Genomic DNA, 57,109 nt, shown 5'->3' on the forward strand with positions numbered 1-57,109 from the left:
CGCCCAGCCCCCCCAGCAACGGCACTACCGCACTGCCATCTTCGGCGACCGCCAGCACGGGCGGCTCGCTGCCTTTTTCGTCGAGAACACTGGCCAGCGTGCGAATCACGATACCCGCGGCGCACAACGCAACGATCCCGGTGCCGTCCCGGTAGAGCGCCCGCAGGGTGTCGCCGAACGACGAATAGGTGACATCAGCGGCCTCTGCGCGGCCCTGCAAGCCAAACACTTTCGAGTTCGGCAGCAAGGCCTGGATACGGCGTGCCACCGGGAGCGCCGAGGCGCCAAGCACCACGATTGCCGTGGCAAGCGCGCCGCTCATCCCTGCCACCGTTCGCCGGGCACGACCACCAGGGAGAAATACGGCGATGACATCGGATCTACCTCGGCAAGAGGAACGATTTTCTGGTTGGCCATGGTGGCGCGCTCCACGTAAAGCGCACGGCGGTCCAGCCCCAGCTCCGTGAGCACCTGCCGCACTTTGGGCAAGTTACGGCCAAGCTTCATGATCACCGCGGCTTCAGCATCGGCCAGGCGCCGCTTGAGCTCCTCGGCCGGGAGCACGCCGGACAACACCGACAGGCTTTGATTGCGGTACACCAACGGCGCGCCCAGTACCGCCGCCCCGCCAAGCATCGAGCACACGCCGGGGATTACTTCGGTGGAGTAGCGTTCGGCCAGGCGATCGTGAAGGTACATGTACGAGCCATAGAACATCGGATCGCCCTCGCAGATCACCGCCACGTCGCGCCCGGCGTCCAGGTGCGCCGCCACTTCGACACTGGCCTGATCGTAGAAGTCAGCGATCACCTGCTCATAGGACAGCGGCGCTGGCAGCACTTCGGTGGTTACCGGGTATACCAGCGGCAACAGTGTCTGGGCGGGTTGCAGATGGCTTTCGATGATGCCGAATGCGTTGCCCTTCTTGCCCTTCGCCACGAAATAAGCCACCACCGGCGCCTCCCGCAGCAAGCGGAGCGCCTTCACCGTGATCAGCTCCGGGTCTCCGGGCCCTACACCCAGCCCGTACAGACGACCACCTGCCATCACTCCACCTCCGTGGCGAGTGCATTCACCGCGGCGGCAGCCATGGCGCTACCGCCGCGCCGCCCGTTGACTACCACGAACGGCACACCACGGCTGTCCGCCGCCAGCATCGCCTTGGATTCGGCAGCCCCGACGAAGCCCACCGGGAAGCCAAGAATCAATGCAGGGCGGGGGGCACCGGCGTCGAGCATTTCAAGCAGATAAAACAACGCGGTGGGGGCGTTACCGATTACCACCACGCTGCCTTCCAGCCACGGGCGCCAGAGCTCGAGCGCCACGGCAGAACGGGTATTCCCTTCTTCAAGCGCCATCGCGGGAACACGTTCATCCTTCAGGGTGCAGATGACCGGGTTGTTCGCCGGCAATCGCGCGCGCGTGACGCCCTCGGCTACCATGTGCGCATCGCAGAGGATGGGCGCCCCCGCAGCCAGGGCACGGCGGCCTGCAAGCCCGGCCCCGGGGGAAAACTGCAGCTCTTGCACCACGTCCACCATGCCGCAGGCATGGATGACCCGCACGGCTAGTTTTTCCAGGTCGGCAGGGATATGGGTCAGGTCCGCTTCGGCCCGAATGGTGGCGAACGAATTGCGATAAATCGCCTGGCCGTCGCGAATGTAATCAATCATTAAATGTGCTCCGTGAGCAGGCAGCGATCTGCGTCGCTGCGTCTTGCAAGGTGAGATCGCTCCCCTGAAGCCGGCCAAAGCCTGGCGCCGAAGGGTCGCGGAAAAAGAGGTCGTAACGGCCTGTCCCTGTGGCCAACAGGGTGGCCGGCGCCACCGAGGCTTGCGCGCAGGACCGGGCACAGCCGCTCAAGTGAACGGGAACGGCCTGGCCCAGCAGGTCCGCCAGCCGCCGTGCGTCGCCCTTGGTATCAGCCAGGGCCCGATTGCAGCCCGCCGACCCCGTGCAGGCGACCAGGCTAGCCAAGGGCTCTGCGCCACTGATCAGCAAGCCCAACGCCTGTGCTTGCGCTTGCAAATGATGCGCTGAAGCCAACATGACGTGCGGCACCAGCAGCCCCTGCCAGGGCGTGAGCCGTAGTTCACCTTCGGCCATTTCTTCCGTAAGGCCGGCCAGCGCAGCCAGTGCATCGGCCGGCAACCGCCCAAGTGCCGGCGCGATACCCACTGCCACCCGCCCGACCTGCTGCTGCGCATGCACGCCAAGCACCGGCGGCACACGTCGCTTGGGGACGGAAGGTAAGGTGCCCGGCGCGAAAGACACAGGCAACCCCTCCAACAGGGCCTGGGCTGGGCAGGTACTCAGCAGTTCCCGCAGCCGACCGGGCGCCGGGCCCGCCAGTTCGAGAAAACGGTCCAGTACGCTCAGCAGCAAGGTTAACCCTTGATCGGCCGGCACCGCGGCAACCGGGTTGGCGCCCCCGATTTCACCGGCCAGCCCAAGCGCCAGATGGAGCGTGCCCTTGATCCACAGGGGTGACAGCCACACATCATGGTGATGATGCAGCTCTGCCAGGGCCTCGCCCCCATCGAGCTGAATGGCGAACTTGGGCGACAGCTGGTGATAGCGCGGGGTCTGCTCCAACGTTTGCAGCAGGGCGCTGGCCAAAGGGCGAATATCCAGTGCGGCGGCAGGGTCCAACCCCGCCATGGGGCTGAGCATGAGATTGCGCACGTCGTCGGCGGCCGGTGAAGCGGGGCCCAGCCCGGCGGCCAAAAGGTCCTCGATCAGCGCCGCCTGGTGGGCGGGCTCGATACCGCGCAACTGAACGTTCGCCCGATTGGTGATATCCACCGCGCCGTTGCCGTACCTTCGCGCGGCGTGCGCCACGGCCCGGGCTGCGCTGGCGGTGAGTACACCACCTGGCAGCTTGATTCGACACAGGCCCCCGTCCCGGGCGGCAACGATACGCAGCAGCCCGGGGCAGGCTGAAGTTCGCGGCGGTGCAGGAGGCGTAGGGGCCGGCAATGGCTCGTTCAAAAGATCACCCGGCAATCGTCAAAAGGCACTTCTGAGCAGAAGTGCGCGGTATTATGCCTGCTTTGGCCGACAGCATGAAAATCCAGCCTGTCGGATTACCCATGAGGATGCTTCATGTTGCCCTGGCTGACCATTGTCGGGATTGGCGAAGACGGCTATCCAGGCCTCGGCAAGCCAGCCCGGCAGGCCTTGCGCGGCGCCAGCCTGATCATCGGCGCGCCGCGCCAGCTCGCCTTGCTGCCCGCCTGCCTGAGCGCCGAACGGCTACCGTGGCCAAAGCCGTTTTCCCTGACGCCGGTACTGGAGCGCCGTGGCCAACCCATGTGCGTACTGGCCAGCGGCGATCCGATGTTCCACGGTGTGGGTACCAGCCTCGCTCGGGCCTTGCCAGACGAAGCCCTCACGGTCTTCCCCGCCCCGTCCTCGGTATCGCTGGCTGCGGCGCGTCTGGGCTGGTCGCTGCCTGAAACCCAGGTTGTTTCGCTGGTCGCTCGGCCGCCCGCTTTGCTGAACCGCCACCTGTACGATGGCGCGCGCTTGCTGGTGCTAAGCAATGACGGGCACACCCCGAGCGTAGTCGGCGCGCTGCTGTGCGCAGCAGGTTTCGACGCTTCCACACTGCACGTATTCGAGCATCTCGGCGGGCCGAACGAACAGCGTCAGTGCCTCAAGGCCGACCAGTGGCAAGGTCGGCCGGCGGCGGACCTCAACGTGATCGCACTGGAATTGGTCGCGGGCCCTGGCGCGCAGCCTTTGAGCTACCTCTGTGGCCTGCCGGATACAGCCTTCGAGCACGACGGCCAATTGACCAAGCGCGACGTGCGTGCGCTCACCCTCGGCCGCCTCGCGCCACAGCCAGGGCAGTTGCTTTGGGACGTGGGCGCAGGGTGCGGGTCCATCGGCATCGAATGGATGCGTGCCCACCCTACGTGTCGCGCCATTGCCGTGGAAGCGGACAGCAGCCGCCAAGGCCTGATCGAGCGCAATCGGGATGCGTTGGGTGTACCCGGTTTGCAATTGGTGCCTGGTCGCGCCCCTGAAGCACTCGAAGGCCTGCCGCGGCCGGATGCGATCTTCATTGGCGGCGGCGTTACGGTGGAGGGTGTGCTGAGCCGCTGCTGGGCCGCGCTCAAACCCGGCGGCCGGTTGGTAGCCAATGCCGTTACGCTGGAAAGCGAGATGGCGCTGTTCCACTGGCAAACCGCTCACGGTGGCGAACTGGTGCGCACGCAAATCGCCCAGGCGCGGCCGCTGGGCAACTTCCACACCTGGCGGCAAGCGCTTCCTATCACCCTTCTGGACGTGGTCAAGGCCGCCGATGCGTGACGAAACCGCCGAGCAACCTGCCCCCCTGCGTAGCGGGCTGACCACGGGCACCTGCGCTACCGCAACCAGCCTGGCGGCAGCCACGCTATTGCTGGGCGGCGCGGTCAATGATGCGGTGGAAGTCACGCTTCCCAAAGGGCGCATCGTGACGCTTCGGCTGGAATTCTGCCGCGTCGTGGCCCAGGGCACGGCAGAAGCTGGCACCGTCAAGGATGCCGGTGATGACCCTGATGTGACGCACGGAGCACTGGTGCACGCCCAGGTGCGGCTCACGGAAACGCCGGGCGTCGCGTTCAAGGCCGGCGAAGGCGTGGGCACTGTCACGCGCCCGGGCCTGGTGCTTGGCGTTGGAGAGCCCGCCATCAACCCTGTACCGCGACAAATGATGACAGCCCACCTCGGCCAACTCGCTGCGGCTTACGGTTACGGCGGGGGGTTTGAGGTCACGCTCGGCGTGGAGCACGGCGCGGCACTGGCCCTCAAGACCATGAACCCCCGCCTTGGGATCGTGGGCGGGCTGTCGATTCTCGGCACCAGCGGCATCGTGCGGCCGTTCTCGTGTGCGGCCTATATCGCCTCCATACATCAAGGCATCGACGTGGCCCATACCAATGGCTACGACCACATCGCGGCCTGCACTGGAAACGCCAGTGAGGACACCATCCGCCGCCTCTATGGCTTGCCCGATATCGCCCTGATAGAAATGGGCGACTTCGTGGGCGCCGTGCTCAAGCATCTGCGCAAGGTACCGGTGGCCCGGCTGAGCTTGTGCGGAGGCTTTGGCAAGATCAGCAAACTCGCCGCCGGCCATATGGACCTGCACAGCCGCCATTCGGCGATCGACCTGCCGAAACTTGCCGGGTGGGCCGTCAGCCTTGGCGCGGACGAACACCTGCAAGCGCAGATCCACAGTGCCAATACCAGCCAGCAGGCCCTGGCCCAGGCGCTGGCCGTGAATATACCGCTAGGTGACGAAGTGTGCCGTCAGGCATTGGCGTTCGCGCGCAGCGTGGTGCCGGCCACGGTGGAGGTGGAAGTGATTGCCATCGATCGCCAGGGTGGTGTGGTGGGCCGCGCCGGGGGGCCCTGGTGATGCGTGTACTGTTGCTGGGCGGTGTGACCGAAAGCCTGCGCGTGGCACGCGAACTGGGCCCGCAGCATGTGTACAGCCTGGCGGGCATCGGCCGGGTACCCACCGACCTGCGCTGCGCGGTACGGGTGGGCGGCTACGGAGGCGCGGAAGGGCTGGCAGCGTATATTCGCGCCGAGGGTATCAGCCTGCTGGTCGATGCCACCCACCCCTACGCGGCCCGGATGAGCCATAACGCGGCAACGGCCGCCCGGCTGGCCGGTATCCCCTGCTGGGCCTTGCGCCGCCCGGGCTGGCATCCTCAAGAGGGTGATAACTGGCGCGAAGTGAAGGACTGGGCAGCCCTGACAGCTGCCTTGCATGACTTCCACCGGCCATTCTTCACCCTCGGCCGGGAACCCTTGGCTCACTTGAACGAGATACCCCCTCACCAACACTGGACCCTGCGCTGCCTGGACCCACACCCCGGGAATGCTCGCTGCGAAGTCATCGGTGCCCGCGGGCCTTTCCATTTCGACGACGAGCGCCAGCTGTTCGCCCACGGGGGCTTCGATGTAGTGATCAGCAAAAACAGCGGCAGCGGGGCCACAGAGCCCAAACTGCAGGTGGCCCGAGAGCGGCAACTGCCGGTGTTGATGCTGGCCCGGCCCGAGCTGCCTGCCGTGGACCGCGAGTTCCATAGCACCGAGGCGTTGATCGAAGCAATACGGTAACACTTCCACTTTTTACTTCTGCCGGGGGTTCTGGCTAAATACCGGCCATCTTCCCCCCTGCCTCGGACGCTGCACATGCCCTTCCTTCGGCGCTCGCTGCCCTGCTTCTTCGCGCTGGCCCTTGCCTTGTTCGGCAACCTGGCAGGCGCCGAGGATTACCGCATTGGCGACCTGCAGGTAGTTGCGCCATGGTCCCAGCAGCTCCCCCCGAACGCACCGACGGTCGCGGTTTACTTCGTTATCCGCAATACGGGCATGAGTGACGACCGCCTCACCGGCGTGATGTCCCCACTGGCAGCCGAAGCTCAACTCCATGAGCACATCGGCGCCGATGGCATGATGAAGATGCAACAGGTCGACGGCATGATCATTCCCGCCGCGGGCCAGGTACGCTTCGCGCCCATGGGCAACCATGTGATGCTGCTGGGCCTGGGCGATCGAAGCCAACTGGTAGAGGGCGGCCGTTTTCCATTGACCCTGCATTTTGAAAAAGCCGGCGATGTGGAAGTCCAGGTGCAGGTGCTTGCCGATCCTCCTGAGGGCGCTGGCATGCACCAGCACGGCGGCTGATGCGCATCCAGCCTCATAGCCGCCCGGGGGCATGGATCAGCCTCTTCGCGATGCTGATGATATTCATCGGGCCGTTGATATCCCAAGCCATGCCAATGAACCATGGCGGCAATGCTTCGATGCAAACCAGCATGCCTGCCCATGCCGGCATGGTCATGAGCGACGCCGGGGAACACTGCCAGGCCCAGGCCGGGCAAACGGGCGACAAGCAACTTCATCCGCTGTGGGAGCGATGCGGCTATTGCAGCCTGTTCTTCCATTGCCCGGCGTTGCCTCAAACGTTGCAGTTCCAGGCTGACGCCGCCCCCGCCCACACCACCCGGCTGCTTGTTCAGGCCCGCCAGGGCCATGGCCTGCAACCGGTATTCCCAGGCGCACGCACCCGCGCGCCACCGCCTTTCCCTTACGCCTGACCTTCGCATCACGCGCCAAAGCCGGCTGCCGTATTACGGCAACCCTGGCGCGTGCCTGACTGCTCATCGCTTTGGGAAAACCATGCCTGCCTTTTCTTTCGTATTGCGCCCCGCTCCGCGCTCCGCGGCGCTGCTGATCGGCGCCCTTGCAAGCCCAACGGCCCTGGCCGCTGAAGACGTTCGCCCCGGTCGCCAGGACGACGTGGAGCTTGCGCCCACCGTGGTCACCGCCGTGGCGCCGGTATCCCCCCTCACCATCACTACCGACCCGAAGGCGCCTCGCCAACCCCTCCCCGCCACCGACGGCGCCGACTACCTGAAGACCATTCCAGGCTTCAGCGCCATTCGCAACGGCGGCAGCAACGGCGACCCTGTGCTGCGCGGCATGTTCGGCTCGCGCCTGAACATCCTCGCCAATGGCGGGCAGATCGTAGGCGCCTGCCCCGGGCGGATGGACGCGCCCACGGCCTATATCTCACCCCAGAGCTACGACCGCCTCGTGGTGGTCAAGGGGCCCCAGAGCGTGCAGTGGGGGCCAGGCGCTTCGGCGGGCACTGTGCGATTCGAACGGGACCCGGAAACCTTCACCGAGCCAGGCGCCCGGGGCGAGGCAAGCCTGCTGGCGGGCTCCAACGGCCGCTTCGAGCGCCGCCTGGACACGGCTGCGGGCAACCGTGAGGCGTATGCCCGTTTCATCGCCAACGATGCCCAGGCCGACGACTATCAGGCCGGCAACGGGGACACCGTTCCTTCGCGCTGGCGCAAATGGAACGGCGACCTCGCCCTCGGCTTCACCCCAAGCGAAGATACCCTCGTCGAGTTATCCGCCGGCAAGGGCGATGGAGAAGCCCGTTACGCCGGCCGCGGCATGGACGGCGCCAGCTTCAAGCGCGAAAGCCTGGGCCTGCGCCTGGAGCAACACGGGCTGGGGGAAGTGCTTCAAAGCCTGGAAGCGCAGTTCTATTACAACTATGCCGACCATGTGATGGACAACTACAGCCTGCGCACCCCACCGGCAGGCGGGATGATGGCAGGCCCCTATGCCAGCAACGTGGACAGGCGCACCCTCGGCGGTCGCCTTAAAGCCACCTGGGAATGGCAAACCGTGGACCTGGTGACCGGAGTAGACGGACAAACCAGCGAGCACCGCAAGCGCTCGGCCATGGGCGAAGGCGCCTATGCCAACGTACCCCGTGCGCGGGATGCAGTGATGAATAACCTGGGCGCCTTCACCGAGCTGACCTGGCATGCAACCGAGCGCGACCGCTGGATTGGCGGCGCTCGGCTGGATCACGCCACGGCCAGGGACTACCGCGCAACCCTGGGCTCCGGCATGGCTTTGCGCCCCAACCCCACGGCCAACGAAACCCGTAGCGACACGTTACCCAGCGGCTTCGTGCGCTTCGAACATGACCTGCAGGGCCTGCCTGTCACCGCCTACGCCGGTGTTGGCCATACCCAACGTTTCCCCGATTACTGGGAATTGTATTCCCCCACCAGTGGGCCAGCGGGAAGCGCCAACGCTTTCGACGGTATCCGCCCGGAAAAAACCACCCAGCTGGACACCGGGCTGCAATACAAGGGCGAGCACGTGGAGGCGTGGCTATCGGCCTACGCAGGGCATGTAACGGACTACATCCTGTTCGACTACACCGCAGGGCAGTCTGCCGCCCGAAACGTGAGCGCACGTATCGCCGGTGGGGAGGCAGGCACCGCCTGGCACCTCGATGAACATTGGAAGGCCGACGTGACGGTCGCGTATGCCTGGGGCGAAAACCGCAGCGATGGCCGGCCCCTGGCGCAAATGCCGCCGCTGGATACTCGCCTGGGCCTCAGCTACCAGCGGGAGCGCTGGAGCGCCGGCGCACTGTGGCGAGTGGTGAGCGCTCAGCACCGCACCGACCCGGGCCACGGCAATGTGGTGGGCAAGGACTACCGGGACACCCCCGGCTTCGGGGTGTTTTCACTCAATGGCGCCGTGCGGCTGAGCTCGCATCTGAAAGTCAGCGCCGGCGTGGACAACCTCTTCGGCAAGGACTACGCCGAGCACCTGAACCTGGCGGGCAATGCGGGCTTCGGCTACCCCGGGGATGCCACCGAAGCCATACGCGAACCGGGGCGCACGCTCTGGACCCAAGTTGACCTGACCTTCTGAGCCTCGAGGCACGATCATGCGCACTTCCTTTTATAACCTGGCCTGGCGCTGGCATTTCTACGCAGGCTTGCTCGTTGCCCCGGTGATGATCCTGCTGGCCGTCACCGGCATCATCTACCTGTTCAAACCCCAGCTCGACCCGCTCATGTACCCGCACCTGCTTCAGGTAGAGGTGCAGGAGAAGGCGCTTTCGGCTGACGCTCAACTGGCCCGGGTGCAGGAAACCTACCCTGGCGCCATCGTCGACCAGTACCTGCCGCCCGCCACCCCGGACAGCAGCGCCCAGTTCGTGCTGCAGGTGAATGGCGCCACGCTCGACCTGTTCATCAACCCGTACACGGGCCAGGTGCTGGGCACACAGCATGGCCTGTACAACCTGCAGGCCATCGCGCGGGCGCTGCACGGCGAGCTGATGGTGGGCAAGGTAGGCGACGCCGTGGTCGAGCTTGCCGCCGGCTGGGGAATCGTCCTGGTGGTGTCCGGGCTTTACCTGTGGTGGCCTCGAGGCAATGGTGCTGCCGGCGTACTCTGGCCGCGCCTGCGCAGCCGCGGCCGCACGTTCTGGCGGGACCTGCACGCGGTGGTCGGCTTCTGGGGCTCGCTGGGGCTGTTGTTCATGCTGCTCACGGGCATGACCTGGACAGGTATCTGGGGCAAACAGTACGCCGAGCTGTGGAATCGCTTCCCGACTGGGATGTTCAGTGAGGTACCGCTGTCGGACGTGAAAGCCCGTACCCTCAACGACGCCGCCCGGCAAACGGTACCGTGGGCTTTGGAAACCACGCCGATGCCCATGAGCGGCGGCGCTCATGCCGAGCATATGGGCCATGCTGGCGCGAACAGCGGGCCCGCCGCACCGCAGGTGGGCTTGCAGGGCGTGGTCGAAACCGCCGAACGCGCAGGCGTGCACCCGGGTTACAGCATTACCCTGCCCAAAACCGGCACAGGGGTGTACACCGTTGCAGTGTTTGCCGACGACCCGCGCAACGATGCCACGCTGCACATCGACCAGTACACAGGCCAGGTGCTGGTTGATGTGCGCTACGCACAATACGGCCTGCTGGCCCGCGCCACCGAGCTGGCAGTGATGCTGCACGAAGGCAAGATGTTCGGGCTGGCCAACCAGCTGATCGTGCTGGTGGTGTGCCTGATGGTACTGCTGGGGTCGGTGAGTGGCCTGGTGATCTGGTGGAAGCGCCGGCCAGCCAAAGGCCTGGGCGTACCACCGCTGCGTCACGGCCTGCCCCTGTGGAAAACCGCTGTGGCGGTGATGATCGCGCTGGGGTTGGCCTTCCCGCTCGTGGGCGCTTCGCTGTTGGCGGTCGCGGTACTTGAGTACGGCGTTCTGCGGTGGATGCGTAAGGTGCCGGAAACGGCATAACCCTCCAAACCGCCTGCACAGGCACCAGAACAGGGCGCGCGAATGCACCAGCGCCCTGTCCAGGCCCTTCCCTGGCGCAACGCCAGGGTTGACCACCCCGTCAACTTCCGCGCTGGCGGGCCGTTCCGTTCTTCCGGCACACCCCTTGCAATGGTCCGTTCAGGAGCACGCCGTCTGCCCATACCAAAAAACCAAAGCACTGGAGATAGCACATGAAGCGCCGCAGTTTGCTAAAGGCTTTTACCCTCTCGGCTTCCGTTGCCGCGATGGGCTTGACCTGGACTGTCCAGGCCGCGGAAACCATCAAGGTTGGCATTCTGCATTCGCTGTCCGGAACCATGGCCATCTCCGAAACCTCGCTCAAAGACATGGCCTTGATGACCATCGACGAGATCAACAAGGCAGGCGGGGTGAACGGCAAGCAATTGGAGCCTGTAGTGGTAGACCCAGCGTCCAACTGGCCGCTGTTCGCTGAAAAAGGCCGCCAGTTGCTTACCCAGGACAAGGTAGCGGTAGTGTTTGGCTGCTGGACGTCTGTATCGCGCAAATCGGTACTCCCGGTGTTCGAAGAGCTCAACGGCCTGCTGTTCTACCCCGTCCAGTACGAGGGTGAAGAAATGAGCCCTAACGTGTTCTACACCGGCGCCGCACCTAACCAGCAGGCCATCCCGGCGGTCGAGTACCTGATGAGCGAAGACGGCGGCGCGGCCAAGCGCTTCTTCCTGCTGGGCACCGACTACGTGTACCCACGCACCACCAACAAGATTCTGCGCGCCTTCCTGCATTCCAAAGGGGTGGCCGACAAAGACATCGAAGAGGTGTACACGCCCTTTGGCCACAGCGATTACCAAACCATCGTGGCGAACATCAAGAAGTTCTCCGCCGGTGGCAAAACCGCTGTGATCTCTACCGTCAACGGCGACTCCAACGTGCCGTTCTACAAGGAACTGGCCAACCAGGGCCTGGAAGCGACCGACGTACCGGTGGTGGCTTTCTCCGTGGGTGAGGAAGAACTGCGCGGCATCGACACCAAGCCGCTGGTGGGCAACCTGGCCGCCTGGAACTACTTCGAATCCGTCGAGAACGACGTGAACAAGAAGTTCGTGGCCGACTGGAAAGCCTACGCCAAGGCGCACAACCTGCCGAACGCCGACACCGTTGTGACCAACGACCCAATGGAAGCCACCTACGTAGGCATCCATATGTGGGCGCAGGCGGTCGAGAAAGCCAAATCCACTGATGTGGACAAGGTGCGCGAAGCCATGGCCGGGCAGACCTTCAAGGCGCCATCGGGCTTTACCCTCACCATGGACAAGACCAACCACCACCTGCACAAGCCGGTGATGATCGGCGAGATCGAAGACAACGGTCAGTTCAACGTGGTGTGGCAGACCAAGGAGCCGATCCGCGCCCAGCCGTGGAGCCCGTACATCCCTGGCAACGACAAGAAGCCTGACCACCCGGTGAAGAGCAACTGATCCACCGCCTTCATGGCCCCGAAGGGTTCCCGAAGGGTTCGCGGCCCTGCCTGCCCGGCAGGTGCCGCCAAGGCGCGAGGAATAGCCTGATGCACATCAACCGACTGATAGTACTGCTCACCCTGCTGCTACCGCTGGCCGCCCACGCCAGTGATGCCGGTGACTTCGTTGCCGCCGATGCCTCGGGCCAGGCGCGACTGCTGGAAACCTGGGCGGCACAGCCTGTCCCTGAGCGCCTGCCCCTGTTACAGGCGGTGCAGGAAGGGCGGCTGGCCGCTGACAACGAAAAACACCCATTCATCGAAACCGACGGCAAGATGGTAGGCGTGGATGTGCCCACCCCCGTCGACGAACCGCGAAAACTGCGGCTGAATAACCGCTTGCGAGGCTTGGTAAACAACACCCTCGCCAGCCACCAGTTACTGTCCAATGACGATGCCGTGCGGCTGGCCGCTGCCCAGCAGCTGCAACGCAGCGCCCTGCCCGCTCAGGTCGGCACACTGCAGCATCAGTTTGAAGGCGAAAAGAACGTAGGCATCAAGGCCGCGCTGGGCCTGGCGCTGGCCAACCTTCAACTCACCGACCCTTCGCCGGACGTTCGGCTGCGGGCTGTTCGGTTACTTGGAGAGACGGGCGACCCGGTCGCCCGTACGCGCCTGGAAGCATTGCTCGCGCCCGACGTGGAGCCCGACGCCGCCGTGCGCACCGCCGCTCAGACCAGCCTGGTACAGGTGAACCGCCAGCTCATGGTCGGCGAACTGCTTGGCCAGGCGTTCAGCGGCTTGTCCCTGGGCTCGATCCTGCTGCTGGCCGCCCTCGGCTTGGCAATCACCTTCGGCCTGCTGGGCGTGATCAACATGGCCCACGGCGAGATGCTGATGCTGGGGGCCTATACCACCTATGTGGTGCAGTCGGCGATCCAGCACTATGCCCCGGCTGCGCTGGCCTGGTACCCGCTACTGGCCTTGCCGGTAGCGTTCTTCGTTACCGCCTGCATCGGCATGGCCTTGGAGCGTACGGTGATTCGTCACCTCTATGGCCGCCCGCTGGAAACCCTGCTGGCCACCTGGGGTATCAGCCTGATCCTGATCCAGCTCATCCGCGTGGTGTTCGGCGCACAGAACGTCGAAGTGGCTAACCCGGCCTGGTTGTCCGGCGGCATTCAGGTGCTGCCTAACCTTGTGTTGCCGTACAACCGCATCGTGATCATCGGCTTCTCGCTGTTCGTGGTGGGCCTCACCTGGCTATTGCTGAACAAAACCCGCCTTGGCCTGAACGTGCGCGCCGTCACCCAGAACCGCAACATGGCCGCCTGCTGCGGTGTGCCTACCGGCCGGGTAGACATGCTCGCCTTCGGCCTGGGCTCCGGCATTGCAGGCCTGGGCGGCGTTGCGTTGAGCCAGATCGGTAACGTAGGCCCTGACCTGGGCCAGAGCTACATCATCGACTCCTTCCTGGTGGTGGTGCTCGGCGGCGTAGGCCAATTGGCCGGCAGCATCTGCGCTGCCTTCGGGCTGGGCATTGCCAACAAGTTTCTCGAACCACAGATCGGCGCGGTGCTGGGCAAGATCCTTATCCTGGCGCTGATCATCCTGTTCATCCAGAAACGCCCACAAGGGCTGTTCGCACTGAAAGGGCGGGTGATCGACTGATGAATCAACCTTTGATGGTTACCGTCGCGCGCAAGGCCGGGCCTCGTGTATCGATTGCCGTGGGCGCGGTGGTGGTGCTGGTTCTGCTGGCATTGCCACTGTTGTCGTTGCTGCCTGAAACCAACAGCCTGCAAGTGTCGGCCTACACACTTACCCTGGTGGGCAAGATCCTCTGCTACGCCATCGTGGCCCTCGCGCTGGACCTGGTGTGGGGCTACGCCGGCCTGTTGTCCCTGGGCCACGGCTTGTTCTTCGCCCTGGGCGGGTATGCGATGGGCATGTACCTGATGCGCGAAGCCGCGGGTGACGGCCTGCCCGCGTTCATGACGTTCCTGTCGTGGACCGAGCTGCCGTGGTACTGGGCCGGCACGCAGCACTTCCTCTGGGCCATGTGCCTTGTGGTGCTGGCGCCGGGGCTGCTGGCGCTGGTGTTCGGCTTCTTCGCGTTCCGTTCGCGGATCAAGGGCGTGTACTTTTCGATCATGACCCAGGCCCTTACCTTTGCTGGCATGTTGCTGTTCTTCCGCAACGAAACCGGTTTTGGCGGCAACAACGGCTTTACCAACTTCCGCACGCTGCTTGGGTTTTCGGTCACCTCCCAAGGCACCCGGGCGGTGCTGTTTCTGCTGACGGTCGCGCTATTGCTGGCCAGCCTGTTCCTGGGCTGGCGCCTGGCGAAAAGCAAGTTCGGGCGGATCCTTACCGCCCTGCGCGACGCCGAGAACCGCCTGATGTTCTGCGGCTACGATCCGCGCGGCTTCAAGCTGTTCGTGTGGGTGCTCAGCGCCGTGCTGTGCGGGCTGGCCGGCGCGCTGTACGTGCCGCAGGTGGGCATCATCAACCCTAGCGAAATGTCACCCACCAACTCTATCGAAGCCGCTGTATGGGTGGCGCTGGGTGGGCGTGGCACCTTGATCGGGCCACTGCTCGGGGCCGGCCTGGTCAATGGCATGAAAAGCTGGTTCACAGTGGCCTTTCCCGAATACTGGCTGTTCTTCCTTGGGGCGCTGTTCATCGTGGTCACCCTGTACCTGCCCAAAGGCGTGATCGGCCTGCTGAACAAGCGAGGTGAATCATGAGAATCACCCCTACGCCCGACTTCATGCTCGAACCCGCGCTGGACCCGAACCAGGACGCCGGCACCAGCCGCGATGCCATTGGCCTGGGCGGGGTCAGTGCGGGCGGCCTGGACACCCGCCACGGGACCATCCTCACCCTGGAAGACATCAGTGTGAGCTTCGATGGCTTCAAGGCGCTGAACAACTTGAACCTGTACATCGGCGTAGGTGAGCTGCGCTGCATCATTGGCCCCAACGGCGCCGGCAAAACCACCATGATGGATGTGATCACCGGTAAAACCCGGCCCACCGCCGGCGGGGCCTGGTTCGGTGAAACCCTGGACCTCACCCGCATGAGCGAAGTGCAGATCGCCCAGGCGGGGATTGGCCGCAAATTCCAGAAACCCACCGTATTTGAAGCACTGACCGTGTTCGAGAACCTGGAGCTGGCGCAGAAGGCGGACAAGTCGGTGTGGGCCAGCCTCAAGGCGCGGCTCAAGGGTGAGCAACGGGACCATATCGAGGAGATTCTCGAGACCATCCGCCTTACGGCTTCGGCTTCGCGCCCGGCCGGGTTGCTGTCTCACGGGCAGAAGCAATTCCTGGAGATCGGCATGTTGCTGATGCAGGATCCGCAGCTACTGTTGCTGGACGAACCCGTGGCGGGCATGACCGACGCCGAAACCGAGTTCACCGCCGAGCTGTTCAAGACCCTGGCCGGCCAGCGCTCGCTGATGGTGGTGGAGCACGACATGGGCTTTGTGGGTACCATCGCCGACCACGTGACCGTGCTGCACCAAGGCAGCGTACTCGCTGAAGGCTCGCTGGAAGAAGTGCAGGCCCACGAGCGGGTGATCGAGGTTTACCTGGGCCGCTGACGCCCAGGAGCCCTGTAGGAAGCGGGCGAAGCTCGCGAACGATTTGCTCATTTTCGCGAGCTTCGCTCACTCCTACCAAGGATGTGCCGAACCAAAGGAATAACAACATGCTCCAGGTCGAAACGCTTCATCAGTACTACGGCGGCAGCCACATCCTGCGGGGCCTTTCGTTCGAGGCGCGGGTGGGTGAAGTCACCTGCCTGCTCGGACGCAACGGCGTGGGCAAAACCACCTTGCTTCGTTGCCTGATGGGCCTGTTGCCGGCCAAGGAAGGGCAGGTACGCTGGGAAGGCAAGCCGATCACCGGGTTCAAGCCACACCAGCGCGTGCACGCCGGTATCGCCTACGTGCCGCAGGGCCGGGAAATCTTCCCGCGGCTTACGGTGGAAGAAAACCTGCTGATGGGCCTGTCCCGGTTCCCGGCGCGTGAAGCCAAGGAAGTACCCGGTTTCATCTATGAGCTGTTTCCCGTGTTGCTCGAAATGAAGCACCGCCGCGGCGGTGACCTGTCCGGCGGGCAGCAGCAACAGCTGGCGATCGGCCGTGCCTTGGCCAGCCGGCCACGGCTGCTGATTCTGGATGAGCCCACCGAAGGGATTCAGCCCTCGGTGATCAAGGAAATCGGTGCGGTCATTCGTAAACTGGCCGCGCGTGGGGATATGGCCATTCTGCTGGTGGAGCAATTCTATGACTTTGCCGCCGAGCTCGCCGACCACTACATGGTCATGGCGCGGGGCGAGATCATTCGCGAAGGGCGTGGCGCCGACATGGAAGCTGACGGCGTGCGCGGCCTGGTAACCATCTGACTGAACCGACCATGAACCTACCTGTTAACCCTGCCTTGTTCGTTCCTAGCTGGCATGCCGAGCTGGACCTTGCCTATGCGCGTGACGGCGACGCCACCCGGCCTGTCCGCCGTCGCCACCTGGGCCCGCTGCGGGTGCAGAAACACCTGTACCCCGAGGGGCCTCAGGTGTGCCAACACATTATCGTTCACCCGCCAGCAGGCATCGCGGGCGGAGATCGCCTGGCCGTGTCCGCCAGTGTAGGCGAAAGCGCCTGGGCACAACTCACCAGCCCTGGCGCCGCCAAGTGGTACCGCGCCGACAGCGCGGCCCGGCAAACCCTGGAGCTGCATGCCAGCGCTGGGGCCACACTGGAATGGCTGCCTCAGGAAACCATCGTGTTCAGTGGGGCACAGGCCCAGCTGGAGACCCACATCAACCTCGAAGGCGACGCTCGCCTGTGCTACTGGGACGTGGTCGCGCTCGGCCGGCCCGCCAGTGGCGAGGCCTTCGCCTCTGGGTACGTCCAGACGGCGCTGGATATCCGCCGAAACGGCGAGCTTATCTGGCATGAGCGCCAGCGCCTGGTGGGCAACGATCGCCTGTTGGCTTCTCCAATCGGCTTGCGCGGCCAGCCCGTGTTCGCCACCCTGATCATCACCGGCCAGGCCAGCGCCGAGCTGCTGGAGCAATGCCGGGCACTGCCGTGCCTTGGGCAAGGTGACCTCAGCCAGCTACCCGAGTTGGTCATCGCCCGCTGCCTGGCCAGTGAAGCGCTGCATGCCCGGGACTGGTTGATCAGCCTCTGGCGACTGTTACGCCCCCAATTACTCGGTCGGGATGCCGTACCTCCGCGCATCTGGGCCACATAGACATAGGTAACGAACCCGCATGGACCTGACCCCCCGCGAGAAAGACAAGCTGCTGATCTTCACCGCCGGCCTGGTCGCCGAACGGCGCTTGGCCCGTGGCCTGAAGCTCAATTACCCCGAAGCGATGGCCTACATTTCCGCAGCATTGCTCGAAGGCGCCCGAGACGGGCAAACCGTAGCCGAACTGATGCACTTCGGCACCACGCTGCTCAGCCGCGACCAAGTGATGGAAGGCATCGCCGAGATGATCCCGGAGATCCAGGTAGAAGCCACCTTCCCCGACGGCACCAAGCTGGTGACCGTACATCAGCCAATTGCTTGAGCGCCCCGATGACAATCGAAATACGCGATGCCACCCCGGCGGATCTGCCGGGCATTCTGGACATCTACAACGATGCCGTGGCCAACACCACGGCCATCTGGAACGACAGCCTCGTCGACCTGGCGAACCGCCAGGCCTGGTATGACCTGCGCCAGCAACAGGGGTATCCGATCCTGGTGGCGGTGGACGCCGCCGAACAGGTACTCGGCTACGCCTCGTTCGGTGATTGGCGGCCCTTCGACGGCTTCCGCCACAGCGTGGAAAATTCGGTGTACGTGCGCGACGGGCAGCGGGGGCTGGGCCTCGGCGCAAAGCTGCTCGAGCCACTGATCCAGCGCGCGAAGGATTGCGGCAAGCATGTGGTGGTGGCAGCCATCGAAAGCGGCAACGCCGCCTCGATCCGTTTGCATGAGCGGCACGGTTTCACAGTTACCGGGCAGATGCCCCAGGTGGGCGTGAAATTCGGCCGCTGGCTGGACCTGACTTTCATGCAGTTGATTCTTGCCCCTGGCGCTGCGCCGCCCTCACGACCGGAGTAAGCCATGAACGTTGCACAGTTGCGTCGCGTCACCGTGGAAAGCTTCGCCCATTACCGCCCCGGGCTGGTAGAACTGCTACTCGATGCAGTCGCCAACGGAGCCTCCGTGGGTTTCCTGGAAGACCTGGACGCGGCTGGGGCAGCGGACTATTTCGCCCAGGTACACAGCGAAATCCACCAGGGCAGCCGCCTGCTCTGGGTGGTGGTCAAGCACGAGCAAGTGCTGGCAACCGCGCAGTTGGGGCTGTGCCAGAAGCCCAACGGGCTGAACCGTGCCGAAGTGCAAAAGCTGCTGGTACGCAGCGACAGCCGCCGCCACGGCCTGGGCGCGCAACTGATGCTCGAACTGGAAACCAGTGCCCGTCAGCTTCAGCGTGGGCTGCTGTTTCTGGACACTGAAACCGGCTCGACGGCGGAACATTTCTATCAAGGCCTGGGCTACCAGCGCGGCGGGGAAATCCCCGACTACGCCTGTTCGCCCGACGGCACGTACCGCCCTACTTCCCTTTATTACAAAATCCTGCAAGGACCTCGCGCATGATCCCAGGCGAATACCGCATCGACGCTGGCGAGATCGAACTCAATGTCGGCCGTCGCACCCATAGCCTTACCGTGGCCAACAGCGGCGACCGGCCTATCCAGGTGGGCTCGCATTTTCACTTTTTCGAAACCAACGACGCCCTTGCCTTCGACCGTGCCGCAGCGCGCGGCATGCGCCTGAACATCCCGGCCGGCACGGCGGTGCGCTTCGAGCCTGGGCAGTCACGTGAGGTAGAGCTGGTAGAACTGGCTGGTCTGCGCCGAGTGTATGGCTTCGCAGGGCGAGTCATGGGCGATCTTGATCGCCCATGACAGCGACAAGCCACAAGCTACAAGCGGCAAGCAAGAGCCGCGTAGAGCTTGAGGTGCCATGTGGCCTGACACGCGCCGCGCATTTTCTTGCAGCTTGAAGCTTGAAGCTTGAAGCTGCCGCTTCAGAGGATTGGGGATGAAAATCAGTAAACAGGCCTACGCCGACATGTTCGGCCCTACCGTTGGCGATCGGGTACGGCTGGCCGACACCGAGCTGTGGATCGAAGTGGAGAAAGACTTCACCAGTTACGGGGAAGAGGTGAAGTTCGGCGGCGGCAAGGTGATCCGCGATGGCATGGGCCAGGGCCAGTTGCTGGCGGCCGACGTCGTGGACACGGTGATTACCAATGCCTTGATCCTTGATCACTGGGGCATCGTCAAGGCGGATGTAGGCTTGAAGAATGGCCGCATCGCCGCGATCGGCAAGGCCGGCAACCCGGATATCCAGCCGGAGGTGACCATCGCGCTGGGCGCCAGCACGGAGGTGATCGCTGGCGAGGGCATGATCCTAACCGCCGGTGGCATCGACACCCATATCCACTTCATTTGCCCGCAGCAGATCGAAGAGGCATTGATGAGCGGCGTCACCACCATGATTGGGGGCGGCACGGGGCCTGCGACTGGCACCAACGCCACCACCTGCACCCCCGGCCCGTGGCACATGGCGCGCATGCTCCAGGCCGCAGACGCTTTCCCCATGAACATCGGTTTTACCGGCAAGGGCAACGCCAGCCTGCCAGGCCCGCTGATCGAGCAGGTGGAGGCTGGGGCCATTGGCCTCAAGCTGCATGAGGATTGGGGCACCACGCCGGCCGCCATCGACAATTGCCTGTCTGTGGCCGACCAATACGACGTGCAGGTGGCGATCCATACCGACACCCTGAACGAGTCCGGCTTTGTGGAAACCACCCTGGGCGCGTTCAAGGGCCGCACTATTCACACCTACCACACCGAAGGCGCCGGGGGCGGGCACGCACCGGACATCATCAAGGCCTGTGGTCTGCCGAACGTGCTGCCTAGCTCCACCAACCCTACTCGGCCATTCACCCGCAACACCATCGACGAGCACCTGGACATGCTCATGGTTTGCCATCACCTGGACCCGAGCATTGCCGAGGACGTGGCCTTCGCGGAAAGCCGTATCCGCCGGGAAACCATCGCCGCCGAGGACATCCTGCATGACCTTGGCGCGTTCTCCATGATCAGCTCGGACAGCCAGGCCATGGGTCGCGTAGGAGAAGTGATCACCCGTACCTGGCAAACCGCCGACAAGATGCGCAAGCAGCGCGGGCCGTTGCCCGAAGACAGTGAGCGTAACGACAACTTCCGCGCACGGCGCTACATCGCTAAATACACCATCAACCCGGCGATCACCCATGGCATCAGCCACGAAGTGGGCTCGATCGAAGTGGGCAAGTTTGCCGATCTGGTGCTGTGGCGCCCGGCGTTCTTTGGGGTCAAGCCCACCCTGATCCTCAAGGGCGGCACCATCGCCGCCAGCCTGATGGGCGATGCCAACGCCTCCATTCCCACGCCCCAGCCCGTGCACTACCGGCCCATGTTCGGCAGCTACGCCGGCGCGCGCCATGCTACCAGCCTGACCTTTATCAGCCAGGCCGCGAAAGCCGCAGGCGTACCGGAGCAGTTGGGGCTGAAAAAAGCCATCGGCGTGGTGAAAGGCTGCCGCAACGTGACCAAGGCCGACCTTATCCACAACAGCTACCAGCCCCACATCGAAGTGGACCCGCAGACCTACCAGGTCAAGGCCGATGGCGTGCTGCTGTGGTGCGAACCGGCGGACGAACTGCCCATGGCCCAGCGGTATTTTCTGTTCTAGCAGCAAGCTAAAAGCTAAAAGCTATGGGCTTGTCGCTTGCCGCTTGTGGCTCGCCTTACGCCCTGGGATCGAAGCCTGCCTTGCTGGCGAGTTTTTCCCACAGCTCGCGGGTGGCTTCGTTGCGCGGTGGCATCACTGCCTTGAGCTGCACGAACAGGTCGCCTCGGCCGCCGCCCTTGATGGGCAACCCGTTGTCTTTCACGCGCAGGCGCTGGCCGTTCTGGCTGTCGGGGCGGATGGTCAGGTTGATCCGGCCCGTGAGCGTAGGCACCGGCACTTTCGCGCCCAGTGCCAGTTCCCAGGGCGCAACAGGCACCTCAACCACCAGGTCGGTACCCTCAGGGGTAAAGCGCGGGTGTGGGGCATAGCGAATGGTGATGTACAAATCCCCGGCTTCGCCACCCGCATGCCCGGGCCCGCCCTGCCCCTTCAGGCGCACGCGCTCACCGTCGGTCACGCCGCCGGGGATCTTTACGTTCAGCGTTTTGGTAACGCTCCCCGCGGGGTGGCCGGCCGCGTTGTACTGAGGCACGCGGAAGCTGACCTGCTTGGACTCGCCAGCCAGGGTTTCCTCGAGGAACAACGCCAGTTCCAGTTCCACGTCCTTGCCCCGCCGGCTGCTGCTGCGTGATTGGCCCCGGGCGCTGCCGAAGGGATTACCGGCGCGGCTCTGGTTGCCGAAGATGGAGCTGAAGAACTCCGAAAAATCGGCCGTGTCGCCACCGAAGTTACCGCCGCCACCGTAGCCCGGCGGTGCCTGGAATGGCCTGCCGTGCACGCCATACTTGCGCAGCTCGTCATACTCGGCGCGCTTTTCCGGGCTGCTCAGCGCATCGTACGCCTCGTTCGCTTCCTTGAAGTGCGCCTCGGCATTGGGCTCCTTGCTTACGTCCGGGTGATACTTGCGGGCGAGCTTGCGGTAGGCGGCCTTGATGGTCTTCTCATCCGCGCTGGGCTCCACTCCAAGTATCTTGTAGTAGTCTTTGAAATCCATCTGTGGGTACCACCTGAAAATTGAAAAGCGCGAGGGCGTCCTCAATCAGACGTTGCCTATGGCAAAGGTTCGCGCGGGAATGGCTTCCAGATGGGGGGCCGGAGTGCTTCTTTCAAGGTGCCTGCCCAGTAAAATAACCGACGCCTGCCCTTCGATTTCGGGTAACCGTGGCATACACTGCGCGGCCGTTTTTTCCCCAGGGCCGCTCCATGACCTCCGCTCCCTTCGCTCGCGCCTGCGGCATCGACTTCGGTACGTCCAACTCCACGGTAGGCTGGTACCGCCCTGGCGAGGACACCTTGCTGCCACTCGAGGACGGCAAGATCACCTTGCCCTCTGTGGTGTTCTTCAACGCCGAGGAGCGCCGCCCGGTGTACGGCCGGCTGGCCTTGAAGGAGTACCTGGAAGGTTACGAAGGGCGCCTGATGCGTTCCCTCAAAAGCCTGCTGGGCTCGCGGTTGATCAAGCATGACACCAGCGTGCTGGGCAGCGCCCTGCCGTTCAAGGACCTGCTGGGCCTGTTCATCACCCAGCTCAAGCAACGCGCCGAACAGGCCGGTGGCCGCGATTTCGACCAGGTGGTACTTGGCCGGCCGGTATTCTTTGTGGATGAGGACCCGGTGGCCGACCAGGAGGCCGAAGACACGCTGGCTGCGGTCGCGCGCAAGATCGGGTTCAAAGAGGTGTCGTTCCAGTACGAACCCATTGCCGCGGCATTCGACTATGAGTCGGGGATCGATCGCGAAGAGCTGGTACTGATCGTGGACATCGGCGGCGGTACGTCGGACTTCTCCCTGGTGCGCCTGGCACCCGAGCGCCGCGCGCTCACCGAACGCCAGAGTGACATCCTGGCCACCGGCGGTGTGCACGTGGGCGGGACGGATTTCGACAAGCAGCTCAGCCTGCAGGGCGTGATGCCGTTGTTCGGCTATGGCAGCCGGATGAAAAGCCAGGCGCTGATGCCTACCAGCTTCCACCTGAACCTGGCCACCTGGCACACGATCAACTCGGTGTATTTGCAGAAATCGCAGATTGCCCTGGGCAACATGCGCTACGACATAGAGGACACCCTGGGCATCGACCGCCTGTTCCGGCTGATCGAGCAACGCGCCGGGCACTGGCTGGCCATGGAGGTGGAAGAGAGCAAGATCCAGCTCACCGAAGCCCCGAACCGGGAGCTGGACCTGAGCCGCATCGAGCCGGGGTTGAGCGCGGACCTTACCCGAGTGTTGTTCGAAAGCGCTATCGAGGGCCTTCTGGAGCGCGTGCGCAACAGCGTGAGCGAAACCCTCCAGCGCGCCGGCATCACCGAAAGCCAGGTTGACACCGTGTTCTTCACTGGCGGCTCCAGCGGCATTCCGGCGCTACGGGACAGCGTGGCGGCAATGCTGCCCAATGCCCGGCATGTGGAAGGCAACCGCTTTGGCAGCATTGGCAGCGGGCTGGCCATCGAAGCCTGGCGGCGCTACGGCTAAACCAGGCCAGCCTCACGTAGCTCGCTTTTGAGGTAGGCGTAATAGATCGGCCCGGCCACCACGCCGGGCAACCCGAACGCCGCCTCGAATACCAGCATCGCCAGCAACAGCTCCCAGGACTTCGCACGGATCTGCCCGCCTACAATGCGGGCATTGAGGAAGTATTCCACCTTGTGGATAAGGATCAGGTAGGCCAGCGCGCCAACCGCGACCCAGATCGACAGCGAAAGCCCTACGATGGTGATGAGCGTGTTGGACATCAGGTTGCCAATCACCGGCAGCAGGCCCAGCAGGAACGTCAACACGATCAGGGTCTTGGTCAACGGTAGCTTGATGCCCAGCAACGGCAAAACCACCGCCAGGAAAATCGCCGTGAAGGTGGTGTTGAGCAGCGAAATCTTCAGCTGCGCGAACACGATGTTGCGAAACGCCTGCACCAGCAGCGTAACGCGTTGATAAAGGGCGGCGGCCAACGGCTGGCGATCGGCATGATCAGGGGCGCGCTGGAGGGCGATGATCGCCCCCAGCACCATCCCGATCAGCAACGTCACGAAGGTGTGCACCGCGTCCTTGCCCATCAGCTGCAGGTCGCTTACATGCTTGCCCAGCCATGCGCCAATCGCCACCCGGAACTCCGCTGCGCTGGCCGGCAGATAGGCATCCACGGCGGGTGGCAACTGGCCTCGAGCCCGGTCCACCACGCCCATGAACTTGTCCAGCGAGGCACCAGGGTTTTCTACCTCATGCAGCACGAGGCTGAAGGCACCGAAGAAAATCAGCGCCAGCGCACTCACCACCAGCGTTCCCAGCAACGCGACGGCTACCCACCGCGCCCGGGGGCCGGCAATAAGCCTTTGCAGCTGCGGGGTGAGCATATTGACCAGCTCGAACACCAGCAGGCCGGCCAGAAGGCTTGGGAGCAAGCGCAGCGGCAGCACTAGCAGCAGCCCGCCGATAACCAGCACCCAACTGGCGATCAGTACATGACGTGAAGAAAACGTGGGCATACGGCCTCGAACAAACCACGCGGGAAGGATGGGCAGTCTGCCAGTGAACACGTCGTACCACCAGCCTTAAGCGGGGCGGCACTCCAAGCGCTACTCGATGTGTTGAAAGTTCGAACTCTTGTGCACAAACAAAGCTCCAAAAATGTAGCCACTTCGGCCCTAGAAGGAGCGATACCCATGTTTAGGCAAACCCTGACCGCTGCGTGCACGCTCGCCATGCTTGCCGGTTGCCAGACCACCCCCGAGAACCCGGTGGACTTCGTGACCTACCGCAACGAGCCTCTGGTCAAGCAAGTGGAAAACGGCATGACCATGGAGCAAGTGCGCACCATTGCCGGCCCGCCCTCCACGGTGGTAGAAGGCACCGCCGGCTCCAGCAACGGCACCTGCAACAACTACATCCTCAACCGTGAAGGCCATCAGCAGGCCTATTACGTAAGCTTCAGCAGCGCCGGCCTGGTGGACACCAAAGGTTTCATGACCTGTGAGCAGCGCAAACAGAACGAACAGGCCAAGTGAGCCCTACCGCTGCGACGCCTGGGTGAAACCTTCGCCGCAGCGGCTACTCACATCTGAACCGAGCTCGCCGGGCGCCATGGGCGTAACAGAGCGAGCCGGTACTACCCGTGAACCGCCTGGAGAGAAACCATGCTTAACCTGCAACTGACAGACAAGGTCGCCCTGCGAGAACGCGCCCGCCAGAACGTGGACAACGGCGCGGTAACGGAAGGTTATACCGCTGACCGCGAAGAAGTGATCCGCCTGCTGAATGAATCCCTGGCCACCGAGCTGGTGTGCACCCTGCGCTACAAGCGCCACTACTTCATGGCCACCGGGCTGAAGGCCAGCGTGGCCGCCGATGAATTCCTCGAGCACGCCAAGCAGGAGGCCGAGCACGCCGACCGCCTGGCCGAGCGCATTGTGCAGCTGGGGGGCGAGCCGGAATTCAATCCGGACAAGATTTCCGCCATGTCCCACGCCGAATACAAGGCTGGCAGCAACCTGAAGGAAATGGTCTACGAGGACCTGGTCGCCGAGCGCATCGCCATTGATGCCTACCGCGAGATCGTGCAGTACATCGGTGAAAAAGACCCAACCACCCGCCGCATCTTCGAAGACATCCTGGCCCAGGAAGAAGAACACGCCGACGACATGGCGGACATCCTGGCCGACCTTGGCTGATACGGCTGAAGAGACCAAAACCAGGCATATGCCTGGTTTTTTTATGGCCGCCTTATTCGCGAGCTAGCGCCGGATGGCCGGCCCGCCGCTTCCCACAAGTTCAGGCGTGTACCTGTGGGGCGAAGCCGAAGGCGTAGCTCGCAAATGAGGGCTACACAGCAAACAGCTCAAGACAGTTGCTTCCCACAGGGTTAGGGACTTCCTGCATCGGTATGCCCTCACCGCACCGTTTGCGGTACCTTGCCTTGCTTCATCTGCTCCAGCAACGGCCGGCACTGGTTAGGGGCTTCCCCGCTTGGCGCTACCAGGGCCAGCAACCCGGCAGCGGGCGCGACCACCGCACCTAGCGCCACCATCCCAGCCCCACGCAGCAGCAGCGGAACGGTTTGCACACCAGCGCTCGGTTGGCCGAAAGTGCCACGGACGTACAACGGCGAACGCAGCGACAGCAACCTGAACCCCTTGGACTCCGGGGTAACCTTGAAGTCCATGCGCTCGGTCTTGAAGTTGGCGTCGCCGTCGATGTAGATGACCGCGTTCTCGGTATCGAACACGAAGAGGTTGGTGCTGGCCAATCCATCCTTGATGCCCACGTCCGCCGCGGCGCAGTTGATCTTCACTTCCTTGTCACCAAAGATCTTGCCCATTACATAGTTGCCCACGTTCAGTCCGGCAATCTCCATGAGGTCGCGGCTTACCGCACCGTCATTCACCAGCATCTTCAAGTTGCCGTTGGACGAACCCAGCAACGCTGCCACCGAGTTGCCGGTCCCGGAGAACTGCGCGTCGCCGTTCAGCTCGCCGAAGCTGGTGCGCATGGGCTCAAAGGTCGGGAACAGCTGCTTGAGCTTGAACCCCCGCGCGCTCAACCGGGCCTGGCCTTGTAGCGGCGCGGCGCGGCCGTTGAGGTCTATCTGGGCGTTCAACTGCCCACCCGCCACGCCGAAGCGCAGGGGATCGAGGCTCAGCCGCCCATCATCCAGCACCACGTGAGTATTGAGGTCGGTGATAGGCAGGCTCTCGCTTTTTACGATGCGCTTGCCAGCAAACTGCACATCGGCATCCATCGCACGCCAGCGGTCCGTCTTGAACGCCTCCACCGGCAATACCTTGCCTTCGGGCTGCTGGCTGGCACCGCCTCGGGCTTTTTGTTCTTCATTGGAGTCAGCGCCAATAAGCGGTGCCAGGTCCGCGAACAGCAGCTGATTGGAAACCAGCTTGCCGGTCAGTTTCGGCCGGGGCTGGGTGGCGGCAAAACCGAGGTCGCCATGGATGTCGCTGTCACCGATCCGGCCATTGAACCCCTCATAGCGGAAGGTTGCCCCGCTGGGTTCATGCAGGCGGGCCACAAGATGGCCGTCAGTGCTGTAAGGCGGGGAATCCGGCAGGGTTACGCCAGTAAGGGGGTAGAGGTTGCCCAGGCTACTGCCGGACAGCTTCAAATGAAGGTCCAGCGCGCCGAGGTTGCGGGGGTCGGTCAGCGTGCCGACGGCCGCCGCCCGGGTGTCACCCGCCGCTACATCTACCTGCACCGGGAACGGTTGGGCGGCATCCTGCAATGCCAGCAGCCCGCCGATCTTGCCGTCGCCTTTCACCGGCAGCCCTTTATAACGGCCGCTGGCCTTGAAGCCGAACGCGTAGTCCTGCGCGCTATTGCCTTCTTTCTCCAGCGCCTTGGCTGCTTCACTGCCGCCCGCCAGTGCCTTGAAGGGAATGGGTTTGCCCAATGGATCGATCAACACCTCCATCTGCGTTGCCAAGGTGGCGTCATCAAGAGTTACCCGCCCCTTGTCGAAGCCGATCGCGCCAATATCCAATACCCAGCTCGAAGGCTCGGCATTTTGGTCTTTTGGCCCGAGGTCGAAGTCCCAGTTGGCCCGGCCGTCCTTGAGCCGCTGCAGGTCAGCGCTGGGCTCGGTAAGGTTGATCCGCGGGATCACGATATGCTGCGCAATCAGCGGCAGCGGGGACAGGCGAAACTCTACGCGCTTGAGGCCAGCCATCTGCGGCGCCTTCGCCCATTCCGGGTTGCCCAGGCTGATGTCGTCGGCAATGAACTGCGGCCACGGCACCCATGCCCTCCAGCCGCCTTCGTCCGGCTGGCGTGCCCACTCCACCGCCAGGTTGCCATTAATGGCAAAGGGTCGGTGCAGGGCTGCGGACACCTTCTCATTGAGGGTCGGCTTCACCCGATTCCAGTCGAACACCGCGATAAAGATCACAACGGCTATGAGCAGGGCGAGCAGGACGGCGAGGGTCCAGGCGACGATGCGAAGCGGGCGGGACATAGGTTCTCCTTACAGCGACCCTCTCTCTCGAGCGCGCTAACGATGGTCAAGGGTGTGACTACAACGAGGCGGTAGAGGTTCGATAGCTGCGGCCCGTGCCGGCTACGCCAAGGGGGAATCAAGCCAATAACAACTATAACTTGTTGTTATATAACGATTTTTTAAACATCATTCCGGTCGATTGTTATCATTCCCACGATCAACTTCCGCTGTGGCGAGCACAGCGTAGCATTGGCCCCGTAGACAGATTTTCACCCCCACTTTCGGAGCTACCACCATGAAACTTCAAGTCCTCGCCGCCGCCCTCTCGCTTGTTACCGTAAGCGCATTCGCAATGCCAGTTACCGAACAGGCCATTTCGGCCCAGGCCAAACCCACCGCCGCTATCGTGGTGACCCATGGCTACAGCGTTGCTCAAGATGGCTCGGATCGTTCGCTGAACACCGTCGCCCAAGATGGCTCGGACCGTTCGCTGAACACCGTCGCCCAAGATGGCTCGGACCGTTCGCTGAACACCGTCGCCCAAGATGGCTCGGACCGTTCGCTGAACACTGTCGCCCAAGATGGCTCGGACCGTTCGCTGAACGCGGTCGCTCAAGACGGCTCGGATCGCTCGCTGAACACTGTCGCCCAAGATGGTGCTGATCGCAGCCTTAACGCTACTGCCTGAGTGCCGTTCATGACTTACGAATACCCGGCCCGCCTTTCAACAGCGGGCCTGATTCGTTAAAGGCCTTTGCACCACCGAAGTGCGAAGAACCGCAGGACGCACCAAGAAGTTACCCTCCCGCGCGCTATCTCTGTTCACTCCCCCGCTCCATGTCCCCTGTTTGCCACAACCGCATGGCTTGGCAAGGCCCTTGCTCTACGCTTGATACCGGTCTTGCTGGAAATAGACGCATGCTTGTGATTCATCGTCGTACGCCGCCGCAGCCTAGCTGGGCCGCCGAGATCCACCTCAACTACGAAGCCCGTAGCAAAAGCCGCTTGCGCTGCTTCGCCGCAGATGGCGAAGACGTGGGACTTTTCCTGGAGCGCGGCCAACCACCACTGCGTGATGGTGAATTTCTGCAGGCCGAAGATGGCCGTGTAGTGCGGGTGTGTGCCCGCCCCGAGCACCTGCTGCAGGTTACCTGCGCTAACACGCTTGAACTCACCCGCGCCGCCTACCACCTGGGGAACCGCCACGTTGCGCTGCAGATCGGCGATGGCTGGCTGCGCCTGCTCGACGACCATGTGCTCAAGGCCATGCTCGAACAACTTGGCGCCACGGTAGAGCCGCTGGAAGCACCCTTCCAGCCTGAACATGGCGCCTATGGCGGTGGCCATCACCATTCGCATCAGGGCGAGGAAGGCTTTAACTATGCACCCCGCCTGCACCAGTTCGGCTCGCCTCGGTGAACCGGGCCTGGGCACTGCTGCGCCTGGCCAGCCCGCAGCTTCCGATTGGCGGCTACAGCTATTCCCAAGGGCTGGAGCTGGCAGTGGAAGCGGGCTGGGTAACCTGCCGGGGAACCGCGGCCACCTGGCTGCGTGACCAACTTGAGCTCAACCTCCCTCGTTTCGATGCCCCCCAGTTATTGGCCCATTGCACCTTGGCCGAGGCCGAAAACTGGCCCGGGCTGCGGCAGCGCTGCGAAGCGTACCGCGCCAGCCGGGAAACCCGTGAGCTGCACCTGGAAAGCCGGCAAATGGGCTATTCGTTACGCCAACTGCTGCTTGGCCTGGTGGAACTGGACGCCGCTGGCCGCGAATTTCTCGACAGCCTTGAAGAGCCTCACATGGCACTTGGCTGGGCGCTGGCGGCGCGCGCCTGGGGCATCACCCCGCATGACGCCCTGGCCGCCTGGCTATGGGGCTGGCTGGAAAACCAGCTGGCCGTACTGATGAAAACATTGCCGCTGGGCCAGCAAGCCGCCCAGCAATTGACCAGCGAACTGCTGCCGGCGCTGGAAGAAGCCCACCGCGCTACATGCGCGCTGGACCCTGCCGACATCGGCAGCGCCCCCTTCGGCCTGGCCCTGGCCAGCATGGCCCATGAGCGCCAGTACAGCCGCCTTTTTCGATCCTAGGAGAAACCATGAACAGCCAACCCCTGCGCGTCGGTATCGGTGGCCCTGTCGGCTCCGGTAAAACCGCTCTTACCCTGGCGCTTTGCCTGGCGTTGCGCGAGCGGTACAACCTCGCCGTGGTGACCAACGACATTTATACCCGCGAAGACGCCGACTTCCTGGTGCGTAACGAAGCGCTGGCGCCAGAGCGCATCATTGGCGTTGAAACCGGCGGCTGCCCCCACACGGCCATCCGCGAAGACGCCTCCATCAATCTGGAGGCCGTGGATCAGCTCAACCGGCGCTTCCCGGGGCTGGACCTGATTCTGGTGGAGTCCGGCGGAGACAACCTGTCGGCTACCTTCAGCCCGGAACTGTCCGACCTCACGTTGTATGTGATCGACGTATCCGCCGGCGACAAGCTGCCACGCAAGGGCGGCCCGGGCATCTGCAAATCCGACCTGCTGGTAATCAACAAGATCGACCTCGCAGACCAAGTGGGCGCATCACTGGAAAGCATGGACCGCGATACCCGCAAGATGCGTGGCGAAAAACCATTCGTGTTCAGCAACCAGAAAACCGGCCAAGGGCTGGAAGCGATCATCGCCTTCATCGAACGCCAAGGGCTGCTCAGCGCAGCTTGAACTACACAAGGAAGCTACCGTGACCCGTAATCAACTATTCGCCGCGCTTACCCTCCTCCTGGCACCCGCCGCCGCATTTGCCCACCCAGGGCATGGCCAGGGCCTGCTGGCCGGCGCCGGTCACCCGCTCGGTGGGCTGGACCATTTGCTTGCCATGGTCGCAGTCGGCCTTTGGGCGGCTCAGCAGGAGGGGCGTGGCCGCTGGGCTCTGCCCTGTACGTTCCTGGCCAGCATGCCGGTGGGTGGGGCGCTGGGCTTTGCCGGGGTGAACCTGCCGGGTTTGGAAAGCGGTATCGCTGCATCAGTACTGGCACTGGGGCTGGCGGTCGCCTTGGCGGTTCGCCCGCCGCTACCATTGGCCATGCTGGCCACTGCGGGGTTTGCGGTGTGTCATGGCATGGCGCACGGCCTGGAACTGCCAGCGATGGCCAGCGCCTGGACCTACGCCGCCGGGTTCATCGTCGCCACCGCTGCCCTGCATGGAGCAGGCTACGCCCTGGCTCGCTGGATGCCTCGCGCCGCCGCGCCGCTGGTTCGCCTGGCCGGCCTGGGCGCCGCCATCGCCGGTGGATACCTGCTCGCGGCTTGACCGCCTGCTGTGGGACCGGTTGGCGCCGCAGGCGGAAACCGGGAACGGATGCCTGGCGTAGCAGCGGGCACCAGTTCGGGGGCTGACGCCCCCTCCTGCAATGCCTGTGTCGAACCACCGATCTGGGCCTGCCCTGGCAGGAACTCGAATCGGGTTTTCTGCTAGAGTGGCGCCCATTTGCCGCCCATGAAGCCGTCCATGCCTGCCTCCTTCGTGAACACCCCGCTTGCCGAAACCTACGCCACGGTGTGGGCGCATTTCCTCGACACCATCGTGCCGTTGTGGGAAGGCCCAGGCTGGAACAGCGCCCTTGAGCTGCCCTACGAAGCACTGAGCGACGGGCATCAGCCACTCCCGCCGCAACGCTACCGCGCCATGGCCTGCGCCCGGCAGTTGTTCGTGTTCACGTCGCTGGGCGATCGTCCCGGCGCGCGGGAACGGGCGGCCAGGTTATTTACCTCGCTCAACCGACACTTCGCCGACCCGGTAAACGGTGGCTGGTATTACAGCGTCGATCCCCAGGGCGCGCCGCTGGATACCCGCAAAGACCTCTATACCCACGCCTTCATCGTTTTCGCGTGTGCCCATTACCTTCGCCAAGCGCCTGAGGCTGAAGCCTGCCTGGACCAGGCGCTGGCGGTGGTACAACGCTTTGCCACTAACAATGGCCTTTACGAAGCGTGCCTGGATCGAGACTGGAGCGACCTTGGCCAAGGCCCGTTGCAGAACCCACTGATGCACTTGGCTGAAGCGTTCCTGGCCAGCCTCGACGCGCGGCCGGACGCGCAGACCACCGCCGCGCTCGACGCACTCTGTGATGCCATGCATCAGGAATTTTTCGACGCACGTCACGGCGTGTTGTTGGAGAAACCGTGCTCGGCTGTGGATAACTGGTATGAGCCAGGCCATCAGTTCGAGTGGTTCTACTTACTCGCTTCGTCGCCCCGCCTGGAGAACCACGCGCTCGCCAAGGATATGGCAGAAGCGCTGGTTCGCTCCGAGCAACAGGGCCTGCAAGAGGGGGCGGTATGCGCGATGCTCACCGCGAGCGGCACGCTGCTCGACGGCACCCGCCGCGTCTGGGCACATGCCGAATACTTGCGAGCCCTGAGCCTGTTGCCAGAGCGCGCCGATACGCTGACGACCGGCCTGCTGCAGCTACGGGAACAGTTCATGCGCCCCGAGGGCTGGTTCGAATGCCGTGACGCCAGTGGGGTAGTGAGCCGGCATGACATGCCATCCACCACCCCATACCACCTTTATACGTGCCTGGCGGCCCTGGCGAACGCCATCAGCCCGGTTACTGGCGATGTACCGCAAAGCCCGCCCACGACTGAGTAACCGGCATCACTTCGAGGCGGTTCACGTTGATGTGCGCGGGCTGGGTCAGAATCCAATAGATGGTGTCGGCGATATCCTGGGGCTGAATAGGCTCGGCACCGGCGTAAGTGGCATCGTAACGGGCCTTGTCGCCGCCGAAACGCACCAGTGAAAATTCGCTTTCGCACATGCCCGGCTCAAGGTCGGTCACCCGTACGCCGGTGCCTTGCAGATCGCAGCGCAGGTTGAGCGAAAACTGCTTCACGAACGCCTTGGTGCCGCCGTACACGTGGCTACCGGGGTAGGGATAGCTGCCTGCCACGGAACCGAGGTTCACGATACCAGCGCCCTTGCCGTGGGCGATCAGGCGCGGCAGCAACAGGCGCGTGGTATACAGCAGCCCCTTGATGTTGGTGTCGACCATGGTTTCCCAATCATCAAGGTCACACTTGGGCGCCGGATCCGCGCCAAGGGCCAAGCCTGCGTTGTTCACCAGCGCGGTCAGGGTCGAAAACTGCTCTGGCAGGCCGTTGATAGCGGCTTCCATGGCCTTGCGGTCGCGAACGTCCACCACCAGCGGCATTACTTCCACCTTTTCAGACAGCTCCTTGGCCAGCGCCTGAAGGCGGTCTTCGCGCCGACCGGTGATGATCAAGGACCAGCCGGCTTCGGCAAAGCGCCGGGCACAGGCTTCACCGAAACCAGAGGTCGCGCCAGTGATAAAAACAGTGGAGGTCATTGCGTTCTCCTGCTTGCGCCAGCGCTTGGCTGGTCGGATGGATGTGATCAGCGCCCAGAATGCCCGGCGCAGAGAGGCGGCACAACGTTAAAAGCGGCGGTTCTTCCTGTGTAGTTACCGCTCGGCGGAGAATCCTTTCAGCGATTCGCAACCTGGCGGGGTCTTGCAGCACGGCCTCTAGGCACGTATTTCCAAGGGTTTCCCACAGAGTTATCCACAGGCTGCTTAGCGATCTGGAAGGTAGCTGTCAAGGCTTGACTTTTAAACAGGCTCTAATGCACAACGCTGCTGTTCAAAAAATGATCATGAGCCTGGAAGCCACGGTTTCCGCGGCGCATAGCGTTGTGCCACCAAGTTATTCACAGGCTGGTCCACGGGAGTTGTGGGCTAATAACGAATGGGGATAAGTAAACATCAAATGCGACTTCAGGTCGCATTCCAAAGCCGGTTCAAAAATGTTTTCCACATTTCCGACCGGCCGTGAAAGGTTGTGCGATGTTGTCAATGGCCGCCCAGATAGGCATTCCTGACGTCATCGTTGGCCAGCAATTCCTTGCCGGTGCCGGTCATGCGGATCTGCCCATTGACCATCACATAGGCCCGGTCGGATAACTTCAGCGCATGGTTGGCATTCTGCTCCACGAGGAAAATAGTCATACCGGACTGGGCCAGTTCTCGCAGGGTGGCGAAAATCTGCTTCACCACGATCGGTGCCAGGCCCAGCGACGGCTCGTCCAGCAGCAACAGCTTGGGCCGGCTCATCAAGGCTCGTGCGATGGCCAGCATCTGCTGCTCACCGCCCGACATGGTCATTGCCCGCTGGTTGCGGCGTTCCTTCAGGCGAGGGAACAGGTCGAACATCCGCTGCATGTCTTCGCCAGCGTATTTATCCCCGATGGGGATAGTCCCCATCATCAGGTTTTCTTCCACGGACATGTCCGGGAAAACCCGGCGGCCTTCCGGCGACTGCGCAATGCCATTGGACGCGATGTAGTGGGACGACTTCTGGCTGATGTCCGTGCCCTGGTAGAAGATCTGCCCGCTGGCCACTCTCGGCTGGCCGAAAATGGACATCAGCAAGGTCGACTTCCCTGCCCCGTTGGAACCGATCAGGCTGACCGTTTCACCCGGGTCGATGTGCAGGGATACCTGCTTCAGCGCCTGGATCGGCCCGTAATATACGTCGATGGCTTTCAGTTCGAGGATGGGCGCGGTCATACCAGTTCCTCTTCGTCAGCGCCCAGGTAGGCTGCGATCACTTTGGGGTCATTGCGAATCTGCTCGGGTTTGCCGGTGGCAATCACGTTGCCGTGGTCCAGCACCACGATTTCATCGGAAATGCTCATCACCATGCCCATGTCATGCTCGATCAGCACCACAGTCATGTCGTGGTGGTCCCGCAGGTGGCGAATCATGCCACTCAGCGCTTCGGTTTCCTGCGGGTTGAGGCCGGCGGCCGGCTCGTCCAGGCAAATAACCTGAGGCCGGGTGCACATGGCCCGGGCAATTTCCAGCCGACGCTGCTGGCCATAGGAAAGCTCACCCGCCAGGCGGTTGGCGCAGTCCACCAGGTCGACCACTTCAAGCCAGTAGAACGCCGTTTCCAGCGCCCGCTCCTCCGCCTTGCGATAACCGGGGGTATTCAGAATGCCGGCAATCATGTTGCGGTTGACCCACATGTGATGGGCTACCAGCAGGTTTTCCACCACGGACATTTCCTTGAACAGGCGAATGTTCTGGAAAGTACGCGCCAGCCCTGCACGGTTCACCAAATGGGTACCGCCAAACATTTTGTAGTAAAGCCGGCTGAAAAAGCGGTTCGGCGCCACGAAATCCGTGGCCTTGAACGGCTCGCCCAGCAGCTTGATGACTTCTACGCTGCCCGAGCGCGCATTCAGCTGGATGCGCCCACCGGTGGCCTTGTAAAAGCCCGTGAGGCAGTTGAACACGGTGGTCTTGCCAGCGCCGTTGGGGCCGATCAAGGCGAAGATCGAGTTGCGCTTTACCTGCAAGTTAACGTCGCTCAGCGCCTTGATACCGCCGAACTGCATCATCAGGTGTTCAACGGACAGAATGATATCGTCGCTCATGGCGCCACTCCTTTACGCGGCACTACACCGGTACGGCTGATGCGAATAAGCCCGCGCGGTCGCCAGATCATCATCAACACCATGAGAATGCCGAACAGCAGCACCCGGTACTCGGCGAAGCTTCGCAGCAGTTCTGGCGCTACCGTGAGCACGAACGCGGCGATCACCACACCCACCGTGGAGCCCATCCCGCCAAGCACTACAATGGCGAGGATCAGGGCCGACTCGAAGAAGGTAAACGAGGCAGGGTTCACGAAGCCCTGGTAGCTGGCAAAGAACACCCCTGCCAGGCCAGCGGTCGAGGCCCCGAGGGTGAACGCCGACAGCTTGACCAACACATGATTGAGGCCCATGGCGCGGCAGGCAATTTCGTCCTCGCGCAGCGCTTCCCATGCACGGCCCACGGGCATGCGGGTAAGGCGATGCTTGATGTACAGAACCGCCATTACCACCAGGAACAGCACGGCGTAGATGAACAGGAACTTGAGATCGGGGTTGTATTCGAAGCCGAAGTATTCATGGATCGGAACGCCGCCATCCTTTGCCCGCCGGCCAAACTCCAGCCCAAAGATGGTTGGCGAAGGTACCGGCACGCCGTTGGGGCCTCCGGTGAAGTCCAGCCAGTTGTTCAGCACCAGGCGAATGATCTCACCGAAACCCAAGGTCACGATTGCCAGGTAGTCCCCATGCATTCGCAGTACCGGGAAGCCCAGAATGCACCCCGCCAACGCGGCAGCAATAGCCGCCAACGGCAAGGCGGACCAGAAGCCAAGCCCCAGGTATTGATAGCCGAGCGCCAGGCCATAGGCCCCGATCGCGTAGAACGCCACGTAGCCCAGGTCCAGCAGGCCCGCCAGCCCTACCACGATGTTCAGGCCCAGCCCAAGCAGTACATAGATCAACCCCAGGATCACCACGGTGAGCATGTACTTGTTCGCGAACACCGGAAATACCAGGGCAATCACGATCAGCAGGGGGATGATCCAGCGCAGCCGGGATTTGTAGTCTGGCGCCAGCACGTGCACGCCTCCGCCGCTGCCTTCGAACCCCTGGAGGATGCTCAGGCCCTTGGGTGTTTGCAGGAACAGGCTGAGCAGGAAGCGCCCGGCCATCACTACGGCGACCAGCACGGCGGTACGCGCCGGTTGCAGGTTGAACCCATAGCCATCGAGCACGATACCCACGATGGGGCCGAATACGATCAGCGCCAGCAGGCCGGCAACGATTGCATCGATAAGGCTTTTCTTGAGATTGACAGGTTTATTGATCGCGGAAGACATGGTCACACCTTCGCCACAAGTGGGCGACCCAGCAGGCCTTGGGGACGGAAGATCAGGATCAGCACCAGCAGGCCGAAGCTGAACACGTCTTTGTAATCCGAGTTCACCAGCCCGGAGAATTGCGACTCGGCCACGCCGAGGATCAGCCCACCCAGCATGGCGCCCGGCAACGAGCCGATGCCGCCCAGCACCGCCGCGGTGAACGCCTTGATCCCGATGATGAAGCCGGCATAGAAGTCAAAGGTGCCGTAGTTCATGGTCACCAGCACACCGGCCAGCGCGGCCATGGCTGCACCGATGATGAATACATAGGAAATCACCCGGTCGGTGTTGATGCCCAGGATAGAGGCCATCTTGCGGTCTTGCTGCGTGGCCCGGCACATCCGGCCCAGCTTGGTGTACTTGATGATGTAGGTGAGCACCGCCATGCCGACGAACGCTGCCACGATGATGAACGCCTTGGTGTAGCTCAGCTGCACGAAGCCACTGCCTATGTGGAAGCGCCAGCCGCCTTCGAGCAAGGTGGGTACGCCCTGCTGGCGCGAGCCCTGGCTGATCTGTACGTAGTTTTGCAGGATCAGCGAAATACCGATGGCGCTGATCAAGGGAGCAAGCCGCGTGGAGTTACGCAGAGGCTTATAGGCCACGCGCTCGATCACGAACCCGTACACGCCGGTCACCACAATCGTGAAGATCAGCGTGCCGAGAATCAGAAATGGGAAAGAATCGATGCCGAAGAGGGACAGTACCGCCAGGCCGATAGCGGAGAGGTAGCAGCTGACCATATACACGTCGCCATGGGCGAAGTTGATCATGCCGATGATGCCGTAAACCATCGTGTAGCCGATGGCAATCAGCCCGTAGACCGACCCCAGGGTCAGCCCGTTGACCATTTGCTGCAGGAAAATACCGTCCATCATGCACTCTCGTGAACGTATTGGGGCGCCAGGCACTCACGCCTCGACGCAGGCCGAAACGCGTGTGCCTGCAATGTTGCGCAGGCAAGTTGGAAGTGCAGCCAGGGCGGGCGGGCCATTGCCCTGCTCGCCTTGGCGCGGAGCTTATTTTTGTTTTTCGAGTTGCTTGTACTTGCCGTCCGGGCCCCACTGGTACACGACGTAGTCGGAGACTTTCAGGTCGCCCTTGCTGTCCCAGGTTTTCTCGCCCATTACAGTCTTGACCGAGTGTGCCTTGAGCCATTCGGCGGCTTTCTCACCCTTGTTTTCCTTGGCGCCGTTCAGGCCGGCAGCAATGGCCTGAAGCGAAGCGTAGGCATACAGGGTGTAGCCTTCAGGCTCGTAGCCACTCTTGCGGAACTGCTCTACAACAGCTTTGGAGTCCGGCAGCAAGCGTGGGTCTGCGCCAAAGGTCATGTACACGCCATCAACGTATTGAGCGCCACCGGCGGTAGTCACCAGTTCATCGGTCACGATGCCGTCGTCAGATACGAACTTCACGTCCTTGAGGCCCTGCTCGCGCAGCTGGCGAACCAGCGGGCCGGCTTCGGGGTGCAGGCCACCGAAGAACACCACGTCGGCGCCGGTGCCGCGGATTTTGGTAACCAGGGCGCTGAAGTCTTTCTCACCGCGGGTCAGGCCTTCTTCCAGCACAGGCGTTACACCGCGCTTTTTCAGCTGGGCGGAGGTGGCATCGGCCAGGCCCTTGCCATAGGTGTCCTTGTCGTTGATTACCGCGACTTTCTTGGCCTTGAGCATGTCGACGATGTAATCACCGGCAACGATGCCTTGTTGGTCGTCACGGCCGCACATCCGCAGCATGGTCTTGAGGCCGCGCTCGGTGACTGCCGGGTTGGTGGAGCCAGGGGTGATCGCGATAACACCCGCTTCGTCATACACTTCCGACGCCGGGATGGTGTTCGAAGAACAGAAGTGCCCTACAACGCCTACCACTTTGTCCTGGTCTACCAGCCGGTTGGCAACGGCCACAGCCTGCTTGGGTTCGCAGGCATCATCGCCTGCCACCAGTACGATCTTTTCCCCGTTCACGCCCCCCGCGGCGTTGATGGCATCGGCCGCAGCCTGCGCACCCTTCATGTACTGCTCACCGAACGAAGCGTTGGCACCGGTCATGGGGCCAGCAACGCCGATTTTCACGTCCGCCTGTGCATACGACGCAACGCCCATCGCGGTAGCGACCGCCAGGGCCAGAAAGCCTTTCTTGTAAAACGTCTGCGACATGAGGTGATGCTCCTGAACGTTTTTTTGGTTGGCACAACAGCTTCAGCGTCATGCTCTGAGCAAGCGGCGTGCCATCAATTTTTACATGCGCGTAAAGTCGTAGGCTGAAGTTTCAAGCGCGCCCCTTGCAGGTCGATCAAACGGGACGTGCAACCGTCTAACACGAAGATAGTGATACCTCGTTACAATAAAGGGGCAACCTGACGCCAGCGTGAAGAGCAACCATGACCGGCAAGTCAGCGCAACCAAGGCGTAACAACAAGCGTAACGGAACTGCACAACCTCGGTGCGCGCCCGCTACATCGCGCACCATCCCGGCCGTGCTCCGGCGGCACCGCAGAAGGCGGGCACAAACTGTGTTCTGTAACATCCCGCCTCATGCGCCGAGAAGTGGCACAAGTGTGCATGCCATACTTTTTAGCCGAACCGTTGTCTGAAACGTGTTGGCCAACCCGGAGCCCTTGATGATCGATTCACCCTTTCGCCCATGCGTGATTCACTCACTGCTGGACACTGACCTTTACAAGCTCTCCATGATGCAGGCGGTGCTGCACAACTACCCCAATACAGATGTGGAGTGGGAGTTTCGCTGCCGCAACGGCGAGGACCTGCGCCCTTATCTGGATGAGCTGCGGTGGGAACTGGAGCGCTTGTGTGAATTGAGCCTGGCCGACGAGGAAGCCGCCTTCCTGGAAAATATCAGCTTTATGAAGCCTGATTTTCTGCGCTTCCTGGGGTTGTTCCGATTCAACCTGCGGTATGTGCAGCTGGGCATCGAGCACGATGAGCTCTACATCCGGCTTCGCGGGCCATGGTTGCATGTGATTCTGTTCGAGGTGCCATTGCTGGCGATGGTGAGCGAGGTTCGCAACCGCACGCTCCATCCGGTCGTGACGCTGCAAAAAGCCCGGGATCAGCTGTACCGCAAGTTCGACTGGCTGGTCGCCAACGCCACGGTGGACGAACTGGCAGGCCTGCAGGTGGCCGATTTTGGTACACGCCGCAGGTTTTCCTTTGGCGTCCAGGATGAGGTAGTGCGGCTGCTGAAAGCGGAATTCCCGGCACGCTTCGTGGGTACCAGCAATGTGTACCTGGCGCGTAAATACGACCTCAAGCCATTGGGCACCATGGCGCATGAATGGGTAATGGCGCACCAGCAGCTCGGCCCGCGGCTGATCGACAGCCAGATCGCCGCGCTGGATTGTTGGGTCAGGGAATACCGCGGCCTGCTAGGCATCGCGCTTACAGACACCATCACCATGGATGCCTTCCTGCGCGATTTCGACCTGTACTTCGCCAAGCTGTTCGACGGCCTTCGCCATGACTCGGGTGACCCGCTGCTCTGGGCCGAGAAGGCCATTACGCACTACCGCAAGCTGGGCATCGACCCAATGACCAAAACCCTGGTGTTCTCAGATGGCCTGGACCTCCCCCGTGCGCTTAACCTGTATCGCGCTCTACGGGGGCGCATCAATGTGAGCTTTGGCATTGGCACCAACCTCACGTGCGATATCGACGGGGTGGCGCCTATGAGCATGGTGCTGAAGATGACCAGCTGCAATGGCCAGCCCGTGGCGAAGATCTCCGACGAAGCGGCCAAGACCCAATGCCGCGACCCGAATTTCGTGTCCTACCTGCGGCATGTGTTCAAGGTGATGTAGCACTGCGGGGTTTGGCTGGACCTAGTCCACCAGCTTCAAGGTGCCTTGCATCATCGAGATATGCCCGGGGAAAGTGCAGAAGAAGCTGTACTGGCCAGCGGGGTCGAGAGCGGAAGCATCGAAGGTGACGCTGTCCTGGTCGCCTGCGCCGATCATGCGCGTATGCGCGATTACCCGGCTGTCTTCCGGCTGGAGATAGCCCTCTTCGGCGCCAGCCGACATTCCATCGCTGGCCACGTTGCGCATGTCGGCCGTTTTGCTGAGCACCCAGTTATGCCCCATCACCTGCACCGGCAGCGCGCCGGAGTGGGTAAGCGTGACCTTGAAGGCCTTGCAGCTTTTGCTGACGGTGATTTCCTTCTGATCGAAAGTCATCTGATCGGTGGAATCGACCGTTACCTCGCACTGGGCCGCCAGAGCGGGAACGGCGACCAGGCCAAGCAAACCGGCGAAAACGGCTTTGAGCAACATGCATACACTCCAGGGCAGTGGGCCGCGTTGTCTATCAGGCCCATGAACACATTCAAAGAGCCCATCTTGCCTGCCGGGCGTAGGCTTCTCAACATCACTTGAGGAGAACCATCATGGGTTTCAACAGCTTCTTCCGTAGCCTGCTTGCCGCATACGCCTGTGGCGCCAGTGGCGCCGAGCCTGAGTACAAGGCAGGCCAGCCGCACTGATCATGCGGTAGGCAGCGCTTCTTCAATGGGGGTCACGGTCACCTGTACCTCAGGGTCGTGGCTGCCGCCGCCCAGGATCACCCCACGCAGGGGGGATACATCGGAAAAATCCCGCCCCCATGCGAGCGTGACGTGGCCCAGCCCCGGGCGTACGTTGTTGGTGGGGTCGAACTCTACCCAGCCATTGGCCGGGCAATACACCGCTACCCAGGCATGGGAGGCGTCCGCGCCGATGAGCCGAGGTTTGCCAGGCGGCGGCTGGGTCAGCAGATAACCGCTGACATAGCGCGCAGCCAATCCCCGGGACCGCAGGCAGGCAATCATCAGGTGGGCGAAGTCCTGGCAAACCCCGCGCCGCTGCTCCAGTACTTCCAGCAAAGGGGTCGCCACGCCAGTGGCGTTAGCGTCATAGGTGAATTCGTTGAAGATCTTGCCCATCAGCACCTGGGCGCCTTCGAGCAAAGGCATGTTTGCAGGGAAACAGCTGTCAGCAAACGCGACGAAGTGCTTCTTCAATCGAATAAAGGGCGACTCAAAGCGGAAGCGGCACGCCTTCAGCATATCCCGTGGCATTGGCTGACCGCTGTAGCACAAGCTGTCACGGGCCATTTCCCAGGCGGGCGACAATCGCATGTCGGGCACTCGGCGGGCTAGCACTTCCACTTCCAGCCGCGCCTTGACCGTGAGCGCGTCATGGGGCCGCTCAAAGGCCAGGCGGGTAAGCGGGTTGCCGAATACATCGTATTCGTCGATCCGCTGGGTAGGCAGTGGTGACACCTCAAGTGACTGATTGCGGCATAACTGCCACGCACAAGGCCGCGGCCACAAGTGCGCCAGCTGTTTGGCCAGCGATACCGGGGCGTCGTACGCGTAGTGGGTGTCATGCATCACCTGATAACAAGTGCCTGTCATACCGATACCGTTTGCTGGCTGACATCATCCACATGAGCGAAATGGCGCAATGCAAGGCGGTCGGACACCTGACTGCTGGCATCGCCTACCTCATCGAGCAGATCCGCCAACCCACCCAGCACCACCCGTACGCTGCCTACCCCGAACAATGAATATTCCAAGGCACCCAGATCGAATACCGTAAGCCGCTCGATCAGTGTTGCAAACGAGTTATCGCGTGGTATGCGCAAGTCATCGTGCAGCCGCCGTAGCGACCGGACCACCTGTCGGAGCTGAAATAGCACGGCGTGTGGGTTCTGGGGGTCAAGCAGCAACAGGTCGAGCACAGGGATCAGTTGCGCTTCGGCCAGGTAGCGTGAGCGGTAAGTAATACTACTGTTCGCCAATTCCAGCAGCCACTCCAGCGCCGAAGGCTCGAATACCTGTCCACTGCGCAAGCTGGCCGCCAGGCTGGTGCACAGGAAGTGCAAACGCTCGAGGCGCCGGCCGATCATCAGGAAACGCCAGCCCTCGTCGCGGGTCATGTCATCCAGCGCAAAGCCGGACAGTGCCGCCAGTGACACTACCAAGCGGTTGAGCAGATCCAGGGCTTCGCCCAGGTCAGTGCCTAGCGGCTCCAACCGTGCCGACTCCCGTTGCAATTCGACCAATGCATGCCAGTTTTCACGCGAAAGCTTGCCGCGTACCTGTGACGCCGCCCATTGCAGCCGTTGCAGGTTGTTGCGCAGGCTGAACGGCCACTCAGCCCCCACCAGCGCCGTGAGCAGCCCGGCTTCCAGTTCACTTTCATCGGGCATTACATTCAGGGCCTGCGCCAGCGCGACCGCAGCATGCAATGCCTGCGCGTCGTCGCCTTCCACGTGGCGGGTGAGGACGATCCGCAGCAACCGGGCACTGTCGTCGCACCGCTCCGAATAGCGCCCGAACCAGAACAGGTTTTCGACCACCCGAGAGGGCAAGTAGGGGTCTCGCCGGATCACGTCCTGCGCCCCGAGGGCCCGTTGTGCGCGCCACTGCTCGGCGCTGGGCGCCGGCTCGCCCAGTATCCACGTATCTTTACTGGCGCCGCCGCGCTGCATGGCGATCACCTCGGCGTCGGCGTGGGCGGCTACCCGGGTCAGCCCCCCCGGCAGCACGCGGTAGCCCTCTTCAGCCGCCACCGCATACATGCGCATGCCCACCGCGCGAGGCTGCAGCCCAAGGCTGTCGCCATGCCACACCGGCGCCTGGGACAGCTGCGCGATGGCCTGGCCAACATAGGCATAGGGGCGAGCCTTGATCCGCTCACATAGGGCTTTGCGCTGCGCTCCATCGAGGTTTCGCCCGAACACCGGCCCAAAGCTCTGCGACGGGAAGGCCGGCTTGAACACCAGCTCGGCCATGTGCTCCAGGGCGTGCGCCATCACCGGGGGCTCCCCGCACCACCAGGTGGCAATGGACGGTAACATCAGCTTCTCGCCAAACAGGTGCTCGTTGATCGCAGGCAAAAACCCAAGCAGCCCCGGGGACTCCAGCACGCCGCTGCCCAGTGAGTTGGCTACCAGCACCCGGCCTTCGCGTACTGATTGCAACAGCCCGGGCACGCCCAGGGCGGAATCGGTGCGCAGCTCAAGCGGGTCGCAGAAGTCGTCATCCAGGCGGCGCAATATGGCGTGCACGCGCTGCAGCCCATTGAGTGTCTTGAGGTACACCGTGGCGTCGCGCACGGTCAGGTCGGTGCCTTCAACCAGCGGGTAGCCCAATTGTCGGGCCAGGTAGAGGTGCTCGAAATAACTTTCGTTGAAGCGCCCAGGCGTCAGCACCACCACCAAGGGCGTATCGGTGCCCGCCGTGGCTAGCCGGGCGAGGGTTTCCTGCAGTGCCCGGAAGAAGCCAGCGAGGTGCCGCGCTTGCAGGTCCCGGTAAAGGTCGGGAAATGCGCGAGACACGATCATGCGGTTTTCCAGCGCATAGCCCGCCCCCGAGGGGGCCTGCGTACGGTCTGCGGTTACCCACCAGCGCCCATCGGGGCTGCGGGCCAGATCCACCGCATACAGGTGAAGGAAAATATCTGCGGGCGGGCGGATACCCTGACAGGCCCAGAGGTAATTGTTATGGCCAAACACCAGCTCGGACGGCAGCAACCCCTCCTGCATCAGGGTTTGCGGGCCGTAGATGTCCGCCAGCACCGCGTTGAGCAAGCGTGCGCGCTGGGCGATGCCGGCGGCCAGGTACTGCCATTCGCCCTGCTCGATGAGGTTGGGCAGCAGGTCCAGCTCCCACGGCCGGTCCGCACCCTTGGGGTCGGCATACACGTTGTAGGTCACACCGTTTTCGTGAATCTGCCGGTTTAGCATGTCCTGCCGCTGGGCCAGCTGCGCGGGGCTGCTGCGTTGCAGATGGTCGAGCAGGCGCCGCCAGTGCGGCCTTACTGCGCCAGCGGGGTCGAGCATTTCGTGATAGCTGCCTGCGGTGCGCAGGTAGTGTTCAAGCAGGTCTGGCATGAAACGCTCGGCTACAGGTAGTGGGCCCGACTCATTGGAAACGGCGCATGTCCAGTGTCATGGGAAACGCTTCGTTAACCTGTACAGGTGGCGCGACAAGCGTTCCGGGAGTGTGGCCGACCCGGAAGAAACGCGCCAGCCGCCGGCTTTCGGCTTCGTTGCCATTGACCGGGAAGGTGTCGTAGTTACGCCCACCCGGGTGTGCCACATGATATTGGCAGCCGCCCAACGAACGCTGCATCCAGGTATCGACCAGGTCAAATACCAGGGGCGCATGGGGTGCGATGTTCGGGTGCAATGCGTTGGCCGGCTGCCACGCACGGTAGCGCACACCCGCAACGAACTCGCCGGCGACTCCAGTGGCACGCAGCGGTACCGGAAGGCCATTGCAGGTAAGCACATAACGCCCCGGCGCCATGCCAGTCACTTTCACCTGCATGCGCTCAAGCGAGGAGTCCACGTAGCGCACGGTGCCCCCGGCGGCACCCTCCTCGCCCAGCACGTGCCAAGGCTCCAGGGCCTGGCGCAGTTCCAGCTCGATCCCGGCCACCGCATAGTCGCCCACCTTGGGAAAGCGAAACTCCAGGTGCGGCGCGAACCATTCTGCCTTGAACGGATAGCCTGCAAGCGTGAGCTCATGAAGCACATCGGCGAAGTCCTGAGCCACAAAATGGGGAAGCAGAAAGCGGTCATGCAGCTCCGTGCCCCAGCGAGTCAGGCGTTCTGGGGCATAGGGTGCTTTCCAGAACCGCGCCACCAGCCCGCGCAACAGCAACTGCTGCGCCAGGCTCATGCGGGCATGGGGCGGCATTTCGAACGCGCGCAATTCCAGCAGGCCAAGGCGGCCACTGGCGCTGTCGGGCGAATACAGCTTGTCGATACAAAATTCGGCGCGGTGGGTGTTGCCGGTTACGTCGGTCAGCAGGTTGCGCAGCAGGCGGTCTACCAGCCAGGGCGCGGCCTCCTCGCCAGGAGCGGGCATTTGCGAGAAGGCGATTTCCAGCTCGTAAAGGGCATCGCTGCGCGCTTCGTCCACCCTTGGGGCCTGTGACGTGGGCCCGATGAACAGCCCGGAGAACAGGTACGAAAGCGAGGGGTGATCATTCCAGTAACTCACCAGGCTACGCAGCAGGTCAGGGCGACGCAGGAAGGGAGAGTCTGCAGGCGTGGCCCCGCCAAGCACGAAATGGTTGCCACCACCTGTCCCGGTATGGCGGCCGTCGATCATGAACTTCTCGCTGGCCAGGCGGGTAAGCCGCGCCTGCTCATAAAGAAATTCGGTACGATCCACCAGCTCCGCCCAACTCGCCGAAGGCTGAACGTTCACTTCAATAACGCCAGGGTCGGGCGTAATGCGCAGGTTCTGCAGACGCGGGTCGGCCGGTGGCTCGTAGCCTTCCAGCACCACCGGGCAGCGCAACCCTTCGGCTACTGCCTCAACCACTTCTACCAATTGAAGGTAGTCTTCCAGCCGCTCCAGCGGCGGCATGAAGATGTGAAGCCGGCCGTCCCTGGGTTCGGCGCACAATGCGGTACGGGCAATCCAGCCCGCCGATTCGCCTGCTTTCGGAGCGCTGCCTTCGTAACGGCCTTGCACCGACGCTGCCGGCTGCTGCAGCGCAAGGGGCGAGAAGGCCTGGTTGGGGTCCCGGGCGTTGATGAAGGGGTAATCGCTTTCCTGGACCCACGGCAGAGAATTCAACGGCAGCCGGTAACCCAGGGCCGAATCGCCGGGTAACAGGCGGCATTGCTCGTCGCGCAGGTACCAGCGGCTACTGTGCCAACGATCACCTGCGGCAGTACGCGCCAGCGGCAACACATGGCCAACCACCTGGTCCAGGCCTTGGGTGAACACCTTGCGCAGGCGCTCACGCTCCAGCGAATCGGCCAGCCGAGCATCGCTCACGCTCAGATTCGTCGGCAACGTGCCCTCGCGCCAGAGGTAGTAAAGGCTGTCTTCGTAGGCCGGAAAAACGAAGTCTCCAGGCAACCCCATGTGCTCGGCCACCTGTACCAGAAAGCGCGCCGCCAACTCGGTATCGGCAGCGTAGCTCTCCTGCTCATTGGCGATCAGGCGAGGGTTGCGCCAGATCGGCTCGCCGTCCGTTCGCCAGAAGGCATTCAGCGACCATCGCGGCAACTGCTCGCCCGGGTACCATTTCCCCTGGCCGAAGTGCACCAGCCCACCGGTGGCGTAGCGTGCTCGCAGGCGCTGATACAGATCAGTGGCAAGCTTGCGTTTGTTCGGCCCGAGGGCGGCGGTGTTCCATTCGACGCCGTCTGGGTGGTCCACGGAAACGAACGTGGGTTCGCCGCCCATGGTCAGGCGCACGTCACCCGCGAGCAGGTCGGCGTCGATGTGCTCGCCCAGCGCAAGTATGGCCTGCCATTGGTCTTCGCTGTAAGGCCGGGTAACGCGCGGCGCTTCCCAGATCCTGCGCACCGACATGGAATGCGCGAAATCACATTCGCATGGCTCTACCCTGCCGGTGATGGGCGCAGCGGAAGTGGGGTCCGGGCTGCACGCCAATGGGATATGCCCTTCTCCAGCAAACAGGCCTGACGTGGCATCCAGGCCGATCCAGCCAGCGCCTGGCAGGTAAACTTCGCACCAGGCGTGCAGGTCGGTGAAATCCACGTCCGTACCGGCTGGCCCGTCCAGCGCTTTCACGTCAGCGGTAAGCTGAATCAGGTATCCGGACACGAAACGCGCCGCCAGCCCGAGGTTGCGCAGCACCTGTACCAGCAGCCAGGCCGAATCCCTGCAAGAGCCGCATTCCAGTTCCAGGGTTTGCTCAGGTGTTTGCACCCCCGGCTCCATACGGATGAGGTAGCGCACGTCCTGGCTGATGCGCTGGTTCAGCGCAACCAGAAAGTCTACGGTTGGCTTGGGCTCGCGCTCGATACTTTCCACATAAGCGGCGAACCGAGGCGACAGCGGCAGTTTTTCCAGATAGGGCGCCAGTTCATGGCGCTCATCAGGTGCATAACTGAACGGAACGGCGTCAGCATAGGGCTCAAGGAAAAAGTCGAACGGGTTGAACACGGCCATCTCGGCGACCAGGTCCACCTCGATCCTGAACCGCTCGGTTTTCTCCGGGAACACTAGCCGCGCCAGGTAATTGCCCTGCGGGTCCTGCTGCCAGTTGATGAAATGGCCTTCGGGCAGAACCTTTAGTGAATAGGAAAGAACGCGTGTTCGGCTATGAGGCGCTGGGCGCAGCCGGACTATCTGCGGCCCTAGCTCCACCGCGCGGTCGTAGCGATAGTCGGTAATGTGGTTTAACGCGACATGTATCGACACAGCGTGCCTCCTGCAGGCCAAACGGTCAGGGAAACAGCGCAAGAGTTGTGCCAGCACAACCCTGCTGTCGGTTATGCATAGCTGGCTCAGCCCGCGGTGCTCTGGTTGGACTCAACCAACCGCTGTTCTATCCACGGGCGCGATGTTAATAAACCAGGCGCTGTGCAGGCAGGCCTGGAGCCGTCGCTGATCGCTCAGGATCAGCGGAACGGCCTTTCTCTCTGGGTGTGACAGCCTTTCCGATCAGCGAGGAAGCACCGGTTGCCGGCTAGGCTTGCGCTTGCCCTTGGCGCTGGTATTTCCCTTGCCAGCCCGAGCAGCCTGATCGCGGCGCGCCTGTGCCGCAGCCTTGGCCTCCTCCCGCTTGTCCCAAGGCTTGCTGCCGTCACTACCGCGCGGCGGCAGGCCGGTGTGCTGCGTGAGAATACGCTGCTCGCGGGCGACCTTGTGGCTACCGGCAGGGGTTGAGTTCTTACGCCGTGCGCTGGTGTAGGTGTCCGCGTCAGGCTGGTGCGCCGGGATCAACTGGTTTTTACCCGAGCCGATCAGATCGGCACGGCCCATGCGTTCCAGGGCTTCGCGCAGCATTGGCCAACCCTTCGGGTCGTGGTAGCGCAGGAAGGCCTTGTGCAGCCGGCGCTGGGCCTCGCTTTTCACGATGCTCACACCCGGGCTCTTGTACGTGACCTTGCGCAGCGGGTTCTTGCCCGAGTGGTACATGGCGGTAGCGGATGCCATGGGTGATGGATAGAACGCCTGCACCTGGTCGGCGCGGAAGCCATTGCCCTTGAGCCACAGGGCCAGGTTCATCATGTCTTCGTCAGTGGTGCCAGGGTGCGCGGCGATGAAATACGGGATCAGGTACTGCTCTTTTCCCGCCTCCTTCGAGTACTTCTCGAACATCCGCTTGAAGCGGTCGTAGCTGCCGATGCCCGGCTTCATCATCTGGTTGAGCGGGCCTTCCTCGGTGTGCTCCGGGGCAATTTTCAGGTAGCCGCCCACATGGTGGGTGACCAGTTCCTTCACATACTCCGGCGATTCCACCGCCAGGTCATAGCGCAGGCCTGAAGCAATCAGGATCTTCTTCACACCGGGCAAGGCGCGGGCGCTGCGGTACAGCTGGATCAGCGACGAGTGATCGGTGTTCAGGTTGGGGCAGATCCCCGGGAACACGCACGAAGGCTTGCGGCACGCGGATTCGATCTCCGGGCTTTTGCAGGCGATGCGGTACATGTTCGCAGTGGGCCCGCCCAGGTCCGAGATAACGCCGGTGAAGCCGGGCACCTTGTCGCGGATTTCTTCAATCTCGCGGATGATCGACTCTTCGGAACGGTTCTGGATGATCCGGCCTTCGTGTTCGGTAATGGAGCAGAATGTGCAGCCACCGAAGCAGCCGCGCATAATGTTCACCGAGAAGCGAATCATGTCGTAGGCCGGGATCTTTTCCTTGCCGTAGGCCGGGTGCGGGACGCGCGCGTAGGGCATGCCGAACACGTAGTCCATTTCCTCGGTGGTCATGGGAATGGGTGGCGGGTTGAACCACACGTCTACTTCGCCATGCTTCTGCACCAGCGCGCGGGCGTTGCCCGGGTTGGTTTCCAGGTGCAGCACGCGGTTGGCGTGGGCATAGAGCACGGCGTCGTTGCGTACTTTCTCGAAGGACGGCAAGCGGATGACTGTCTTGTCGCGGGTCATGCGCGGGCTTTCGAGGATCTGCACGACCTTGGCTTCGGTCGGATCTTCCACCGGGCCTTTTTCCTGCTCGATGGCGCAGGCCTGGGTGTCCTGGGTGTTCACATACGGGTTGATGATCTTGTCGACCTTGCCCGGGCGGTCGATACGCGTGGAGTCCACCTCGTACCAGCCCTGGGGGGTATCCCGGCGCACAAAGGCGGTGCCGCGGATATCCGTGATGCTTTCGATCGGCTGCCCAGCCGCCAGCCTTTGAGCCACTTCTACTACGGCGCGCTCGGCGTTGCCGTACAGAAGGATATCGGCACAGGCGTCGATCAGGATCGAATGGCGGACTTTGTCCTGCCAGTAGTCGTAATGCGCGATCCGCCGCAGCGACGCCTCGATGCCACCCAGCACGATAGGCACGTGCTTGTAGGCTTCCTTGCAGCGCTGGCTATACACCAGGCTGGCGCGGTCCGGCCGCTTGCCGGCAAGGCCGCCGGGGGTGTACGCATCGTCGGAGCGGATTTTCTTGTCTGCGGTGTAGCGGTTGATCATCGAATCCATGTTGCCGGCCGCAACGCCGAAGAACAGGTTGGGCTCGCCCAGCTTCATGAAATCGGCTTTGGAGGTCCAATCCGGCTGGGCAATGATGCCCACTCGGAAGCCTTGGGCTTCGAGCAGCCGACCGATGATCGCCATACCGAACGAGGGATGATCGACATAGGCATCACCGCTGACAATGATGATGTCGCAGGAATCCCATCCCAGCTGGTCCATTTCTTCCCGGCTCATAGGCAGGAAAGGCGCCGGCCCGAAACATTCGGCCCAGTATTTCGGATAGTCGAATAATGGCTTGGCTGCTTGCATGGTGATGACCGGTGTTATGGCAAATGGACCCGCGCGAATTCGCGGCCGCGGAGGATAGCACAAAAAATAACCAAATCCGACGGCCTTTGTCGGATATAGGCTATTCGATGGCTCTGCAGGGAATATCCGAGCGAAGGTCAGGCCGGGCCGCGCAGGCAAGGCAAAAACAGGCGAGGAAGCGGACCGGGCTGGCGCTCCAGTTTACTGGTTGTAAATGAGCATTCCGAGCCTAGGCGGCCCCACCTGTTTTTAACGCAGCATCACCGAGCGCAGGATGTTCCCCGATTATTCGTCATCGAACTGATAGCTGCCCGGCGCCAGGTTCTCGAACCGGGTGTACTTCCCGATAAACGCCAGGCGCACGGTACCGATCGGGCCGTTCCGCTGCTTGCCGATGATGATTTCGGCGATGCCCTTGTGCTCGGTTTCGGGGTGGTACACCTCGTCCCGGTATACGAACATGATCACGTCGGCGTCCTGCTCGATCGCTCCCGATTCCCGCAGGTCGGAGTTTACCGGGCGCTTGTTCGGGCGTTGTTCCAGCGAGCGGTTGAGCTGGGACAGTGCAATCACGGGGCAGTTGAATTCCTTGGCCAGGGCCTTCAGCGAGCGCGAGATCTCCGAGATCTCGTTCGTGCGGTTGTCACCGCTCGAGCCGGGAATCTGCATCAACTGGAGGTAGTCGATCATGATCATAGCGATCTCGCCATGTTCACGCACGATGCGCCGCGTACGGGCGCGCATTTCCGAGGGGCTGATGCCGGCGGTATCGTCGATGAACAGCTTGCGGTCGTTGAGCAGGTTCACCGCCGAAGTGAGCCGTGGCCAATCGTCGTCATCCAGGCGGCCGGTTCGTACCTTGGTCTGGTCGATACGGCCCAGCGACGACAGCATACGCATGATCAGCGAGTCGCCTGGCATTTCGAGGGAGTACACCAGCACTACCTTGTCGCTGCGCAGTACCGCGTTTTCCACCAGGTTCATGGCGAACGTGGTTTTACCCATGGACGGTCGCCCTGCCACGATCACCAGGTCGGACGGCTGCAGGCCGCTGGTCTTTTCGTCCAGGTCGGCATAGCCGGTGGACAGGCCCGTGATCGCCTGATCGGTATTGAACAGCGTATCGATGCGGTCGATGGCCTTGGTCAACAGATCATTCACGCCCACCGGGCCGCCGGTCTTGGGGCGTGCCTCGGCAATCTGGAAGATCTGCCGCTCGGCTTCATCGAGGATTTCGGACGCGTTCCGCCCTTGCGGATTGAACGCACTGTCAGCGATATCGCTGCTGATGCTGATCAATTGCCGCAGGGTTGCGCGTTCGCGAACGATCTGAGCGTACGCCTTGATGTTGGCGACCGACGGCGTGTTCTTGGCCAATTCGCCCAGATAAGCAAGGCCGCCGACCTGGCTGCTCTGCCCTTCCTTGTCCAGCTGCTCGTGCAGCGTGACCACGTCGAATGGAAGGTTCTGGTCAGCCAGGCGAGCCACCGCGCGGAAGATCAGGCGGTGGTCATGCCGGTAGAAGTCGCCATCCGACACCTGGTCCAGTACCCGCTCCCAGGCATTGTTGTCCAGCATCAAGCCACCGAGCACAGCCTGTTCGGCCTCGATGGAGTGAGGTGGAACCTTGAGCGCGGCGGTTTGCAGGTCGTACTGTTCAGGCGTCGAGATTTCGTTCATAACCGGCGGAATCTGAGGGGTACATAAAAAACAAAGGGCACGACCTGTCGAAGACAGGGCCGTGCCCCATGTTAAACCGCTGGCTGGCCGAGCGGCCAGCCAATGGCTCAGGCGGCTACAACCACAACGCGAACGGTAGCTTCAACGTCGCTGTGCAGGTGCACGGCTACGTCGTATTCACCGACGTTACGGATGGTGCCGTTCGGCAGACGAACTTCAGCCTTGGCAACTTCAACGCCGGAGGCGGTCAGTGCGTCAGCGATGTCGTGAGTACCGATCGAACCGAACAGCTTGCCTTCATCGCCCGCGGTAGCGGTGATGGTGACTTCCAGCTCGGCCAGTTGAGCGGCGCGGCTTTCAGCGGAGGCTTTCTTGTCGGCAGCTGCTTTTTCCAGGTCAGCACGGCGAGCTTCGAACGCAGCCAGGTTGGCGGCGGTCGCGGCAGTAGCCTTGCCTTGTGGCAGCAGGTAGTTACGACCGTAACCAGCCTTTACGTTTACCTTGTCGCCCAGGTTGCCCAGGTTGGCGATTTTTTCCAGCAGGATCAGTTCCATTTGGTATTAACCTCTTAACTTTAACCTTCACCGTTCGCGGAGCCCTGGTCGTTGCCTTTTTCAGGCGCCAGGCGGCCGCGAAAATCAATCAGGCTGTCGACAATGGCCACAGCCACCAGTAACGGATAGGCCAGCTGTATGAACAGCAGGAACGTGACGTACAACCCTACCAGCCAGAAGCGCCCGAGCTTGCCGCGTACGACCAGCCCATGCACCAGGGCGAAGCCCGCGAACATCAGCGGCACGCTGCACAGGGGGGTCAACATCGCCACCCTGGGACCGAAGTGCGGCCCCACCAGCATGCACGCCAATAGCGCGAGGGCTACGGCACCGGGGATTCGCGTGGCGCGAAACTCGCGCCCGAAACCGCCGGGGTTATACAACACGGCCTGCCAGTAGCGCCCCAGTATCAGGGCCAACAGGCTGATGGCCTGCAACAGAGCTGCTATCAATCCGATCAGTACCGGAGCGATCAACGCCTCCAGGTGGGCTTGCTCTTCCAGCGACAAGCGCTGGTAGATGTCGCCGAGCAGGTCAGGCAGGTGGCTGTTCATGGCCACCGCCAGCTGGTTCAGGGCTTCGCCGAAGGCGGCTCCCAGTACCACGCCATACACCACACCCAGGCCGACACTCGCCAGCAACACCTTGCTCCAGGGCCATCCCGCGCGCAGCAGCGCCGCGAGCCCCAGCGAACCCAGCAACACCATGAGGGTGCGAGGTTCACCGAAGTACCACCAGACAAACGCCGGCAGTATTCCCCAGGCAAGGACGGCAATGGCGTCGCTTCGCCCCCGCCGCAGCAGCACAAGGCAACCTGCGGCGGCACTCAACCAGAACAACAGCGGCAATGCCGCACATCCAGCCACCACCAGGGTGGCTTGCATACGACCCCGCATGATGAAATCAGCCAAGGCACGCATGCGCTCTATCCTTTACGGCTTGTCGACAAAGCCCGTATCAGCGGCCGTGGCTGTCGGTGTAAGGCAGCAGGGCCAGGAAGCGGGCGCGCTTGATAGCGGTAGCCAGCTGACGCTGATAACGAGCCTTGGTACCCGTGATACGGCTTGGAACGATCTTGCCGGTTTCAGATACGTAAGCTTTCAGGGTGTTGAGATCCTTGTAATCGATCTCTTTAACGTTTTCTGCGGTGAAGCGGCAGAATTTACGACGACGGAAGAAACGTGCCATTTAACAGGCTCCTCTAAAGATCCGTGGATTACTCGTCAGCGTTGTCGCTGTTGTCACTGTTGTCGCTGTCGTCGCCGTCGGCGCTTTCAGCTTGCTCAGGACGGTCACGACGCTCACGGCGCTCGCTGCGGTTTTCTTCAGCCTTGAGCATTTCGGACGGGCCGGTAACGGCTTCGTCGCGACGGATCACAAGGTTACGGATAACGGCATCGTTGTAGCGGAAGCTGTCTTCCAGCTCGGCCAGGGCCTTGCCGGTGCATTCGACGTTCAGCATCACGTAGTGAGCCTTGTGAACGTTGTTGATTGCATAGGCCAGTTGACGACGGCCCCAGTCTTCCAGGCGGTGAATCTTGCCACCGTCTTCTTCGATCAGCTTGGTGTAACGCTCGACCATGCCGCCGACTTGCTCGCTCTGATCCGGGTGGACCAGGAAGATGATTTCGTAATGACGCATGAATGCTCCTTACGGGTTGTAGCCTGCCGAGGTACCGGTCAGACAAGGAGTGAATAGTGCTTGGTACATGCCTAGGCGGGCGCTGGTAAGCCTGCCGCCAGGGCAAGGGGCGCAATTGTAGAGAAGGGCCTTGGGCAACGCAAGGTGATTGGCGAATATTTGACCAGCCGCCTATCCCGGGCGCTGAGCCCGGGAAGACGGGCCGTTAACGGCCCTGGCGCTGGCGCACCGCCTCGAACAGGCACACACCGGTTGCGACCGAAACGTTGAGGCTGCTGACACTGCCCGACATCGGCAGCTTGACCAGATGATCACAATGCTCGCGAGTAAGGCGGCGCATGCCCTTGCCTTCGGCACCCATCACCAGGACCAGCGGGCCGGTCAGGTCTTGCTGGTAGATTTCCTTCTCGGCTTCGCCGGCCGTGCCGACAACCCACAGCCCGCGCTGCTGGAGCTTTTCCAGGCTGCGCGCCAGGTTGGTCACGGCAACCAGTGGGATCACTTCCGCCGCGCCGCAGGCCACCTTGCGCACCACGGGGGTAAGCGTGGCGGACTTGTCCTTGGGAATGATCACGGCAAGGGCGCCAGCGGCGTCTGCGGTGCGCAGGCAGGCCCCGAGGTTGTGCGGGTCGGTCACGCCGTCGAGCACCAACAGCAAGGGTGGCCCCTCATGGCGGTCGAGCAGCTCGTCGAGCATGGCCTCGCCCCATACCTGGCTCGGGCTTACGTCAGCGACCACGCCCTGGTGAACGCCTTCTACCCAGGCGTCCAGCTCCCTGCGCTCAGCGGAGCCGACCGTAACGCGGTGTTCGCTTGCCAGCTGCAGCAAAGCTTGCAGCCGAGGCTCACTGCGGCCTTCGGACAGCCAGATGTGCTTGACCCGGCGCGGGTGGTGGCGCAACAGCGCTTCCACGGCATGCACGCCGTAGATCTTTTCCAACTGGCTCATGATTTTGCCTTGGCCTTGCGCGAGCCAGCCTTGGACGGCCCCTTGCGGTGTTTGGTGGGCTTGCCGCTATCGGCCTTGGCGGGCGCGCTCCGGGCGTCGCTCATCAGGGCTTTCTTCATTTCACGGCTTTTGCGTACTTCAGCGTTGTTGGCCGTGGCATGGGAGGCCCGATAGGCTTCGTCCACGGCTGGGTCCTTCCCTGCCTTGCGCTTGCGCGGGCTAGCGGGCGCTTGCGCAGGCTCGGCAGCCGGGGCGGCGACCGCCTCAGGCTTGCGCGAGCGGCCGGCGGGCGCGGTATCGGTGACCTTGCGCGATTTACGTGCGCCGGTACCGGTATTGCCGGCTCTGCCTGAGCTCTTCTCAGGGGCCTTGTCGGCCAGCTCGAAGTCGATCTTGCGCTCGTCCAGGTCTACGCGCATCACACGCACCTGCACGGTATCGCCCAAGCGGAAGCTACGCCCGGTTCGCTCGCCAGTGAGGCGATGGTGAACCTGGTCATAGTGGTAGTAGTCCCCCGGCAACGCCGAGACGTGGACCAGCCCTTCCACATAGATGTCGGTAAGCGCCACGAACAGGCCGAAACCGGTAGTCGCGGTAATGATGCCGGGGAATACTTCGCCCACGCGGTCCTTCATGAACTCGCACTTGAGCCAGTTCACTACGTCCCGGGTGGCTTCGTCGGCACGGCGCTCGGTCATCGAGCACTGTTCGCCCAGTTGCTCCAGCGCCGCTTCGTCGTACGGGTATATCCGCGCCTTGGGCATGGCCGCCGCTCCCGCGCGCACCACATGCGGGGTTTCCCGCTTGGAGCGGATCACGCTGCGGATGGCGCGGTGAACCAGCAGGTCGGGATAGCGGCGAATAGGCGAGGTAAAGTGGGTATAGGCCGGGTAATTCAGGCCGAAGTGGCCATTGTTGTCCGAGGTATAGACCGCCTGGCTCAGCGAGCGGAGCATCACGGTCTGGATCAGCTGGAAGTCCGGGCGATCCTTGATACGCTCGAGCAGCGCCTGGTAATCCTTGGGCGTCGGCCCCTCCTTCCCTTTGTGCAAGGCAAGGCCCAGCTCACCCAGGAAGGCCTGCAGCTTCTCAAGACGCTCCGGCGGTGGGCCGTCGTGAACGCGGAACAGCGCGGGCACTTCGTGTTTCTTGAGGAATTCGGCGGTAGCCACGTTAGCGGCCAGCATGCATTCCTCGATCAACTTGTGCGCGTCGTTGCGAGTGGTCGGGCGGATTTCCGCGATCTTGCGATCCTCGCCAAAGACGATACGGGTTTCCTGGGTTTCGAAGTCGATCGCGCCCCGGGTGTGACGGCCCGCCAAAAGCACCTGGTAGAGCGCGTACAGCTGCTTGAGGTGAGGCAGCACCTGGCCGTATTCACCACGCAGCGCCTTGGCTTCCGCGGTACGGCTATGCTCGAGCATCGTGCTGACCTTGTTGTAGGTCAGGCGCGCGTGGGAATGGATAACCGCTTCGTAGAACTTGTAGTCGACCATTTGCCCGCTTTTGGAAATGGTCATCTCGCAAACCATTGCCAAGCGATCCACGTGCGGGTTGAGCGAGCAGAGGCCGTTGGACAGCTCCTCGGGCAGCATCGGGATCACCCGTTCCGGGAAGTACACAGAGTTGCCGCGCACCTGCGCCTCGGCGTCCAGCGCCGAGTCGATCTTCACATAGCTGGATACGTCGGCAATGGCCACGTAAAGCCGCCAGCCGCCGGAAAACATCTTGATACGGCCCGTGGGCTCGCAATAGACCGCATCGTCGAAGTCCCGCGCGTCTTCGCCGTCGATGGTCACGAACGGCAGGTGACGCAGGTCGACACGGTTAGCCTTGTGCTTGTCTTCAACTTCCGGCTTGAGCCGCGCCGCTTCTTTTTCGACAGCCTCGGGCCACACATTGGGAATGTCGTAGCTGCGCAGGGCAACGTCG

Annotated in this window: 52 protein-coding genes and 1 pseudogene (1 of these 53 cut by a window edge); 28 read left to right on the top strand and 25 right to left on the bottom strand. The window is 62.7% G+C overall.

Annotation, left to right across the window (positions count from 1 at the left end):
• The 4 genes and pseudogenes from G7016_RS00005 to cobG all read right to left on the bottom strand — a co-directional run.
• Nucleotides 1-322 (bottom strand): annotated as a pseudogene (locus tag G7016_RS00005) (precorrin-3B C(17)-methyltransferase); the annotation flags it as partial.
• Complete coding sequence (locus G7016_RS00010) at nt 319-1,047, bottom strand: precorrin-2 C(20)-methyltransferase (protein ID WP_219854606.1); 729 nt, start codon at nt 1,045-1,047, stop codon at nt 319-321. The gene G7016_RS00010 and the pseudogene G7016_RS00005, both read right to left, overlap by 4 nt.
• Nucleotides 1,047-1,673, bottom strand: coding sequence for a precorrin-8X methylmutase (locus G7016_RS00015; protein WP_181110788.1), 627 nt, complete (start codon nt 1,671-1,673; stop codon nt 1,047-1,049). Before G7016_RS00015 ends, G7016_RS00010 begins: the two co-directional genes overlap by 1 nt.
• Entirely contained in the window at nt 1,666-2,991 is a 1,326-nt protein-coding gene (gene cobG, locus G7016_RS00020) for a precorrin-3B synthase (RefSeq protein WP_181110789.1), read from the bottom strand. The genes G7016_RS00015 and cobG overlap by 8 nt, the downstream gene beginning before the upstream one ends.
• A gap of 114 nt (nt 2,992-3,105) precedes the next feature.
• Here cobG and cbiE point away from each other — a divergent pair, with 114 nt between their 5' ends.
• The 18 genes from cbiE to ureC all read left to right on the top strand — a co-directional run bounded on the left by cbiE (nt 3,106) and on the right by ureC (nt 20,911).
• Nucleotides 3,106-4,317 carry a precorrin-6y C5,15-methyltransferase (decarboxylating) subunit CbiE gene (cbiE, locus tag G7016_RS00025; RefSeq protein ID WP_181110790.1) on the top strand — a complete coding sequence of 404 codons (1,212 nt, stop codon included), beginning with the start codon at nt 3,106-3,108 and terminating at the stop codon, nt 4,315-4,317.
• On the top strand, nt 4,310-5,410 hold the full coding sequence (locus G7016_RS00030) for a cobalt-precorrin-5B (C(1))-methyltransferase (protein WP_181110791.1): 1,101 nt from the start codon (nt 4,310-4,312) through the stop codon (nt 5,408-5,410). The genes cbiE and G7016_RS00030 overlap by 8 nt, the downstream gene beginning before the upstream one ends.
• Nucleotides 5,407-6,120 (top strand): cobalt-precorrin-6A reductase, encoded by a 714-nt coding sequence (locus G7016_RS00035; RefSeq protein WP_181110792.1) that lies wholly within the window; start codon nt 5,407-5,409, stop codon nt 6,118-6,120. Before G7016_RS00030 ends, G7016_RS00035 begins: the two co-directional genes overlap by 4 nt.
• 75 nt (nt 6,121-6,195) lie before the next feature.
• Entirely contained in the window at nt 6,196-6,690 is a 495-nt protein-coding gene (locus G7016_RS00040) for a copper chaperone PCu(A)C (protein WP_181110793.1), read from the top strand.
• Entirely contained in the window at nt 6,690-7,103 is a 414-nt protein-coding gene (locus G7016_RS00045; protein WP_181110794.1) for a DUF2946 domain-containing protein, read from the top strand. The genes G7016_RS00040 and G7016_RS00045 overlap by 1 nt, the downstream gene beginning before the upstream one ends.
• An 82-nt stretch (nt 7,104-7,185) precedes the next feature.
• Complete coding sequence (locus tag G7016_RS00050; protein ID WP_181110795.1) at nt 7,186-9,258, top strand: TonB-dependent copper receptor; 2,073 nt, start codon at nt 7,186-7,188, stop codon at nt 9,256-9,258.
• Between the two features lie 16 nt (nt 9,259-9,274).
• Complete coding sequence (locus G7016_RS00055) at nt 9,275-10,639, top strand: PepSY-associated TM helix domain-containing protein (protein WP_181110796.1); 1,365 nt, start codon at nt 9,275-9,277, stop codon at nt 10,637-10,639.
• Between the two features lie 212 nt (nt 10,640-10,851).
• Nucleotides 10,852-12,117: an urea ABC transporter substrate-binding protein gene (gene urtA, locus G7016_RS00060; RefSeq protein ID WP_181110797.1), complete on the top strand. Its 1,266-nt coding sequence runs from the start codon at nt 10,852-10,854 to the stop codon at nt 12,115-12,117.
• 89 nt (nt 12,118-12,206) lie between these two features.
• On the top strand, nt 12,207-13,769 hold the full coding sequence (urtB, locus tag G7016_RS00065) for an urea ABC transporter permease subunit UrtB (RefSeq protein ID WP_181110798.1): 1,563 nt from the start codon (nt 12,207-12,209) through the stop codon (nt 13,767-13,769).
• A complete protein-coding gene (gene urtC / locus G7016_RS00070; RefSeq protein ID WP_181110799.1) occupies nt 13,769-14,848 on the top strand; it encodes an urea ABC transporter permease subunit UrtC in 1,080 nt (359 codons plus the stop codon). The genes urtB and urtC overlap by 1 nt, the downstream gene beginning before the upstream one ends.
• Nucleotides 14,845-15,705, top strand: a complete 861-nt coding sequence (urtD, locus tag G7016_RS00075) for an urea ABC transporter ATP-binding protein UrtD (protein ID WP_219854608.1) — start codon at nt 14,845-14,847, stop codon at nt 15,703-15,705. Before urtC ends, urtD begins: the two co-directional genes overlap by 4 nt.
• Before the next feature lie 107 nt (nt 15,706-15,812).
• Nucleotides 15,813-16,511, top strand: a complete 699-nt coding sequence (gene urtE, locus G7016_RS00080) for an urea ABC transporter ATP-binding subunit UrtE (protein ID WP_181110800.1) — start codon at nt 15,813-15,815, stop codon at nt 16,509-16,511.
• 11 nt (nt 16,512-16,522) lie between these two features.
• A complete protein-coding gene (locus tag G7016_RS00085; protein ID WP_181110801.1) occupies nt 16,523-17,362 on the top strand; it encodes an urease accessory protein UreD in 840 nt (279 codons plus the stop codon).
• Between the two features lie 19 nt (nt 17,363-17,381).
• A complete protein-coding gene (ureA, locus tag G7016_RS00090; RefSeq protein ID WP_181110802.1) occupies nt 17,382-17,684 on the top strand; it encodes an urease subunit gamma in 303 nt (100 codons plus the stop codon).
• An 8-nt stretch (nt 17,685-17,692) separates the two neighbouring features.
• Complete coding sequence (locus G7016_RS00095; RefSeq protein ID WP_181110803.1) at nt 17,693-18,223, top strand: GNAT family N-acetyltransferase; 531 nt, start codon at nt 17,693-17,695, stop codon at nt 18,221-18,223.
• Nucleotides 18,224-18,226: 3 nt separating this feature from the next.
• Nucleotides 18,227-18,763, top strand: a complete 537-nt coding sequence (locus tag G7016_RS00100) for a GNAT family N-acetyltransferase (protein ID WP_181110804.1) — start codon at nt 18,227-18,229, stop codon at nt 18,761-18,763.
• Nucleotides 18,760-19,074: an urease subunit beta gene (locus G7016_RS00105; RefSeq protein WP_181110805.1), complete on the top strand. Its 315-nt coding sequence runs from the start codon at nt 18,760-18,762 to the stop codon at nt 19,072-19,074. The genes G7016_RS00100 and G7016_RS00105 overlap by 4 nt, the downstream gene beginning before the upstream one ends.
• A 136-nt stretch (nt 19,075-19,210) precedes the next feature.
• Nucleotides 19,211-20,911, top strand: a complete 1,701-nt coding sequence (ureC, locus tag G7016_RS00110; protein WP_181110806.1) for an urease subunit alpha — start codon at nt 19,211-19,213, stop codon at nt 20,909-20,911.
• 55 nt (nt 20,912-20,966) lie between these two features.
• Here ureC and G7016_RS00115 read toward each other — a convergent pair whose 3' ends face one another.
• Nucleotides 20,967-21,905 (bottom strand): DnaJ C-terminal domain-containing protein, encoded by a 939-nt coding sequence (locus G7016_RS00115; protein WP_181110807.1) that lies wholly within the window; start codon nt 21,903-21,905, stop codon nt 20,967-20,969.
• A gap of 209 nt (nt 21,906-22,114) precedes the next feature.
• Between G7016_RS00115 and G7016_RS00120 the strand changes: the two genes are divergently transcribed.
• Entirely contained in the window at nt 22,115-23,380 is a 1,266-nt protein-coding gene (locus G7016_RS00120) for an Hsp70 family protein (protein ID WP_181110808.1), read from the top strand.
• On the opposite strand, the gene G7016_RS00125 is transcribed toward G7016_RS00120, so the two are convergent.
• A complete protein-coding gene (locus tag G7016_RS00125; protein ID WP_181110809.1) occupies nt 23,377-24,387 on the bottom strand; it encodes an AI-2E family transporter in 1,011 nt (336 codons plus the stop codon). The genes G7016_RS00120 and G7016_RS00125 overlap by 4 nt on opposite strands.
• Before the next feature lie 177 nt (nt 24,388-24,564).
• Between G7016_RS00125 and osmE the strand changes: the two genes are divergently transcribed.
• Nucleotides 24,565-24,906 (top strand): osmotically-inducible lipoprotein OsmE, encoded by a 342-nt coding sequence (osmE, locus tag G7016_RS00130; protein ID WP_181110810.1) that lies wholly within the window; start codon nt 24,565-24,567, stop codon nt 24,904-24,906.
• A 129-nt stretch (nt 24,907-25,035) separates the two neighbouring features.
• The gene (locus G7016_RS00135) at nt 25,036-25,569 is read left to right on the top strand and encodes a ferritin-like domain-containing protein (RefSeq protein ID WP_181110811.1); all 534 of its coding nucleotides are present in this window, start codon (nt 25,036-25,038) and stop codon (nt 25,567-25,569) included.
• 218 nt (nt 25,570-25,787) lie between these two features.
• On the opposite strand, the gene G7016_RS00140 is transcribed toward G7016_RS00135, so the two are convergent.
• Complete coding sequence (locus G7016_RS00140; protein ID WP_181110812.1) at nt 25,788-27,857, bottom strand: AsmA family protein; 2,070 nt, start codon at nt 27,855-27,857, stop codon at nt 25,788-25,790.
• A 277-nt stretch (nt 27,858-28,134) separates the two neighbouring features.
• On the opposite strand from G7016_RS00140, the gene G7016_RS00145 reads away from it, so the two are divergent.
• From G7016_RS00145 to G7016_RS00170, 6 genes are all read left to right on the top strand, one after another.
• Nucleotides 28,135-28,527, top strand: coding sequence for a phage infection protein (locus G7016_RS00145; RefSeq protein ID WP_181110813.1), 393 nt, complete (start codon nt 28,135-28,137; stop codon nt 28,525-28,527).
• A 230-nt stretch (nt 28,528-28,757) separates the two neighbouring features.
• Complete coding sequence (gene ureE / locus G7016_RS00150; protein ID WP_181110814.1) at nt 28,758-29,258, top strand: urease accessory protein UreE; 501 nt, start codon at nt 28,758-28,760, stop codon at nt 29,256-29,258.
• A complete protein-coding gene (locus G7016_RS00155; protein WP_181110815.1) occupies nt 29,255-29,929 on the top strand; it encodes an urease accessory protein UreF in 675 nt (224 codons plus the stop codon). Before ureE ends, G7016_RS00155 begins: the two co-directional genes overlap by 4 nt.
• Before the next feature lie 8 nt (nt 29,930-29,937).
• Nucleotides 29,938-30,552 (top strand): urease accessory protein UreG, encoded by a 615-nt coding sequence (gene ureG, locus G7016_RS00160; protein WP_181110816.1) that lies wholly within the window; start codon nt 29,938-29,940, stop codon nt 30,550-30,552.
• 19 nt (nt 30,553-30,571) lie between these two features.
• The gene (locus tag G7016_RS00165) at nt 30,572-31,141 is read left to right on the top strand and encodes a HupE/UreJ family protein (RefSeq protein WP_181110817.1); all 570 of its coding nucleotides are present in this window, start codon (nt 30,572-30,574) and stop codon (nt 31,139-31,141) included.
• Nucleotides 31,142-31,339: 198 nt separating this feature from the next.
• Complete coding sequence (locus G7016_RS00170) at nt 31,340-32,482, top strand: AGE family epimerase/isomerase (protein ID WP_181110818.1); 1,143 nt, start codon at nt 31,340-31,342, stop codon at nt 32,480-32,482.
• Here G7016_RS00170 and G7016_RS00175 read toward each other — a convergent pair.
• The 6 genes from G7016_RS00175 to G7016_RS00200 all read right to left on the bottom strand — a co-directional run bounded on the left by G7016_RS00175 (nt 32,442) and on the right by G7016_RS00200 (nt 38,768).
• On the bottom strand, nt 32,442-33,200 hold the full coding sequence (locus G7016_RS00175; RefSeq protein ID WP_181110819.1) for an SDR family oxidoreductase: 759 nt from the start codon (nt 33,198-33,200) through the stop codon (nt 32,442-32,444). The two genes, G7016_RS00170 and G7016_RS00175, sit on opposite strands and share 41 nt — an antisense overlap.
• Nucleotides 33,201-33,701: 501 nt before the next feature.
• Complete coding sequence (locus G7016_RS00180) at nt 33,702-34,418, bottom strand: ABC transporter ATP-binding protein (RefSeq protein ID WP_181110820.1); 717 nt, start codon at nt 34,416-34,418, stop codon at nt 33,702-33,704.
• Nucleotides 34,415-35,290 carry an ABC transporter ATP-binding protein gene (locus G7016_RS00185; RefSeq protein ID WP_181110821.1) on the bottom strand — a complete coding sequence of 292 codons (876 nt, stop codon included), beginning with the start codon at nt 35,288-35,290 and terminating at the stop codon, nt 34,415-34,417. Before G7016_RS00185 ends, G7016_RS00180 begins: the two co-directional genes overlap by 4 nt.
• Nucleotides 35,287-36,570, bottom strand: coding sequence for a high-affinity branched-chain amino acid ABC transporter permease LivM (gene livM / locus G7016_RS00190; protein WP_181110822.1), 1,284 nt, complete (start codon nt 36,568-36,570; stop codon nt 35,287-35,289). The genes G7016_RS00185 and livM overlap by 4 nt, the downstream gene beginning before the upstream one ends.
• A 2-nt stretch (nt 36,571-36,572) precedes the next feature.
• On the bottom strand, nt 36,573-37,487 hold the full coding sequence (locus G7016_RS00195; RefSeq protein WP_181111275.1) for an ABC transporter permease subunit: 915 nt from the start codon (nt 37,485-37,487) through the stop codon (nt 36,573-36,575).
• A 144-nt stretch (nt 37,488-37,631) separates the two neighbouring features.
• Nucleotides 37,632-38,768, bottom strand: coding sequence for a branched-chain amino acid ABC transporter substrate-binding protein (locus G7016_RS00200; protein ID WP_181110823.1), 1,137 nt, complete (start codon nt 38,766-38,768; stop codon nt 37,632-37,634).
• Between the two features lie 464 nt (nt 38,769-39,232).
• Here G7016_RS00200 and pncB point away from each other — a divergent pair, with 464 nt between their 5' ends.
• A complete protein-coding gene (gene pncB / locus G7016_RS00205) occupies nt 39,233-40,429 on the top strand; it encodes a nicotinate phosphoribosyltransferase (RefSeq protein WP_181110824.1) in 1,197 nt (398 codons plus the stop codon).
• Between the two features lie 21 nt (nt 40,430-40,450).
• Here pncB and azu read toward each other — a convergent pair whose 3' ends face one another.
• The 12 genes from azu to rnr all read right to left on the bottom strand — a co-directional run.
• The gene (gene azu, locus G7016_RS00210; RefSeq protein WP_181110825.1) at nt 40,451-40,900 is read right to left on the bottom strand and encodes an azurin; all 450 of its coding nucleotides are present in this window, start codon (nt 40,898-40,900) and stop codon (nt 40,451-40,453) included.
• A 209-nt stretch (nt 40,901-41,109) separates the two neighbouring features.
• Nucleotides 41,110-42,021 carry a transglutaminase family protein gene (locus G7016_RS00215; RefSeq protein ID WP_181110826.1) on the bottom strand — a complete coding sequence of 304 codons (912 nt, stop codon included), beginning with the start codon at nt 42,019-42,021 and terminating at the stop codon, nt 41,110-41,112.
• The gene (locus G7016_RS00220) at nt 42,018-44,504 is read right to left on the bottom strand and encodes a circularly permuted type 2 ATP-grasp protein (protein ID WP_181110827.1); all 2,487 of its coding nucleotides are present in this window, start codon (nt 44,502-44,504) and stop codon (nt 42,018-42,020) included. Before G7016_RS00220 ends, G7016_RS00215 begins: the two co-directional genes overlap by 4 nt.
• Nucleotides 44,505-44,535: 31 nt before the next feature.
• The gene (locus G7016_RS00225; protein ID WP_181110828.1) at nt 44,536-47,808 is read right to left on the bottom strand and encodes a transglutaminase family protein; all 3,273 of its coding nucleotides are present in this window, start codon (nt 47,806-47,808) and stop codon (nt 44,536-44,538) included.
• A gap of 243 nt (nt 47,809-48,051) precedes the next feature.
• On the bottom strand, nt 48,052-50,352 hold the full coding sequence (locus G7016_RS00230) for a YgiQ family radical SAM protein (protein ID WP_181110829.1): 2,301 nt from the start codon (nt 50,350-50,352) through the stop codon (nt 48,052-48,054).
• Nucleotides 50,353-50,637: 285 nt separating this feature from the next.
• Nucleotides 50,638-52,032: a replicative DNA helicase gene (dnaB, locus tag G7016_RS00235; protein WP_181110830.1), complete on the bottom strand. Its 1,395-nt coding sequence runs from the start codon at nt 52,030-52,032 to the stop codon at nt 50,638-50,640.
• A gap of 107 nt (nt 52,033-52,139) precedes the next feature.
• Nucleotides 52,140-52,586 carry a 50S ribosomal protein L9 gene (gene rplI / locus G7016_RS00240; RefSeq protein WP_181110831.1) on the bottom strand — a complete coding sequence of 149 codons (447 nt, stop codon included), beginning with the start codon at nt 52,584-52,586 and terminating at the stop codon, nt 52,140-52,142.
• A gap of 20 nt (nt 52,587-52,606) precedes the next feature.
• Entirely contained in the window at nt 52,607-53,506 is a 900-nt protein-coding gene (locus tag G7016_RS00245; protein ID WP_181110832.1) for a hypothetical protein, read from the bottom strand.
• A gap of 37 nt (nt 53,507-53,543) precedes the next feature.
• Nucleotides 53,544-53,774, bottom strand: a complete 231-nt coding sequence (gene rpsR / locus G7016_RS00250; protein ID WP_040260021.1) for a 30S ribosomal protein S18 — start codon at nt 53,772-53,774, stop codon at nt 53,544-53,546.
• 28 nt (nt 53,775-53,802) lie between these two features.
• Nucleotides 53,803-54,228 (bottom strand): 30S ribosomal protein S6, encoded by a 426-nt coding sequence (gene rpsF, locus G7016_RS00255; protein WP_181110833.1) that lies wholly within the window; start codon nt 54,226-54,228, stop codon nt 53,803-53,805.
• 205 nt (nt 54,229-54,433) lie between these two features.
• Entirely contained in the window at nt 54,434-55,177 is a 744-nt protein-coding gene (rlmB, locus tag G7016_RS00260; RefSeq protein WP_181110834.1) for a 23S rRNA (guanosine(2251)-2'-O)-methyltransferase RlmB, read from the bottom strand.
• On the bottom strand, nt 55,174-57,109 hold the 3' portion of the coding sequence (gene rnr, locus G7016_RS00265; RefSeq protein ID WP_181110835.1) for a ribonuclease R. It continues 683 nt past the right edge of the window; only the last 1,936 of its 2,619 coding nucleotides appear in the window; its start codon lies beyond the right edge, outside the window — the gene reads right to left on this strand; the stop codon is at nt 55,174-55,176. The genes rlmB and rnr overlap by 4 nt, the downstream gene beginning before the upstream one ends.

The organism is Pseudomonas japonica, assembly GCF_013522925.1.
GTDB classification, from domain to species: Bacteria; Pseudomonadota; Gammaproteobacteria; order Pseudomonadales; family Pseudomonadaceae; genus Aquipseudomonas; species Aquipseudomonas japonica_A.

Excerpts from the sequence above, each read along its gene's own strand:
- G7016_RS00010 (WP_219854606.1), bottom strand. The coding sequence starts at position 1,047 with ATGGCAGGTGGTCGTCTGTACGGGCTGGGTGTAGGGCCCGGAGACCCG.
- G7016_RS00015 (WP_181110788.1), bottom strand. The coding sequence starts at position 1,673 with ATGATTGATTACATTCGCGACGGCCAGGCGATTTATCGCAATTCGTTC.
- cbiE (WP_181110790.1), top strand. The coding sequence starts at position 3,106 with ATGTTGCCCTGGCTGACCATTGTCGGGATTGGCGAAGACGGCTATCCA.
- G7016_RS00030 (WP_181110791.1), top strand. The coding sequence starts at position 4,310 with ATGCGTGACGAAACCGCCGAGCAACCTGCCCCCCTGCGTAGCGGGCTG.
- G7016_RS00040 (WP_181110793.1), top strand. The coding sequence starts at position 6,196 with ATGCCCTTCCTTCGGCGCTCGCTGCCCTGCTTCTTCGCGCTGGCCCTT.
- G7016_RS00045 (WP_181110794.1), top strand. The coding sequence starts at position 6,690 with ATGCGCATCCAGCCTCATAGCCGCCCGGGGGCATGGATCAGCCTCTTC.
- G7016_RS00050 (WP_181110795.1), top strand. The coding sequence starts at position 7,186 with ATGCCTGCCTTTTCTTTCGTATTGCGCCCCGCTCCGCGCTCCGCGGCG.
- G7016_RS00055 (WP_181110796.1), top strand. The coding sequence starts at position 9,275 with ATGCGCACTTCCTTTTATAACCTGGCCTGGCGCTGGCATTTCTACGCA.
- urtA (WP_181110797.1), top strand. The coding sequence starts at position 10,852 with ATGAAGCGCCGCAGTTTGCTAAAGGCTTTTACCCTCTCGGCTTCCGTT.
- urtB (WP_181110798.1), top strand. The coding sequence starts at position 12,207 with ATGCACATCAACCGACTGATAGTACTGCTCACCCTGCTGCTACCGCTG.
- urtC (WP_181110799.1), top strand. The coding sequence starts at position 13,769 with ATGAATCAACCTTTGATGGTTACCGTCGCGCGCAAGGCCGGGCCTCGT.
- urtD (WP_219854608.1), top strand. The coding sequence starts at position 14,845 with ATGAGAATCACCCCTACGCCCGACTTCATGCTCGAACCCGCGCTGGAC.
- urtE (WP_181110800.1), top strand. The coding sequence starts at position 15,813 with ATGCTCCAGGTCGAAACGCTTCATCAGTACTACGGCGGCAGCCACATC.
- G7016_RS00085 (WP_181110801.1), top strand. The coding sequence starts at position 16,523 with ATGAACCTACCTGTTAACCCTGCCTTGTTCGTTCCTAGCTGGCATGCC.
- ureA (WP_181110802.1), top strand. The coding sequence starts at position 17,382 with ATGGACCTGACCCCCCGCGAGAAAGACAAGCTGCTGATCTTCACCGCC.
- G7016_RS00095 (WP_181110803.1), top strand. The coding sequence starts at position 17,693 with ATGACAATCGAAATACGCGATGCCACCCCGGCGGATCTGCCGGGCATT.
- G7016_RS00100 (WP_181110804.1), top strand. The coding sequence starts at position 18,227 with ATGAACGTTGCACAGTTGCGTCGCGTCACCGTGGAAAGCTTCGCCCAT.
- G7016_RS00105 (WP_181110805.1), top strand. The coding sequence starts at position 18,760 with ATGATCCCAGGCGAATACCGCATCGACGCTGGCGAGATCGAACTCAAT.
- ureC (WP_181110806.1), top strand. The coding sequence starts at position 19,211 with ATGAAAATCAGTAAACAGGCCTACGCCGACATGTTCGGCCCTACCGTT.
- G7016_RS00115 (WP_181110807.1), bottom strand. The coding sequence starts at position 21,905 with ATGGATTTCAAAGACTACTACAAGATACTTGGAGTGGAGCCCAGCGCG.
- G7016_RS00120 (WP_181110808.1), top strand. The coding sequence starts at position 22,115 with ATGACCTCCGCTCCCTTCGCTCGCGCCTGCGGCATCGACTTCGGTACG.
- G7016_RS00125 (WP_181110809.1), bottom strand. The coding sequence starts at position 24,387 with ATGCCCACGTTTTCTTCACGTCATGTACTGATCGCCAGTTGGGTGCTG.
- osmE (WP_181110810.1), top strand. The coding sequence starts at position 24,565 with ATGTTTAGGCAAACCCTGACCGCTGCGTGCACGCTCGCCATGCTTGCC.
- G7016_RS00135 (WP_181110811.1), top strand. The coding sequence starts at position 25,036 with ATGCTTAACCTGCAACTGACAGACAAGGTCGCCCTGCGAGAACGCGCC.
- G7016_RS00140 (WP_181110812.1), bottom strand. The coding sequence starts at position 27,857 with ATGTCCCGCCCGCTTCGCATCGTCGCCTGGACCCTCGCCGTCCTGCTC.
- G7016_RS00145 (WP_181110813.1), top strand. The coding sequence starts at position 28,135 with ATGAAACTTCAAGTCCTCGCCGCCGCCCTCTCGCTTGTTACCGTAAGC.
- ureE (WP_181110814.1), top strand. The coding sequence starts at position 28,758 with ATGCTTGTGATTCATCGTCGTACGCCGCCGCAGCCTAGCTGGGCCGCC.
- ureG (WP_181110816.1), top strand. The coding sequence starts at position 29,938 with ATGAACAGCCAACCCCTGCGCGTCGGTATCGGTGGCCCTGTCGGCTCC.
- G7016_RS00170 (WP_181110818.1), top strand. The coding sequence starts at position 31,340 with ATGCCTGCCTCCTTCGTGAACACCCCGCTTGCCGAAACCTACGCCACG.
- G7016_RS00175 (WP_181110819.1), bottom strand. The coding sequence starts at position 33,200 with ATGACCTCCACTGTTTTTATCACTGGCGCGACCTCTGGTTTCGGTGAA.
- G7016_RS00180 (WP_181110820.1), bottom strand. The coding sequence starts at position 34,418 with ATGACCGCGCCCATCCTCGAACTGAAAGCCATCGACGTATATTACGGG.
- G7016_RS00185 (WP_181110821.1), bottom strand. The coding sequence starts at position 35,290 with ATGAGCGACGATATCATTCTGTCCGTTGAACACCTGATGATGCAGTTC.
- livM (WP_181110822.1), bottom strand. The coding sequence starts at position 36,570 with ATGTCTTCCGCGATCAATAAACCTGTCAATCTCAAGAAAAGCCTTATC.
- G7016_RS00195 (WP_181111275.1), bottom strand. The coding sequence starts at position 37,487 with ATGGACGGTATTTTCCTGCAGCAAATGGTCAACGGGCTGACCCTGGGG.
- G7016_RS00200 (WP_181110823.1), bottom strand. The coding sequence starts at position 38,768 with ATGTCGCAGACGTTTTACAAGAAAGGCTTTCTGGCCCTGGCGGTCGCT.
- pncB (WP_181110824.1), top strand. The coding sequence starts at position 39,233 with ATGATCGATTCACCCTTTCGCCCATGCGTGATTCACTCACTGCTGGAC.
- azu (WP_181110825.1), bottom strand. The coding sequence starts at position 40,900 with ATGTTGCTCAAAGCCGTTTTCGCCGGTTTGCTTGGCCTGGTCGCCGTT.
- G7016_RS00215 (WP_181110826.1), bottom strand. The coding sequence starts at position 42,021 with ATGACAGGCACTTGTTATCAGGTGATGCATGACACCCACTACGCGTAC.
- G7016_RS00220 (WP_181110827.1), bottom strand. The coding sequence starts at position 44,504 with ATGCCAGACCTGCTTGAACACTACCTGCGCACCGCAGGCAGCTATCAC.
- G7016_RS00230 (WP_181110829.1), bottom strand. The coding sequence starts at position 50,352 with ATGCAAGCAGCCAAGCCATTATTCGACTATCCGAAATACTGGGCCGAA.
- dnaB (WP_181110830.1), bottom strand. The coding sequence starts at position 52,032 with ATGAACGAAATCTCGACGCCTGAACAGTACGACCTGCAAACCGCCGCG.
- rplI (WP_181110831.1), bottom strand. The coding sequence starts at position 52,586 with ATGGAACTGATCCTGCTGGAAAAAATCGCCAACCTGGGCAACCTGGGC.
- G7016_RS00245 (WP_181110832.1), bottom strand. The coding sequence starts at position 53,506 with ATGCGTGCCTTGGCTGATTTCATCATGCGGGGTCGTATGCAAGCCACC.
- rpsR (WP_040260021.1), bottom strand. The coding sequence starts at position 53,774 with ATGGCACGTTTCTTCCGTCGTCGTAAATTCTGCCGCTTCACCGCAGAA.
- rpsF (WP_181110833.1), bottom strand. The coding sequence starts at position 54,228 with ATGCGTCATTACGAAATCATCTTCCTGGTCCACCCGGATCAGAGCGAG.
- rlmB (WP_181110834.1), bottom strand. The coding sequence starts at position 55,177 with ATGAGCCAGTTGGAAAAGATCTACGGCGTGCATGCCGTGGAAGCGCTG.